This window comes from Lysinibacillus sp. NPDC095746 (assembly GCF_044763535.1).
In the GTDB taxonomy this organism is placed as follows: Bacteria; Bacillota; Bacilli; order Bacillales_A; family Planococcaceae; genus Lysinibacillus.
Genome location: NZ_JBIWGL010000021.1, coordinates 57,672 through 100,542, shown reverse-complemented (window position 1 = coordinate 100,542; position 42,871 = coordinate 57,672). Strand labels below are relative to the sequence as shown.

Annotated in this window: 28 protein-coding genes (1 of these 28 running past the window's edge); 16 read left to right on the top strand and 12 right to left on the bottom strand. The window is 36.6% G+C overall.

Annotated elements, in window-relative coordinates:
* Window positions 1–97: 97 nt before the first annotated feature.
* Together ACIQ7N_RS16300 and ACIQ7N_RS16295 are read right to left on the bottom strand one after the other, a co-directional pair.
* Entirely contained in the window at window positions 98–1,354 is a 1,257-nt protein-coding gene (locus tag ACIQ7N_RS16300; protein ID WP_402933917.1) for an efflux RND transporter periplasmic adaptor subunit, read from the bottom strand.
* Window positions 1,354–2,031, bottom strand: a complete 678-nt coding sequence (locus ACIQ7N_RS16295) for a hypothetical protein (RefSeq protein ID WP_402933914.1) — start codon at window positions 2,029–2,031, stop codon at window positions 1,354–1,356. Before ACIQ7N_RS16295 ends, ACIQ7N_RS16300 begins: the two co-directional genes overlap by 1 nt.
* A gap of 540 nt (window positions 2,032–2,571) precedes the next feature.
* On the opposite strand from ACIQ7N_RS16295, the gene ACIQ7N_RS16290 reads away from it, so the two are divergent.
* From ACIQ7N_RS16290 to ACIQ7N_RS16260, 7 genes are all read left to right on the top strand, one after another.
* The gene (locus tag ACIQ7N_RS16290) at window positions 2,572–5,529 is read left to right on the top strand and encodes a hypothetical protein (protein ID WP_402933911.1); all 2,958 of its coding nucleotides are present in this window, start codon (window positions 2,572–2,574) and stop codon (window positions 5,527–5,529) included.
* A gap of 56 nt (window positions 5,530–5,585) precedes the next feature.
* Complete coding sequence (locus ACIQ7N_RS16285; protein ID WP_402933908.1) at window positions 5,586–6,245, top strand: S-layer homology domain-containing protein; 660 nt, start codon at window positions 5,586–5,588, stop codon at window positions 6,243–6,245.
* 537 nt (window positions 6,246–6,782) lie between these two features.
* Window positions 6,783–7,865 (top strand): CAP and S-layer homology domain-containing protein, encoded by a 1,083-nt coding sequence (locus ACIQ7N_RS16280; protein WP_402933905.1) that lies wholly within the window; start codon window positions 6,783–6,785, stop codon window positions 7,863–7,865.
* Window positions 7,866–8,454: 589 nt separating this feature from the next.
* Complete coding sequence (locus tag ACIQ7N_RS16275; protein ID WP_402933902.1) at window positions 8,455–9,378, top strand: C40 family peptidase; 924 nt, start codon at window positions 8,455–8,457, stop codon at window positions 9,376–9,378.
* Between the two features lie 247 nt (window positions 9,379–9,625).
* On the top strand, window positions 9,626–11,515 hold the full coding sequence (locus ACIQ7N_RS16270) for an N-acetylmuramoyl-L-alanine amidase (protein ID WP_402933899.1): 1,890 nt from the start codon (window positions 9,626–9,628) through the stop codon (window positions 11,513–11,515).
* 190 nt (window positions 11,516–11,705) lie between these two features.
* A complete protein-coding gene (locus tag ACIQ7N_RS16265) occupies window positions 11,706–13,655 on the top strand; it encodes an N-acetylmuramoyl-L-alanine amidase (RefSeq protein WP_402933897.1) in 1,950 nt (649 codons plus the stop codon).
* A gap of 192 nt (window positions 13,656–13,847) precedes the next feature.
* Window positions 13,848–15,743, top strand: a complete 1,896-nt coding sequence (locus tag ACIQ7N_RS16260; RefSeq protein WP_402933894.1) for an N-acetylmuramoyl-L-alanine amidase — start codon at window positions 13,848–13,850, stop codon at window positions 15,741–15,743.
* Window positions 15,744–15,789: 46 nt separating this feature from the next.
* Here ACIQ7N_RS16260 and ACIQ7N_RS16255 read toward each other — a convergent pair whose 3' ends face one another.
* Window positions 15,790–15,969, bottom strand: coding sequence for a hypothetical protein (locus tag ACIQ7N_RS16255; protein ID WP_402933891.1), 180 nt, complete (start codon window positions 15,967–15,969; stop codon window positions 15,790–15,792).
* A 177-nt stretch (window positions 15,970–16,146) separates the two neighbouring features.
* Window positions 16,147–18,072, bottom strand: coding sequence for an S-layer homology domain-containing protein (locus ACIQ7N_RS16250; RefSeq protein ID WP_402933888.1), 1,926 nt, complete (start codon window positions 18,070–18,072; stop codon window positions 16,147–16,149).
* Between the two features lie 413 nt (window positions 18,073–18,485).
* Here ACIQ7N_RS16250 and ACIQ7N_RS16245 point away from each other — a divergent pair, with 413 nt between their 5' ends.
* Window positions 18,486–19,769, top strand: coding sequence for an oligosaccharide repeat unit polymerase (locus tag ACIQ7N_RS16245; protein WP_402933885.1), 1,284 nt, complete (start codon window positions 18,486–18,488; stop codon window positions 19,767–19,769).
* A 197-nt stretch (window positions 19,770–19,966) separates the two neighbouring features.
* On the opposite strand, the gene ACIQ7N_RS16240 is transcribed toward ACIQ7N_RS16245, so the two are convergent.
* Window positions 19,967–21,982: an S-layer homology domain-containing protein gene (locus ACIQ7N_RS16240; RefSeq protein WP_402933882.1), complete on the bottom strand. Its 2,016-nt coding sequence runs from the start codon at window positions 21,980–21,982 to the stop codon at window positions 19,967–19,969.
* A gap of 236 nt (window positions 21,983–22,218) precedes the next feature.
* Here ACIQ7N_RS16240 and ACIQ7N_RS16235 point away from each other — a divergent pair, with 236 nt between their 5' ends.
* The 5 genes from ACIQ7N_RS16235 (at window position 22,219) to ACIQ7N_RS16215 (ending at window position 29,555) form a co-directional block, all read left to right on the top strand.
* Window positions 22,219–24,483 (top strand): S-layer homology domain-containing protein, encoded by a 2,265-nt coding sequence (locus ACIQ7N_RS16235; RefSeq protein ID WP_402933880.1) that lies wholly within the window; start codon window positions 22,219–22,221, stop codon window positions 24,481–24,483.
* A gap of 304 nt (window positions 24,484–24,787) precedes the next feature.
* Window positions 24,788–25,933 (top strand): polysaccharide pyruvyl transferase family protein, encoded by a 1,146-nt coding sequence (locus ACIQ7N_RS16230; RefSeq protein ID WP_402933877.1) that lies wholly within the window; start codon window positions 24,788–24,790, stop codon window positions 25,931–25,933.
* Window positions 25,930–27,030, top strand: coding sequence for a glycosyltransferase (locus ACIQ7N_RS16225; protein WP_402933874.1), 1,101 nt, complete (start codon window positions 25,930–25,932; stop codon window positions 27,028–27,030). The genes ACIQ7N_RS16230 and ACIQ7N_RS16225 overlap by 4 nt, the downstream gene beginning before the upstream one ends.
* A complete protein-coding gene (gene murJ, locus ACIQ7N_RS16220; RefSeq protein ID WP_402933871.1) occupies window positions 27,027–28,562 on the top strand; it encodes a murein biosynthesis integral membrane protein MurJ in 1,536 nt (511 codons plus the stop codon). Before ACIQ7N_RS16225 ends, murJ begins: the two co-directional genes overlap by 4 nt.
* Window positions 28,563–28,943: 381 nt before the next feature.
* Window positions 28,944–29,555 carry a TetR/AcrR family transcriptional regulator gene (locus ACIQ7N_RS16215; protein WP_132360490.1) on the top strand — a complete coding sequence of 204 codons (612 nt, stop codon included), beginning with the start codon at window positions 28,944–28,946 and terminating at the stop codon, window positions 29,553–29,555.
* Window positions 29,556–29,692: 137 nt separating this feature from the next.
* Here the strand turns inward: ACIQ7N_RS16215 and ACIQ7N_RS16210 are convergent, their stop codons facing one another.
* Together ACIQ7N_RS16210 and brnQ are read right to left on the bottom strand one after the other, a co-directional pair.
* On the bottom strand, window positions 29,693–31,078 hold the full coding sequence (locus tag ACIQ7N_RS16210; protein WP_402933868.1) for a S41 family peptidase: 1,386 nt from the start codon (window positions 31,076–31,078) through the stop codon (window positions 29,693–29,695).
* Between the two features lie 204 nt (window positions 31,079–31,282).
* On the bottom strand, window positions 31,283–32,602 hold the full coding sequence (gene brnQ / locus ACIQ7N_RS16205; RefSeq protein WP_402933865.1) for a branched-chain amino acid transport system II carrier protein: 1,320 nt from the start codon (window positions 32,600–32,602) through the stop codon (window positions 31,283–31,285).
* A gap of 249 nt (window positions 32,603–32,851) precedes the next feature.
* Here brnQ and ACIQ7N_RS16200 point away from each other — a divergent pair, with 249 nt between their 5' ends.
* Window positions 32,852–33,775, top strand: coding sequence for a C40 family peptidase (locus tag ACIQ7N_RS16200; protein WP_402933862.1), 924 nt, complete (start codon window positions 32,852–32,854; stop codon window positions 33,773–33,775).
* 396 nt (window positions 33,776–34,171) lie between these two features.
* Here the strand turns inward: ACIQ7N_RS16200 and ACIQ7N_RS16195 are convergent, their stop codons facing one another.
* Genes ACIQ7N_RS16195 through secA2 form a run of 3 tightly spaced genes read right to left on the bottom strand, consistent with a single transcriptional unit; the run spans window position 34,172 to window position 38,270 of the window.
* Window positions 34,172–35,029 carry a hypothetical protein gene (locus tag ACIQ7N_RS16195; protein WP_402933859.1) on the bottom strand — a complete coding sequence of 286 codons (858 nt, stop codon included), beginning with the start codon at window positions 35,027–35,029 and terminating at the stop codon, window positions 34,172–34,174.
* Window positions 35,005–35,907, bottom strand: coding sequence for an accessory Sec system S-layer assembly protein (locus ACIQ7N_RS16190; protein ID WP_402933856.1), 903 nt, complete (start codon window positions 35,905–35,907; stop codon window positions 35,005–35,007). The genes ACIQ7N_RS16195 and ACIQ7N_RS16190 overlap by 25 nt, the downstream gene beginning before the upstream one ends.
* Window positions 35,907–38,270: an accessory Sec system translocase SecA2 gene (gene secA2, locus ACIQ7N_RS16185; RefSeq protein WP_402933853.1), complete on the bottom strand. Its 2,364-nt coding sequence runs from the start codon at window positions 38,268–38,270 to the stop codon at window positions 35,907–35,909. Before secA2 ends, ACIQ7N_RS16190 begins: the two co-directional genes overlap by 1 nt.
* A gap of 225 nt (window positions 38,271–38,495) precedes the next feature.
* Between secA2 and ACIQ7N_RS16180 the strand changes: the two genes are divergently transcribed.
* Window positions 38,496–39,560 (top strand): glycosyltransferase family 4 protein, encoded by a 1,065-nt coding sequence (locus ACIQ7N_RS16180; RefSeq protein ID WP_402933851.1) that lies wholly within the window; start codon window positions 38,496–38,498, stop codon window positions 39,558–39,560.
* Between the two features lie 538 nt (window positions 39,561–40,098).
* Here the strand turns inward: ACIQ7N_RS16180 and ACIQ7N_RS16175 are convergent.
* Together ACIQ7N_RS16175 and ACIQ7N_RS16170 are read right to left on the bottom strand one after the other, a co-directional pair.
* Window positions 40,099–41,160, bottom strand: a complete 1,062-nt coding sequence (locus ACIQ7N_RS16175; RefSeq protein ID WP_402933848.1) for an LCP family protein — start codon at window positions 41,158–41,160, stop codon at window positions 40,099–40,101.
* A 136-nt stretch (window positions 41,161–41,296) separates the two neighbouring features.
* Window positions 41,297–41,932, bottom strand: coding sequence for a YigZ family protein (locus ACIQ7N_RS16170; RefSeq protein WP_142509136.1), 636 nt, complete (start codon window positions 41,930–41,932; stop codon window positions 41,297–41,299).
* A gap of 156 nt (window positions 41,933–42,088) precedes the next feature.
* Here ACIQ7N_RS16170 and ACIQ7N_RS16165 point away from each other — a divergent pair, with 156 nt between their 5' ends.
* A protein-coding gene (locus ACIQ7N_RS16165) for a sensor histidine kinase (RefSeq protein ID WP_132360512.1) crosses the window boundary here: on the top strand, window positions 42,089–42,871 show its 5' portion. The gene runs 366 nt beyond the window's last position; the window shows 783 of its 1,149 coding nt (coding positions 1–783); it begins with the start codon at window positions 42,089–42,091; its stop codon lies off the right edge, out of view.

The following is a 42,871-nucleotide window of genomic DNA, read 5'->3' as shown; positions in this document are numbered from 1 at the left end:
CTATATCAACAGCCGACCAAGAAAATGTCTTGGTTGGAAAACTGCAAACGAGGCTTTTAATGAGCAATTGTTGCACTTAATTTGACAAATCGTCATACTAAAAGACAATATATTTTACGTAGTCTTTCCAACCGATCTCTTTAAAATTGCGCCACTCGATTTTTTTAAGTGGTATTGAACGGAAGGAGCGAGCTAAAATATTGCGTTGTTCATTTGCGATAATAGGTGTTCCAGCATCCATATAGCCTGTAAAGATCGTAGAATCTGCCGTTTTAAAGGCAACCTCGATATCCTCAAGGCGTATTTTACCATTTTCATCAATTGTATAAACGCTATGTTTATTTTTCTTTCCAGCCTTCACCCATGCGGATTTCACTTTAAGCGCGTTGGATGCCTGATTTACGGTAATAGAAGCTTTACCGACAGTTGAAAATGGAATGTTTTCTAGTATGTCATCTTGATGCAATATTACCTCATAGCTTGTAGGCTTTGGTAGCTTTGCAGACTTAGCTAGTTCATTTGCCCAAAGGGATTCCTTATTTGCTGGTATCATTTGTTTTTGGAAGACAATACCAGATAGATCGTCGTCGTTATGCGGTAGTTTAAAATTAACGGTTTGTCCATCTTCAACCTTTTGCCATTCATCCTCGGATAAGTAGGCAAGCATAGACTTTTCAGATGAATAGATTTCAAATGTGACCGCACCAGCTTGTTCAGTGATTTTTGAGATGACACCATCTACTGGGCAAATAACACCTTGGCGCGCTTTAATTTGGCCAATTTGGGCATCCATTAAAGCTATTTGACGATTGGTCTCTGCAATATGACGGTTCAATATTGCCACTGCAGTTGATGGAGAAGCTTGCTGACCTAATTCAAATTTAACAGAGACATTTAATTTCTCACTAATTTGGTCGGTATTAATAGAGCTTTTAGGGTCATTGCCTCCACCGTATTCAGATTCTATGTCCGCTAAAGCAGATTCTAAATCACTTAATTCAGTTTCGTAAGCTGTGCGTTCAGCCTCAAGCTCTGCTAATTCACCGTCAACTTCCTCTGTTTTGTAGGTAGCTAGTAAATCATTGGCATGTACTTCCTGTCCACGTGTTACATCTATTGCAGCAAGATTTTTCGCATCTGCTGAAATCGTATAGGTTTGTGCTGGTGCAACAATCGCATCCTTTTCAACCGTTTCTACACGATCACTAGGTGTAGCTCGTTGGAATTCATTGATAAAGTAGGATCTTGCTACTTTACTATCATCCTTAAATACAAAATAAGCATTCACACCAATTAATAACGCTATCACTATAATACTTAAACTTGTCCAAGGTCTGGATTTAATAAAGCGCATCATCCTAACCCCCTTGTAATCCATTCTTGTAGTGGTAACACACTAATCATGCCGATAAAAATAGCCATTACTACATAAAGACCAATAATTTTTGCTAATAATGCCTTTTGATCTGACCACTCCTCCCATTTTGAAAGGAACGTGTATTGCACAATAATTGTTAATACAGTTGCTACGGTTAGTTGGTTGATAGCAAATAGTACATAATCCTTATCAATTACTTGCTGAGCTATAGGTGCAAGTGAGAAGAACGAGAAGTTAGTAGTGTAACCAACTGCATAAAACACAGCAAATAAAATTGTCTTTTCAATAAGTAAAAATACCATTACATAAAGTTGTACCTTCTGAATCCATTTGTAAGGAATGTCTGTTAACAGATGTAACAAGTATGTAACGCCAAAATAATGGAAGCAATAATAGATAACTCCCCAGGCAATAACCCCAACCATTGATAATAAACGGGCTGTATAGTATTCAGTTTGATGATTCGATGCAAATAAGCTTGTTAAGCTTTCTGTACCCATGCCCCAAAACTCACGAGCGACAAATAGCAGCAAAAAGAGTATAAAAACTGCGAAGGATCGCTTTTTATATCCTCTTAGTTCTCCTTGCTCAACAGCTTGGGTAAAATAAGTGGGATGCATTAAGCTGTGCCAAAATTTATATTGATAAAACATATATAGCTCCCTTTCTCGTAAATTAAATCGTAAAGTTGTAGTATACATCTAATTACTGGAAAATAATATAGTAGAAATGCTAAGTTTTTCATGGATTCCCCTCGAAAAAGAGGAAATTTAATCGTTATTTTAGATAATTATACAAAGCTTTTATTCGCTAATTTGAGTAATGTTTCAACAAAATATTTCCTGGAAAATATAAGGTGCAAGAACATATAGAGTAGCGCTTTCAATAGACGAGCGCTGCTAACTGTCGTCAACGACACATATTCTTTTAAGTAGAAAGTTTTTTACTCGCAATTAGTCATCTTTTGCCAAAATTTCTTCCAGAACAATGCACATAATTCAATTATATAGTATCCTAACAATAACTTCCTATAAAAAGACTATTCAATCTAAAAAATATTTCTGTTAGTGAAGAGGATGGGCTTCTTTAATAGATTAGCTTGAAATAGGATAAAATGCACCGATACAAAAGGTAGCAAATTAGAAATAAATGATACATATCTATTTACCTATATAAAAGAAAGGGTGGGCATTTTGAAAAAACAAATACAGGTTGGTGTAATAACAAGTCTATTACTAACTCCGACGGCTATTGCCAATGCTCAAGAAGGACAACCTCAAACAATCTCTCAGGAAAATCAAGTAGCTAATGTGAATATAGCAGCAACAAATGCAAACGCTAAATCACAAACTATTGCACAATATGGAAAATTATCTGAAAAATCAACAACAGCAGAAATGGCTGCTGCCAAAAGAGATTTAGCATTTTTAAGCGATAATTTTGACACTGATGAAATTGAATTTATTACAGCTAAATACAACTATATAGAAAATCAAATAATTTTATTAAGCGAACTTAAGAACATTGGTACAAGTATTAAAGGTATCTCTTATACTAGTAAAACTTTCATTAAGGATGTTAATGATGCATGGAATAGATATCAGACATTTTTAGGTGCAACGAATGCTGATAAAACCTATTTATATGTTCAACAAACATTTAAAGGTGCTGTTAATACTGCAACGAACAATAAGGCTAGAGCTATAGTTAAAGATGTTACGGGTAAGTCCCTCCAATATGATTATGAAGGGGCTGCACTCATTGCTTATTTCAAAAGTAACGGGGCAGATATTACAAAACTTTTAAAAATGGTTGATGATGCAACTGTAGTAGACAAAACAGTTAAACAATTAGAAACGCTTGTATTAACCCTAAGTAATCCAAATTCTGATGCTACTAAAATTAAGGAAATCACAGATGGCATAACGTCAGAACTGAACAAGCTCACAGCTGACCAAAAGAAAATTGTTATAGCGCATAATCCAAATAGTGCAGCGGTTACACCGTACAAAAAATATACAGAAGTGCTAGCTAACCAATCTACAGCTGATAAAGTAATTGCGCTAGTGGAAAAGTTAGACCCAACTGCAAAGGATTATACGTCAAAAGCGAAGGCTGCTAATACTGCTTACTTAAAGCTAGATCCTGCAAAACGCGAATATGTGAAAAACTATAAATCGTTGAAGGATCAAGTAGAGGCGATGGATATTGTGACACGTATCATGGCTTTGAACCCATCGCAAAAAACATATACGGAAGTAGTGACACAGTTAACTGCAGATTATGGGAAACTATCATCAAACGGGCAACAACTTGTTACGAATTATCCTGCTCTTCAAACCGCGAATGGCTATATTACAACAGCTAAAGATTTCGACAATCGTGTTATCGCTTTAGCTAATGAGCCGGATGCTACGTTTGTAGGGAAAGTAGCAGCGATGTCCGCAGAATATAAAACGATGGATAAAAATGCGAAAAAATTAGTAACGCAATCCAAGACATTAACAACGTATGAAAAAAATAATGCCAATGTTGTGAAGGTTATTAATGCAATTGCAGCTTTAAATCCAGCAAATAAGGATTATACAAAAAAGGTTTTGGCAGCACGTAAGGCATACAATGCATTAGACTCTGCCTCACAAAAACGCGTAACAAACTACAATCAGCTAACAGCAGTTGAGGATGTTGCTACATTAATAGGCTTGATAGAAACATTGAAACCGACAAGTAAAACATTTTTAAATGATTTAGATTCTGCACGCAAAAATTACGATGCATTACCACCAGAAAAGCAAAAAGCTGTCACAAACTATGAAAAGCTTGTCACAGCTGAGACTGAGCTGAAATCTGCACATACAGTTATTGCATTAATAGATGCGGCAGTGCCTAATGATCCTGATTATTTAACGAAGCTTATGAATGCTCGCGTTGCTTACGATAAACTAAATTCAGGACAGAAAAAGCTTGTCTCTAATGTGAAGGTGTTAACAGATCGTGAAAAAGAAGTAAAAGCAATTTTAAATACTATGGTGCAAATCGATGGAATAGAGCCGGGCACAAGTAAATTTGTCAGTCAAGTTAACTCAGCGCGAAAAGCGTACGATAAGCTGACAAAAGACCAAAAGCTATATGTTAATAATATTGCAATTTTACAAGGCTATGAGCCAACTGCTAAAGTGATTGAATTAATAGGCAAGTTAAAGCCTTCTAGTAAAACGTTCAATGCGGATACAGTACAAGCTCGAGCACTATACGATGCTCTAAGTAAGGACATGCAGCAATATGTGACAAACTACAATTTATTACAAGCTGCTGAAGCAAGCATCTTAGGTGCAGGAAATGTAAAGCGTATGATTGATGAGCTTCCGACTGTCCCAGCAAATCAATATATTAAACGTATTGAAGAGATACGTGCAGCATATAATGCATTACCGAAAGATCAACAATATGCGGTTGAAAACTATAAAACATTGCAAGAGCAAGAAAAAATTATTAAGCCTGTCATTAGTGTTGTCAATGAGATTGATAAACTGATGACATCGAAAAATATGGACAGCCAATATCAAAAGGTATTAAAAGCATATGATAATCTTACTGCGACTCAACGTAAATATGTTTATAACGAGCAGCTACTTCTTTCATTAGATAACGTTATTAAAGTTTATCAAAGTATTGCAGCATTAAAGCCAAGCGACAAATTATATTTTGGTATGATAGAATCTGTACGAAAAGATTACGATAGCTTAAGTACTGCAGATAAGCAACGAGTATCTAATTACAATATTTTGCTTGAAGCTGAGAAAAATATGCGTGAAGTAAAGAAAGTTGTTGAGATTATAGCTGGTCTTAATCCGGCTTCTAGCACATATATTCAAGATGTAGCGAATGCTTCTGCAGCATATAAAGCATTAGATTCTAAAGTAAAAGGACAAGTTCTTAACTACGATGCTTTAAAGAAAGCAGAAAAAGATGTAGCAGCAGTGTTAAAAGTGGTGAATGCGATTGGTGAGCTGGACCCAGACGCTAAAACGTTTGAAAAGAAAGTACTGGCTGCACAAAAACTATACGACGCACTTACTCTTGAGCAGCAGGATTTAGTATATAATTATCGTATTTTACAAGAGCACTTAAAAACATTAGGTTTATTATAAGGAGAGAGGGCAGGTCCCTCTTTTCTTTCTTTATAATAAGGAAAGGAAGCGTGCATTTGTCGACTAAGAAGATACATAAATCATGGGCACTTGCCACCGCTGCAGCAGTTGTTCCCTTTGTTGGAGCCATGCCTGCGGAAGCAGCTGCAATGCCATTTACAGATATAAAAAATAGCGGAAGTGAAGTTGAACTTTACAAGGCAGTTAGTGAATTATATAGCCAGGGCATTGTATTTGGGACAACATCGACTACGTTTAGTCCTTATCAAAATTTAACACGAGGGGAAGCGGCATACTTTTTGGCTGAAGCTCTAAAATTGGAGACAAAAAATGTAGTAAATCCTGGCTTCAGTGATGTACCGACCTCTCATAAATATTACGGTCATATTGCCGCGCTTGCCGAAAAGGGTATTATTCAAAAAGGAACAAATTATAATCCAGATCATTTTATGAATCGAAGCCAAATGGCAAAGATATTGACAATCGGCTTTAATTTACAGCAGGCAACAACATTATCTGCACCTTTTTTAGATTTTACAAAAGAAAATGAAACTAATATGTATATTCAAACGTTATTAAATTATGGGATTACACAAGGAACTAGTGCGACTACATTTTCACCCTATACAGATGTTCGTCGCGGTCAAATGGCTTTATTCCTATACCGCACTTTACAAAAAGCTGAAGACGATTTCTATATAATTAGCGTTGAATAAATGGGAAGACTCACTCTGAAGGTGCTTTCAATCTTAGAGTGGTTTTTTTGAGGTTCATCACCAAAAGTTGTGGATGACTTTTGTTAAAACGTCTACTATGTAAATAGTTGATTGGAGTGGAGACTGGGCGACTCCTCGGGGATCAGCGTCACAGATGAGACCCTGCAGCGCAGCGAAGCGGCTCATCGGACGCCCCCAGGAAGCTTTGCTCTGTGCGAAAGCGTAGTGCTAACGTAGCGGCAGCAACAAAGCGCCCAGTCGAAACGGAAATCAACCACACGTTTTGGTGATGGTCCTTTTTTTGAAACAATAAAGTCAAAATTAGGTAATAATGGAATATGAATGTTTCACCAACCAAAGTTGGGTGTGAGGACCTTTAAATCGGTAACAATGCTTTTTTTCCCGCATCGTGAGGGCAATGAGGGAAAACAAACATGAGTATGGATACGATCCCTAATTTGGTCGTTAGGAAAACATGTGGTGGGGGATTTGTGCCATTAAATTACTATACATAATTAAACGAAGGAGGAGATAGCTATGTTAAAAAAAGTATCTAGTGTTGTTGGTATGTCTCTTATTTTGCTAACTACATCATATGCTGTGCCTCTGACAATCACATCTGAAGAAGTATTGGCAGCTAATATTGCAAAAGATGTTTCACAATCACATTGGGCAAAAAGCTCAATAGAACATATGCTAGAAAAGCATTATATGACAAACTATCAGGATGGCTCCTTTAGACCCGAACAACCGATTACTAGGGCAGAGGCTGCCGCTGCAATTGCTCGTTCCATGAAGCTAAAACTGGATACCGATTACACGCCTAATTTTACGGACTTAGCGGATAATCATCCGTACTACAAAGAAATTTGTGCCTTAGTGGAATTAAAGATATTACAAAATGGTGATTGCTTCAACCCTGATGCACCTTTACAACGTGCACAAATTGCCAAAATGTTAACACTTGCGTATCAAATTGAAGTCGATTCTCAAAATCATAGTAAGTTTAGCGATGTTAAGCAGGGACATTGGGCAAAAGACTATATTGAATCGCTTGCAGATGTTGGTGTTATTAAGGGGATTAACGCACAGCAATTTGCACCAAATCGAATGGTAACACGTGCGCAATTTGCTTCTTTGGTTGAAAGAAGTCTCGACTTTTCAACGAAGGTAACAAATCTTGAGGTAGCCTACGATTATTTATCCAAGTCTTATATTCCGACAAAATGTTTTTCACCAACCATGGCTAATGATGTAATACGTTTAGTCAATGTCGAACGACAAAAAAGAAAGTTACACCCCCTTAACTATGATGCAGCTTTAACACAAATTGCCGTTATTAAGGCTCAGGATATGGTGAATCGACATTATTTTGAGCACGAATCCCCTTACTACGGAATGCCCTGGGATTTAGCAACATTATTCGATTATCCATACACGAGCTTAGGAGAGAATATAGGAAGAAAAATTCCAACATCCGAAGCTGCCGTCAAAGCATGGATGGCTTCACCAGCACATCGTGAAAATATTTTACGAGAAAATTACACAAATACCGGGGTCGCAATTGCAGTTGATAGCAATGGATATTACTATTGGGTGCAGTTATTTTCTAGTCAATAGAATGTGCGGCGGGATGAGAAAATACCCGTGGAGTGAAGAAGGGACCTGCGTGAAGCATGAGAATACCCTCGGGGCAAGGCGAATTAGCGGCGGAATTTCAAGTTTTAGTGGCGTTCCTTGCCTGGTTAGCAGCGCAACTCACACTATTAGCGGCTAATTCCAACATAAGCCAATACTCTCGGAGCAAAGGCGAATCCCCGTAGAGCAGGAAAACCGTCGCAAAGCAGAGGAAAATCCCCGCGCAAAGCAAAAGAATAACACTCGAAAGGTAATTAAATACCCACGGGCCCTATCGCATAAAACGAAAAATCGAATCGGAAATGCGCATATTTAACAACTGAAAATTGGAATTCCACTAAAATTTGCAATCTATTGTGACAAAGCGTAGCTAATATTACAGGAATGTTACAAAAATCCCGATTATCCATTATTTAATACCCATATTTTAGCGCTGATAAACCACGAAACGTTGGTATATCAGTGTTTTTTTGTGCTTTAAAAACCGTTACACAATTGAAAAGTTAAAATAGCATCTTTTATGATAGTCTATTTATAGGCAAAAAAGTTCTGAGAGGGGTATACCGAATATATGAAAAAGAAATGGTTATTACCGGTTTTTGCATCTTTCATGTTATTTACAACAACTCAAATAGATAAAGCTGAAGCAGCCACAGCATCTGATGTAACTGATACAGCGTCAAAATATTTAGGTGTTCCATATCTTTATGGAGGTACAACTACTAAAGGGCTCGATTGCTCAGGATATACATCTAAAGTCTTTGCAGATTTAGGTATTGAATTAAACCGTACTTCAGGCTCGCAATATCAACAAGGTACTGCTGTAGCAAAGAAGGATCTTGAGATTGGCGATTTACTATTCTTCAATACTAGTGGTAAAGGTGTTTCGCATGTAGCTATTTACATGGGTGAAGGGAAAATGATCCATTCACAAACAGGTAAAGGTGTTAGTTACTCAAATGTAGATGATCCTTATTATTGGGGTTCTCGTTACATTGGTGCTAAACGTGTAGCAACATTTGATAGTGAACAAGCAGAAGCTGTTAAAGAAGAAGTAAAGGAAGCTGCGATTGATTTTACAGTTTATGCTTCTCGTGCTGAAGTGGCAGTGCAAATTGCTAAAGCACTTAACTTGGATACATCCGATAAAAATACGAATTTTACAGACGTAAAGCCAACAAATGAACATGCTGGTGCAATTGCTGCTGTATCGAAGTTAGGTATCTTTGCTGGTGATGGTAGTGGCAAATTTAATCCATCTTCACCGATAACACGTGCTCAAATCTCGAAAGTTTTAGTACAGGCCTTCGGATTAAAGCAACAAGGCAATGTTGTAACATTTGCTGATGCTCCTGCAAATCATTGGGCAAATGAATTTATTTCAATTCTTGCTTCAAATGGTATTACAGAAGGTAACGGAAATGGTAACTTCGGTTACGATGAGATGTTAAAAATTTCTCAACTACAAACATTTATTGAACGCGCACAAAAATAACAATAATAATCAAATTCCGTATTACTTAGACAAGGGCTACGTTTAAAGTAATACATTGCAAGGAAGTTCTTTTATATAATGTATAGATTGAGGAGAGTTTGCACTTGCAGACTCTCTTCTTTTTATGAAATTTACCAAAAATAGGAGTGGTGCCTAGAAAACAGTTAATAGTTACGTTGGTATGATAGTTTTGTCGGTGCAATTTTGCTAAAATGAACACGAGAACAGGAAGGGAGGAAATAAGACATTGAACCTCAAGAAAGTCAGTCTTATATTATGCGTCTTATTCATTTCAGCTTCTATGTTTACAATACATAGTGCCCAAGCAAGTGATGGGTTTGTAGATGTTCCTAAAGATCAAGAAGCATATGAAGAGATCAATTATTTAGTTAGTTTAGGTGTTATTAAAGGATATACGGAAAACGGCAAAACGTATTATAAACCTTATAATAACGTAACGCGTGGACAAGTTGCCAAGATGGCTGTAATTGCTTCAGGTAACAAACCACTAGTTGTCAATAAATCAAGCTTCTCTGATGTAAAAGTAGGCACAGAACTTTCAGGCTATGTAGAACGCGCTATACAGCTTGGACTATTTAAAACAAATACGCAGGGGCAATTTTTACCGGATAAGCCTTTAACTCGCGATGAAATGAGTTATGTATTAACAAAAGCCTTTAAACTTGATACAAGTGAATATCAAAATATCGATTCTCCTTTTGTAGATGTAGGTATTACGCATCCATACGTTACATTTGTGAATACGATATACTATAACGGTATTACAAAGGGAACGGGTCAAAATTATTATCCAAATAACAAAGTGACACGTGCGCAGTTTGCATTATTTATAGCGCGTGCAAAAAGTGAAAAGTATCGTTTAGAGCTACCAGTTAAAGGTGTAGGTGTACCGGATACAACACAGGTCATTGGCTTAGTTTCTGTCACAACTGACGGATTAAATATTCGTAAATCAAAAGATACTTCATCTACTGCTAATATAGTAGGTACAGTAAACAAAGGCGGTAAATTATCAGTCTATGCAGTTGAAGGGGACTGGTTAAAGGTTACTTATAAAGGTGCATTTGCTTATATTCATAAAGCGTATGCACAGTTTTTAGATGCTGATGGTAACGCATTAGGGAATGTCCAAAAGCAAGTTACTGCAACACAAAATTTAAATGTTTACGTAAAACCAACTTCTTCATCAAAAGTTATTACAACAGTTAATAGCAAAACGAAATTACCAGTTTATAAGACAGTCAGTGGCTACCATCTAACTGTAGTAAACGGTATACCAGGCTATGTCGTGGCTAATAGTACAGAGGATGTTGAAGTAGAAAATCCTTCTACTCCAGATCCACCTACAGTTTCTGGTGATCTATTAGGTCGAGTGACGGTTGATAGTTTAAATATTCGCAAAGAAGCTAACTCTACTTCTACGGTATTAGGTAAACTGAAGAAGGGCGAATATATTCAAGTAAACAGTATTAACGGTTATTGGGCACAAGTTACTTATCAAGGTCAAAAAGGGTATGTCCATAAATCATACTTAAAGCTACTAAATCAAAGTGGTAATCCATTGAAAAATCGAATTATCATTCTTGATCCCGGTCATGGTGGTAAGGACCCTGGAACTGTTGTAGGTTCTTATTCCGAAAAAGCTATCACATTAAAAGTCGGCACACTTGTGAAGCAAAAGCTAGAGGCTGCAGGTGCGAAGGTATATATGACTCGTACAGGAGATACGTATCCTTCGTTACAAGACCGTGTTGACTTTACAAATAATAATTACGGTGAAATCTTCGTAAGTATCCATGTTAACTCAGCAGCAAATACTGCTGCACTAGGTACTGAAACATATTATGCAATTTCAACGGGTGATATGTATCAGGAAGACATTGATCTTGCGACATTTGTAAATAATCAAATTGTTAATAACTTAAATATGAAAAATCGTGGTGTTAAAGAACAGCAATATTATGTTATTCGCAACACGATTATCCCAGCCATCTTAGTTGAGCTAGGCTTCCTAACAAATAGCGAAGACCGCGGGAAATTGACGAATGATAAATATGCTGAGTTATTTGCTGATTCTATCTACAAAGGAATTTCACAATACTACGCGAAAAAATAATAAAACGGGCTACATTGTTCAATATGAGCGATGTAGCTCTTTTTGTTTGATACTTTAAATACTACGATCATCGGTAGACTTAAATTCTATTATTTAGGATTTAAGTTGTAACACTTGCATCTATATGATAGTTTTACCAGAGAAATTTTGCTAATATTAATGGTAGAACAAGAAGGGAGGAAATAAGACATTGTATCTTAAGAAAATTTGTCTTATATTATGCGTCCTTTTCGTTTCTACTTCAATGTTTACAATAAATAGTGCACAAGCAAGCGGCGGTTTTGTAGATGTTACGAACAAGGATGACGCATATGAAGAAATCAATTATTTAGTAAATTTAGGTGTTATTAAAGGGTATAAAGAAAAGGGCAAAACGTATTATAAACCTAACAACACCGTAACGCGTGGACAAGTTGCCAAGATGGTTGTTGTGGCATCAGGCAAAAAGCCACTAGTTGTTAATAAATCAAGCTTCACGGATGTAACGGCCGGCACAGAGCTTTCAGGCTATGTAGAACGCGCTATACAGTCTGGTTTCTTTAAAACAAATACAAAGGGACAATTTTTGCCAAACAAACCTTTAACTCGTGATGAAATGAGTTATGTATTAACAAAAGCGTTTAAGCTCGATACAAGCGAATATGAAAACATCGATTCTCCTTTTGTAGACGTAGGCATTAATCATCCGTACGTTTCATATGTGAATACGATTTACTATAATGGTATTACAAAGGGAAGTAATCAAAAATATAATCCAAATGAACAAGTGACGCGTAAACAGTTTGCGTTATTTGTAGCACGTGCGAAGGAAGAAAAATATCGTTTAGATATCCCTGTTAAAGGTGTAGCTACACCTGATTCATCACAGGTCATTGGCTTAGTTTCTTCAACAACTGACGGATTAAATATTCGTAAATCCAAAGATTCTTCATCTACTGCAAATATAGTAGGTACAGTAAACAAAGGTGGTAAACTATCAGTCTATGCAGTTGAAGGGGATTGGTTAAAAGTTTCCTATAAAGATACCTTTGCTTATATTTATAAAACGTATGCGCAGTTTTTAGATGCAGATGGTAACGCATTAGGAAATGTCCAAAAGCAAGTTACGACAACACAAAATATTAATCTTTACGTAAAACCAACCTCTTCATCAAAGGTTATTTCAACTGTGAATAGTAAAGTGAAGTTACCTGTTTATAAGACGATAAGTGGTTACCATCTAACTGTAGTAAATGGTGTACCAGGCTATATCGTGGCTAATAGTACAGCGGACGTTGAGGTAGAAAAACCTTCTACTCCAAAACCAGATCCAAAACCAGATCCAAAACCAGATCCAAAACCAGATCCAAAACCAGATTCAACTCCACCAACAATTTCTGGGGATCTATTAGGTAGAGTGACAGTTGACAATTTAAATATTCGTAAAGAAGCTAACGCTACTTCTGCAGTAGTAAGTAAGCTAAAAAAAGGCGAATATGTTCAAGTGAACAGTATTAACGGTTATTGGGCACAAGTGACTTATCAAGGTCAAACAGGGTATGTCCATAAATCTTATATAAAGCTACTAAATCAAAGTGGTAATCCGTTGAAAGATCGAATTATCATTCTTGATCCAGGTCATGGTGGTAAGGATCCTGGAACTGTTGTAGGTTCTAATTCCGAAAAAGCTATTACATTAAAGGTCGGCACACTTGTGAAGCAAAAGCTAGAGGCTGCAGGCGCGAAGGTATCTATCACTCGTACAGGAGATACGTATCCTTCATTACAAGACCGTGTTGACTTTACAAATGCTAATTACGGTGAAATCTTCGTAAGCATCCATGTAAACTCAGCAGGAAATACTGCTGCACTAGGTACCGAAACATACTATGCAGTGTCAACAGGTGATATGGTTAATGAAGATATTGATTTAGCGACATTTGTAAATAATCAAATTGTTAATAACTTAAATATGAAAAATCGTGGTGTTAAAAAAGAACAATATTATGTTATTCGTAACACGATTATTCCAGCTATCTTAGTCGAACTAGGCTTCCTAACAAATAACGAAGACCGAGCTAAAATGACGGATGATCAATATGTTGAGTTATTCGCTGAATCTATCTACAAAGGAATTTTAGAATATTACTCAAAACAATAATAATGAAGCGCTACATCGTTCAATAGTAGACGATGTAGCGTTTTTTGTTTACATTTAGCACTTTGCGATGATCATTAAAGAGTTGAATTCAATAATTTAAAATTTTGGTATAATAATTCCATATGCGTAATAGTTTTATCTAGGAAATTTTGTTAATATTAATGGTAGAACAAGAAAGGAGGAAATAAGACATTGTATCTTAAGAAAATTAGTCTTATATTATGCGTCCTTTTCGTTTCTGCTTTAATGTTTACAATAAATAGTGCACAAGCAAGTGGCGGTTTTGTAGATGTTACATACAAGGATGACGCATATGAAGAAATTAATTATTTAGTAAATTTAGGTGTTATTAAAGGGTATAAAGAAAAGGGCAAAACGTATTATAAACCTAACAACACCGTAACGCGTGGACAAGTTGCCAAGATGGTTGTTGTGGCATCAGGCAAAAAGCCACTAGTTGTTAATAAATCAAGCTTCACGGATGTAAAGGCCGGCACGGAGCTTTCAGGCTATGTAGAACGCGCTATACAGTCTGGTCTCTTTAAAACAAATACAAAGGGGCAATTTTTGCCAAACAAACCGTTAACTCGTGATGAAATGAGTTATGTATTAACGAACGCATTTAAGCTCGATATAAGTGAGCATGAAAATATCGATTCTCCTTTTGTAGACGTAGGCATTAATCATCCATACGTTTCATATGTGAATACGATTTACTATAATGGTATTACCAAGGGAAGTAATCAAAATTACAATCCAAATGAACAAGTGACACGTAAACAGTTTGCGTTATTTGTAGCGCGTGCGAAAGAAGAAAAATATCGTTTAGATATCCCTGCTAAAGTTGTAGCTGTACCTGATTCATCACAGGTCATTGGCTTAGTTTCTGCAACTACTGACGGATTAAATATTCGTAAATCCAAAGATTCTTCATCTACTACTAATATAGTAGGTACAGTAAATAAAGGTGGTAAACTATCAGTCTATGCCGTTGAGGGAGATTGGTTGAAAGTTTCCTATAAAGATACTTTTGCTTATATTTATAAAACATATACACAGTTTCTAGATGCAGATGGTAACGCATTAGGAAATGTCCAAAAGCAAGTAGCAACAACACAAAATATTAATCTTTACGCAAAACCAACCTCTTCATCAAAGGTTATTTCAACTGTGAATAGTAAAATGAATTTACCTGTTTATAAGACGGTAAGTGGTTACCATCTAACTGTAGTGAACGGTGTACCGGGTTATATCGTGGCGAATAGTACAGCGGACGTTGAGGTGGAAAAGCCTTCTACTCCAGATCCAACACCACCTATAGTTTCTGGGGATCTATTAGGTCGGGTGACAGTTGATAATTTAAATATTCGCCAAGAAGCTAATGCTACATCTGCGGTAGTAAGTAAGCTGAAAAAGGGCGATTATGTTCAAGTGAACAGTATTAACGGTTATTGGGCACAAGTTACTTATCAAGGTCAAACAGGGTATGTCCATAAATCTTATATAAAGCTATTAAATCAAAATGGTAATCCGGTAAAAGATCGAATTATCATTATTGATCCAGGTCATGGTGGTAGTGACCCAGGAACTTCTTATGGTTCTATTACAGAAAAAGACATTACATTAAAGGTTAGTACTCTTGTCAAGGGAAAACTGGAGGCTGCAGGGGCAAAGGTATTGATGCCTCGTACTGGAGATACGTTCTCTCCGCCACAAAAACATATTGACTTTGCACATGATAATTACGGCGAAATCTTCGTTAGTATCCATGTTAACTCTGCAGATAGTACTAAAGCAAAAGGTACCGAAACGTATTACGCTAAAACACCAGGTGATATGTATCAAGAAGATATTGAACTTGCGACATTTGTAAACAACCAAATTGTTAAAAATGTAAATATGGAAAATCGTAAGGTCAGACAAAAGAATTACATCGTAGTTGCTAATACGATTATTCCATCCATTCTAGTCGAGCTAGGCTTCCTAACAAATAGTGAAGACCGTGCTAAGTTGACAGATGATAAATATCTTGAGTTATTTGCGGAATCCATCTACAAAGGAATTTTAGAATATTACTCAAAACAATAATAACGAAGAGCTACAGCGATCAAATAAACGCTGTAGCTCTTTTCGTTTAATGAGTTTGGTATTTTAGCGGCGGGACACACAGTTTTAGAACCACGAACATCGCTGATAGAACCGCGAACATCGCTGATAGAACCGCGAACATCGCTGATAGAATCGCGAACATCGCTGATAGAACCGCGAACATCGCTGATAGAACCGCAAACATCGCTGATAGACCCGCGAACATCGCTGATAGAATCACGAAAAAGCGAAGTGAGCACTTTAGCGGCGCAACGCACGAGATTAGCAGCGAAATGAACACTTTTAGCGGCGCAACCCACAGGTTTAGCAGCGAAGCGAGCACTTTTAGCGGCGGAAAACCCGAGTTTAGCGGCGCAACGAACAAACCGGTGATACCTAGTAGCTATTTTGAATTTGCATGAAGTGTTCTATTTACGAATTGAGCAAAGTTTTGACGTGTTACTGTACCATTTGGTTTAAATGTATTGTCGGCATAGCCTGTAGTAATGCCAAGTGAATATAAGGCTTGGACATCTTTATAATAAGCATGAGATGTCGGCACATCTAAGAAAGTATTATTTGTGTAACCTTGTAGCTTGAAGCCGTTGACAAGTGCTCGTGCCATGGCAGCGCGGGTCATTGGCTGGTGGGCATTGATTTTACCATTATCTACTGCAATAATACCGTAGCGTAAGCCTGTTGCTAAAACAGCATAGCCATAATCACCTGCTTTGATGTCACTTGCATTTAAGGTAGCTGAGCTTGATGCTGGAATCCCTAATGCTCGCAAAATCATTTCTGTTGCTTGTAGGCGAGTTAATGTCCCCTGTGGATTAAATTTCCCATTCGTTCCTTTCACAATGCCTAATGCATATAAGTTTTTAATATCATAATAGGCACCATTTGACGAAGATACATCTGGGAAGACCGGAGCGGGAGCAATTGTCGCTTTGTTGGAACCTTTTGCGCGCGTAAGCGTTTTAATTTCTGCAATCGTTGCAAATTTTTCATCAGCATTTTTGCGATCATCGCGCCCCTCTATAAAGGATGTACGTATCGTATATGTTCCGGCAGCTAAATTACCAGGCATAGTAATCTGATATTTTTCCACATGGGTACTAATATCTTTTTGATCGGCATTGATTGTTGTGGAATCAGCAGCAAGTCCTGGAATGTAACGTTCATGTCCAATACCAACAACTTTATCGTTTGTGTCTAAAATTTCTACTTTCAATGTACCGCGTGCAGGCACATTACCATTGTTTTTAACCGTTACAGTGGAGTAGAAAACAAATTTACCAGACGGTGCTACATAACTTTGCACCCCGTCAGAGTAAAGCGAAATGTTATAACGGCGGGGCACATAGCCATTATGTTTTTCGGCTACCCAATTTAAAGCATGCTTCATAAATACTTGTGCATCCTTGTCACCATTAGTTGTTATATAAGCAGCACCATTTTCGTTATCCTGCCAATCCGCTTTATCATTAATATTTATATAATCATAGATTTTGAATCCAATTTGAACAACTCTGCCTTTTCCGTATTCAATCGCATGGGCTGCGCCAAATTCATTTTTTTTCATTGTTTTAGGTTTGTCTGTGTAATTGTAATCTGAGAAATATAAAATAGGTGTTGCAGATCCACCTTGCCAAGGCTTTATGACTTCTACCCAATCACGATCTGTTTTTGTTAGATTAAGCTTGCTTTTGCCAAGCTCTTTTGTTGTATTTTGCATAATTGGATGAACAGTATTGATATTGCTTACTGTAGAATTTCCTAACACAATATCGTCAATAAAACGAGAATTGAAGACTTCAGTTAAATTATCCCACTCCATCACCCAAGAATCGACATCGTAGATTAATGGAGAGAGATCCATTTGACCGAGTTTAGGGAATTTTGTTGATTCATTACGGGCTGTCTGGAAGGCAAAAATTGCACCACCGCCATTTCGAACGTACATTTTAACATTTTCGCGTTGCTGATGATTCATCATGACTGTATAGGCAAAGACGATTGCATCATATTGACTTAAACTTTCTAAATTATTTAAGTCTTTCTCATAAATTTTCTCTACGTGGAAGCCTTGTTGCTGATAGAGAAGAAAAGCTTTTAGCTCCTTATTATATGTAGAGCTATAATCAACCTTTTCAGAAACACGTTGGCCATTAAATGTTCCACTAGGGTGTGTAGTATTGGCATATTTTTCACTACTTTCAGAGAAAACGACACCGATTTTCTGTGCTGCTTTAGCTTGTGTTGGTGCTAAAAAAACTACGAGCATAAAAGAGCATGCTACGAGTAGTGAAACGAATAATTTCTTCATTAAATCCACATCCTTTATTTTGTATATTTTTTCTTCAATTGCGTGCTAATTTTGAATTGTGCTTAAGCCGTGAAATTTGCACTACTTAGTTATCATACAACTAAATAATGGATAAAACATTAAAAGTTGGTTTTTGTATGGTGATTTGACATAGATTGTCGATTAATGTTGTCAGAGCGAAGAGGAACAACAGTTGGGGAAAATGATGCAGTAAATTTTGGGTATAAACTCGTAATTTAGGGAAAAAAGAAAAACATTGCATAATTTTATGTAAAATCAATTCATTCCTTTCTATAAGTCTACCTGTATTTATGATATAATAACTCTTGTTTTGCTTTAGTAAATAAAAAGAATAAACAATTTTGATTCGCGATAGAGGAGGGCAATCACATCTTCTGAGATGTATGACATTTATGAATAAACTGAAACAAACTTTTGCAAAGGTCAACAAAATTGATACGTTTTCGCCGTATTTCTTTTTACCTTTTGTATTAATGCTCTATTTCTTTACAAGTCTATTTGATTTCCATCGATTTGAATTATTTAATTTACGTGTATCAATTTGGCCAGCAGTATTTTTAGCAGTAATATGCTATTACATTGGTGTGTACATTATTGATAAGTTACAATGGACAATCCCATCATTTGGTTTATCCTTCTTAGGGAAATATGTTGTTCATTTTATCGTATTTTTAACTTTACTAGGTTTAGTTTCATATGTATTAATGATGACTTCCGGTGGTGGATTAGGAATTTCTGATGAATCTAATCGACGTAACCTTGATCCAAAATTAAACTTCTTTGCTCAATTGTTATGGTATGGTGTTTTACTGTTATTATCATATAAAATGATTTTAGAAAAAAATATAACTTGGAAAAAAACATTAATCTACGGCTCTATTTATGCTGCAGTAATGTTCTTATTCCTATTGATGGGTTACCGTACACCATTAATTATCATGTTATTTACTGGTATTATCATCTTCCATTACGTTGTAAAACGAGTGAAATTAACATGGTTCCTTACAGCTCTGTTTGTTATCGGAGTAGCATTCTCAATGTTTGGCTTCCTTCGTGTTGTATCAGAGGATACAACGAAAGAATTTAATAGCCGTGAACAACCAGATGTAGAATTGACTGAAACAGAAAAAGAAAAGCTGCTATCAGTAGAGCAGCAAGTTAACTTAACACCAAAATGGATTCGTTCAATAAATGGTGAGAGTGTAACAGGCCATATTGTTTTAAGTAAAATTATCGAATATACACAGAAGGAAGGTTACCTAAATGGAGAAATCCATGCAGGTATCATCAGTACTATTTTACCGGGTGAACAAGTTTCGCCACGTATGAAAGTAACGGAAGTTGTAAACTCTCTAGCCGAATCTGAAGGTAAATATATTACACGTCCTAACAGAACAACAACACCAACATTTATTGGTCAATTATTCTTAGACGGCGGTTATCTGCTTGTAGCGATAGGCTTCCTCTTATATGGTGTATTAATCTCATTAATTTATAATAAAGTGAAGCAGGGCGGTATTCGTAGCTTCCACTCTGTAGCTTATGCATTTGTCATTACCTTATTTACAGTGTCTATGCATACAGGCTTGCTTGATTTAATCTTTATTTTAATGCTAGGCTTTGTCATAATTGCGTCAGCGATTATTAAAACAGATAAGAAAAAGCTTTCATATTAACAATAATAGAGATGTCTCAAATATTATTTGAGGCATCTCTTTTTTATTAGGGTGTTCCTATGGCAGGTGGGTGTCGAGAAGTTGAACATTTTGCTACCCTTTATTTTGCCGAAAAAACAATGTGACACCATAACATTGTCATTATAGATTTTCAACAACATAAAAAGTCGCCCTACGTTATAGGACGACTTCTTTTTTTATTTTACTGTATTGATCACTTGTACATAGTCTTTGCTCACGAAAGCTTTTCCTGTATACAGTTTATCAGAAAGGATCTCATACCAGCCGTTTGTAGCAGAGCTAGTTATGATCACAGGCATACCACTGCGTGCATATGTGAATAGAGGGTTATTGCTAGTAGCTGCACCTATGCGAACGTTTAAGCCGTTTGTTGTTGTTAGACCGATTGTGTATGGATTATTAGCATCCTTAAAGCCTAACGCCTTTTCAGCTCGGTAATAGTGTCCTGCAATTTTTGCTCCCCAGAATGGATCAGACGCGTATTTTACGTTAAAGCCAAGAGCTTTTGAACCCAATACTGCACCATTCGCAAAGTTTTTACCAGGTGAACCCCCTGGATTAATGTAGTTTGGCTGTAGGAATTTATCAACAAGCTCATTGATGTTGTCAGCTATACTATCAAAATTTTTGTTTTTTGGGTTCGTATCATACACGTACAAGCCAAATAGGTTATTTAACTTTTGTGCCTGTTCACTCATACCATAAGCACTCTCATGCTGAGCAAGTGATAAAATAAGCATTGCGTTAATTTGGGATTTTGCTTCTACATCTTTCAATTTTTGCCCTAAACCTATTAATTTACTATTCTTTGTAGCATCTTTATAAAGGGTAGCTCCTGTACTCTCAATCTCTGCAAGCTTATTCATTATATAAGTATCGATTTCTTGTGCCGTGTATTGTGTTTGGGCACGGGCAGGTAAAAATTGATAATAGTTATAGGCATCACCTTTAGAAGAGCCATTGCCGTTAGAGAAATAAATACCGTTCCAGCTATAGTATTTTTCGTTTTGCTTCATAAAGGATGGCGCTTTTCCGAAAATATAGCTAGAAGAATATTTATTTGTTTTGTAATCATAAAGTGTGTGTTTAATTTCACCATTCACATTTTCATAGTAAGAACGACCTTTGCTCATTGAAAATGGGATTAATGTAACATCAGCATGTTTTAAGTAGCCGACTTGACCAGCTAATCGAACTTTTACTTGTGTTGCATCACTACTGAGGTATTCCATTTCTGTATTAGCCGCAACACCAAGCGAGTCATTAATTGTTTCAGATTTTAGTGCTACGTAATCATTTGTTACAGCGTAGCCTGAAGACATTTTTACAATTTTATCACTTTGGACAATAACCTGTGTATTTTTTGTCACAGCTTTTTCAGCAGCTTCAAAAGTAGAGAATCCTTGGTTACCAACTAATGTGCCGTTTGAAATTTCCTTAATAGCATATTTAGAAGATCCGGTATTTGTATCGCCACCGTTTGAATTACCGCCGTTAGAATTACCACCGTTAGTATCGCCACCGTTAGAATTACCGCCGTTAGAATTACCACCGTTTGTGTTGCCACCGTTTGGTGCAGTAGCGTCTGGATCACCAGCAAGTTGCATTAGACGGACAATAAACGAAGATGCTTGTCCAATTGTTGCATTTTTTTTAGGCATAAAGTAACCATTAGCGCCTTTAATGATTTCTAGTTGTGCACCTATAGCTACTGCATGACGGTATTCTTTTATGATAGATGCATTATCCTTAAAAGTAATAGTAGGCGTACCTTTAGGAATATTTAAATAATCGATAGCTCTCTCAAGCATAACCGCCATATGCTGTCTTGAAATAGCGGCATTAGGCTTAAATGAACCATCTCCGTAACCTGTAATAATACCAGCTGAAGCAGCAAGCTTAATATCCTTTGCATGTACATATGTATCTGGGACATCTTTAAAGACTATGTCACTTGTCGCTTTAAGATTCATGGCTTTACTTAAATAAGAAGCAAACTCTCCACGTGTCACATTGTCATTTGGACGATAACTTCCTTTTGCATCTTTTACTAATGCATTTTTAGAAATTAAATAACGAAGACCCTGTTCATGTGAATGCCCTGTTAGTTCGTCAGCAGATGCCAGTTGAGGTTGCCAAAGAAGCATGCCGATTACTGTCATGAGCAAAGCAATGATTGATAGTTTTTTCATATTTTACCCTCCTAGACTTCTACATCATTTTACCAAAGTTATAGAGTGACGATAAGGTCAAATATTTGAAAAAACATAAAATGAGACTATATAAATAGTTTTCATGACAATTCATATAAAACTAGAAAATAGCTTAAATGTTCCATGGATATTTTGGCATATTTTTGATAATGTTATAGAAGTAAAACATATGAAGGGAGAGTTGAGGGCTCCATTTTACTCTGGAGCGCAAAAAAATGAAAAAAGTAGCGAAAAATTTACTAGTTTTAGTTGTATTATTGTCAATGGTTGTTAGTCCGTTAAATGCTTATGCAGCCCAAACGGTCAAGAAGGATTTACAATTATCAAAAGGTGTGCAGTATAAACAATATACATACAGCAGTACCAAAACAAACTCTATTAATCATCTTGCTATTGATGTAGACGAGCCAATGACAGAAGTACAATTAGGTATGCCCGCGAATGTCAATGGTAGAGAATCGACAGTAGCAAATGCTAATCGTAATTCACGCGAGGGGAATCGCGTTGTTGGTGCTATTAATGCAAGTTTCTTCGATATGTCTGCAGGTTTCCCATTATTTTTACTAAGTAAAGATAATGTTATTTTAAACGGTGGAGCTGTTTCAAAGGGCTCCGATGAATACATGAATGTCCCTACAGCTTTTGGTGTTTCTCCAGATGGCAGGGGTGTCATTGACTATTTTGATTTTAATGTAACCCTTTCTCACAGCGGTAAAGACTATAAAATGACAGGGATGAATCGTGCACGTAATATATATGAAGCGATTGTTTACACACCACAATTTTATAGTAAAACAACAAATACAAATGAATATGGTTTTGAAATAGTAGTAGATACTGGAGCTCCGATTACTGAAAATAAATTTGGTCAAACATTAACAGGGAAAGTTACACAAATTACACCTTATGGATCAAAAGAAAAAATATCGATCCCTTCAACTGGCTTTGTCGTATCTCTACAAGGTGGGGATTGGCACAGTAAGCTAAGCCAAATTGCAGTTGGCGATGAGCTAAGTGTTAACTTCGCTATTGATAAGCAATGGCAGGATGCAAAATTTATCCTGGCAAGTGGTCCGTATTTAGTAAAAGATAATAAACCTTACATTATGATGAGCACATCTAGTAAGCGTGCAACAGAGGTTACAGCACGTACGATTGTGGCGACAAGTAATAATGGGAAAACAGTACACTTTATTACGGTTGATGGAAAACAGAAACATAGCGCGGGGATGAATATGGTTCAACTTGCGAACTATTTAGTGTCGCTTGGTGTTGAGCGAGCAATTAACTTAGATGGTGGCGGCTCAACAACGATGGGTATTCGAAATTACGGTAATAATAATGTCGTATTAGCGAACCTACCATTAAATGCAGGCAATGCGCAACGTCTTGTGTCCGCAACATTACAAGCTGTAAGTACGGCTCCAACTGGTAAAGGAAAATATATTAAATATACGAATAGTACAAGCTATGCAACTCTTTTAGCAGGTGCTTCGTCTAGTATAGCAGTGCAATATATTTTAGATGAAAACTATAATGCGCTACCATTAGATGGTCATGTATCGCTAACATCTGAGAGTAATACTTTAAAAGTTAACGGCTTGAACTATACTTCAACGACAGCTGGTAATGATCGTATTTTCATCAACCACGATGGTACGCCTGTTGAATCATTCCAAGTGAAAGTAGTAGATGCTCCAGCAACAATGGACATTGCACCAAAGTCAAAAACAGTAGGAGCAGGCGAAACTGTTAAATTTACTATGGATGCAAAGGATGACGGTGGCAAACCGCTAGTTTACAATGCATCACAAGTGAAATGGTCTGTAGAAGGTAATATCGGTACGATTACTAATGATGGTAAGTTTACAGCTAAAAATCCAGGTGCTACTGGTAAAGTAGTAGCGACTCTAGGAACAAAACGAGTAGAGGCTACTGTAACTGTAGCAAAAGCTGCGTTGTTTAAAGATATTCCTAGTAACTATGTGTACTATAAAGAAATTGAGTATTTAACAAAAAATAATATTATTACAGGTCATCCAGATGGCACATTTAGACCAAATGACAAACTTACACGTGCACATGCAGCAGTTATTATTAGTCGCGCACTTGATTTAAAAACATCAAACGTCAAAAATCCAGGCTTTAAGGATATTCCTGCGAATCACATATATTATAAACAAATCGCAGCTGTAGTTGAGTCTGGTATAATGAGCGGTAAGGGCAATAATGTCTTTGATCCTGATGCTACTTTAACTCGTGCACAAATGGCGAAGGTTGTAGCATTAGCTTATAATCTAAAAGGGACAAGCAGCACTAACTTTAAAGATGTATCGAAGGATCATTGGGCATACACATATGTTCAACAGTTAGCCGCAAACAAAATTACAACTGGTTATGGTGATAACACCTTTAAGCCAGATGAAGCGATTAGTCGCGCTCATTTCGGATTATTCCTTTATAGAGCAATTAATCAATAAAGAATGGCTTAGCATATAAAAAATAGCAAACTAGTCGTGTTACCTAGTTTGCTATTTTTCTCTTTAAAATAAAAGGTTATTGATTGGGGCCTTGTAAACCGTATAAGTTGATGAACGGCTCATCGGACGCTCAAGGAAGCGCCTAGCCGCAACGGAAATCAACCTTACGTTATGTTGATGAGCAAACAGATCACAAGATTAGTAGCAACTTTTGAAGCTCATCTTATATTTACTATTTTTAAAAGAACGTAAATGTGCAATTGTGGTATAATCTCAGTATTAAAAAGTAAAAGGATGTTTTTTAATGAAAATAGGCATTGTGGGGAATTACGGCAATGATAATAATGGTGATGAATCAATATTATACGGCATTCTTCAACAAGTAAAACAAACATTTTCGGTAACTAATGATGACATTACCGTTTTTAGTAATAACACACAACAAACATCCGAACGTTATGGGGTACATAGCTATCCATTGTATTACAGGAAGAGTAATTTATTTAAAACGTTTATCCATACCTATAAAAATAATAAACAATATGTATCAACATTTGACCTCCTCATCATTGGTGGTGGTGGTATTTTAATGGATTTTTATAAACGTGAGGCTCACCTGTATGGAGCGTATGCAATGATGGCAAAGCAAAGTAATGTTCCCTACATTATTTACGGATGTGGCGCGGGACCACTTGATACAATTTCTGGAAAAATTAGTATTCGCGCAATGTGTCGTTATGCAGCAAATATCTCTGTTCGTGATCCTCAGTCTAAAAAGCTTTTGCAAAGTATTGGGGTGAAAAAGCCAATAGATATTATTGGTGATCCTGCATTTACATTAAAAGGTGATCGTCAACATTACGCCGAAAAACCAATTAAAATAGGTGTATCAGCAGTTCCATACTATAATGCAAACTATTGGCCAGAAGGAAATGTTGAAAAATATGATGCGTACGTTACAGGAATGGCGAAAAATTTAGATCATGTAATTTCTGAGCATAATGTCGAAATTACATTCTTTGCCACAAAATACCCGCAGGACGTCACTGTGACGAAGGATATTCAGAAAAAAATGCAACAACATGCACACACAAAAATTATTGATGAAAATTTGGTGCCGGAGCGATTACTTGATGTAACGGAGGAACAGGATATTATTATCGGTACACGTTTGCACTCGCTTATTTTGGCAACGGATTCAGAAACTCCGATTATTGCGATATCCTATCATACAAAAGTACAAGATTTTATGTCCTTTGTAGGCGCATCAGATCGTTGCTTACAAATGCAGGATATAGAGGATGATGTGAAGGCTCTAGCCACATTAGTTGGCAAACTAAGTAGTAATTGGGACCAGTCGATTGCGGAGACGAAACAAATTGCTACCCATATTCATAAAGAGGCCATGCGTGGTCAGGAATTAATGAAAAAGGCAGTGACACGTCTATGAAAAAAATACTCGTCATTAGTAATATGTATCCAACATCTGATCATTTATCATTCGGTATTTTTGTGAAAAACCAAGTCACTGCTCTTGAAAAGGCAGGACTAGACGTAGATATATCTGTAAATACTAATCCGGCAACTGGTAAGAAGAACACTATTATGAAATATACAAAATGGGGTTTATCGACATTGATGAAAGGCTTAAAAAACAGAAAGTCTATTGATGTCACACATGCACATTATGTGTTTCCATCTGGTATGCTGTCGCTCCTATTAAAGAAAATGTTTGGTATACCATTTATCGTTACAGCTCATGGTGGAGATATTGAGCGCATGGCGAAAAAGAACGCAAGAATTCGTAATTGGACAGAGAGTATTTTACGTGAAAGTGAACATATTATCGCAGTAGGTCCTGTCTTAGCTCAACAAATTGAACAAGATTTTGGGATTGAAAAAGGTAAAATCTCTGTCGTTAGCATGGGTGTGAATCGTGAGGTTTTCACAAAAGGAAATCAAGTAGCAGTGTGCAAAGAACTGCAATTAGCTACTGAGCCATTCAGATTTTTATTTGTAGGAAATGTTATAAAACAAAAAGGCGTTGAAGAGCTGTTACAGGCTTTCCAAATGCTAAAAACAAAAGTATCTCGGCCTTTAGAGTTAAATATTGTAGGTTCTAGAAGAGATCAGGCATTTTTCCAATCCTTGCAACCATTGATCAGTGAAGACGTCAAATTTATAGATCCACTAAAACAACAAGAACTAGTAAAGTGGTTCCAAGCAAGTGATGTCTTTGTATTACCATCCCATTTAGAAGGTTTTGGATTAGTGGCATTAGAGGCATTAGCGACAGATACACCTGTTATTGCTTCAAATGTAGGTGGACTTGTATCTTTGCTTGGAGAGGGCGCAGGGCATTTAGTGGAGCCCGAAAATGCGATGGTTTTATCTGAGGAGATGCTGCGTGCCGTGAACACGCCAAAAGAACAATATATGAATCGTGAAGCGGTTGAAGAAGTATTAGCCATTCACGATGAAAAAAATATAACAGCTCGCTGTATAGAGATTTATAAGTCGGCCATTGAAGGTGGGGATGGCCTATGAATAAGTTTATAAAAATAGTTGGGGCAGTTGCGATTATTAATGTCGTGGCCCGTGTTTTCGGATTTTTACGTGAAATGATTATCGGATACCAATATGGTAGTAGCCATATTGCTGATAGTATTTTCACAGCTTACACAATTCCAAACTTTTTATATCTAGTCGTAGGTGGTGCATTTACTACTGCTGTTATCTCAATTTATAATCGGGAAACAACGGATCGTGCGCTATTTGTTAAACAGTCCTTCACAATTGTCTTGTTAACGGTTTCAATAATGACAATTCTAATGTTAGCGTTCACTAATCCAATTATGGAGATGTTCAACCAAAGTAAAGATAAAGAGACGTTTAGTCAAAGTGAGTTAGATTTAGCTAAAAATCTATATTATTGGATGATGCCTTCGTCAATTTTACTCGTATTATCCTCATGGTATAGTGGATTGCTAAACGCAAATCAAAAATTCCATTTGTCTAGCTTTGCTATTTTAATTTATAATGCAATCTTTTTAGTGATTGCTGTAGGTTTATCTAAAATTCCAAGCATCGACGCAATGGGATATGGTATTAGTGCATTAGTCAGTGCGGTAATAATGGTATATTTCCTAATTGTTGGATATCGTAAGTTAGATTCACATAAGGTTGGTTTTTCATTTGAACGAAATATTGCATCAAAGCAATTGTGGATAATGACGTTACCGATTATGCTCGGTGGCGCTACCATTCAAATTTATGCATTATTACAGCGTGTTTTTGCAGGAATGCTATCTGAAGGGGCAGTAGCTGCTGTAAACTATGCATCAAGACTTATGCAATTTCCGCAAGCAATTTTAATTACAGCAGTAACGACAGTTATCTTTCCAATTTTGAGTCAAAAAGAAGCAGAGAATGACCTTGCTTCCATTAAAAACTTATACTCAAAAGGGCTACATTATCTATTGTTGTTACTTTATCCTGTAACAGTTTACTCATATTTTTACGCAGAGAATCTCGTGCAGGTTGTTTATCAACGTGGTAATTTTGATGCAGCTTCAACTGCAATTACAACACCAGTACTGGCAATCTTCTGTTTATCGATGTATTTTTTAGCTGCAAACGGGTATATAACGCGCTTTTACTATGCTAAGGGTGACTCAATGGCACCTGTTATCTTCAGCTTAATAAATGTATTTGTTATTAACATTGCCGTTATTATGTTACTTGTCGATAAGTGTGGAGCAGAAGCAATTGCATGGGGTACATTAGTGAGTTCAGTAACAAACTTTATTATGCTAATTATTTATGCAGCCTATAAATATGACTTGAAAATGGGAATCTTTAGCAAAGAGTTGCAATTTTTCAGATCAATTCCGCCAATGATTATTATCACGATTGTTTTGTATTTTTCAAGCAAGTTTTTAGTATTCAACAACATATGGCTAACTTTCATTGTAGGCCTTGTTATTTTTAGTGCAGTAGTTGTTGGCTCGTACTTATTATTTGGCGTGAAAGAAGTAAAAGAATTTAGTGATAAACTAAAACGGAAATTTTTAAAATAATAGGAAAAAGTGGGTATCTTGGGAAGCACGGGATACCCACTTTTTTATTTCAGGTGTGTTGATATGCTTATTGTTGTTCGAATAAAGGGGTTTTATTAAGGTACCATTAAGCCCTAGTGTAAAAGTGAGTAGCCTGTAGTGGGAAAAAGGTTATTAACGCACCTGTTTTTGTCGTTGAAAGGAATAAAACTGATTGGACACTATAAGCACTATCTGCAAAAAACTTGTTATATTTATAATATTTTATAGTGAAAAAATAGGAGCTGTATTATAATTAGTTTTATTAATAGTGGTATTATTTATGAACATATGGATAAATTGGCATTATTTCAGTAATGTCTAAAGGACTATGACTACTACAAATTAGATAAGGTGGGAAGTATGGCAAGAGGTAGGAAGGTTAATTCAAATGGTGAACGAAGTAAACAATTATTGCTTGAAAAGGCTTTAGCGTTATTTTCTGAAAAAGGGTATCATGATACAAAGATTAGTGACATTGTCAAAGCCGCGAATGTAACACAGCCAACTTTTTATTTATATTTTGAAAGTAAGGATGCTCTCTACACCGATCTGAATAAACGATTTCAGCAAGGGTTTGATGAAATTATGGGTAAACAATTAGAAGAAGGCGAAGAGGGATTAGAAGGCTTTGTTACAGAGCTAAAGCAAAAAATACAAATGTTATTCGTTTACATAATTGATAACCCTAAATTAACGAAAATTGGATTATTTGAATCTAAGCAGTCACTTGTAGTTAAATCTCGACTTACACAGCAATTTACTCACCTTATACATCGTTATGATTGTGCCCATATATTACAATCATATTGTGCAGACATAAACATAGTTGTAGATAGTTTTGTAGGATCCTTAGAGCGTTTAATATTAACAAATTTACTTGAACAAAAAAAACAGCCATGCGAGTTAGCAAGCGACTTAGTTCATTTATACTTTTTAAGAGAAGTAAATACAAATATTTGTCAAATTGAATGAGGCTGAGACATAAAGCCGAATAATTAACAAAACACGATAAACAGAAAAACCGAACTATTCCGAAACACTTCATGAGAGTTTCATTGGATAGTTCGGTATTTTTGTTGGCCAAAACACATTTGTCCTAGCCTTATTTTTTATTTTTTAACTGTAATATGAAGATAAACGCCTTTTTGAAGCTTATTGCCTGTTTCTTTTTGAATAGATGGATGAACGAGTAGCATATACTCTTGCCCGCTGTTTAATGGTTTTGATGGAGTAACAAGTAATGAATGACCATCAACTTTTGTAGTAACGGGTACTTCGTTACCGCCTAAAGCAACGAGTTGTACACTACCTTCAGCAATTTGCGAAGCGAGTGCTTGTGAGAATTTCACAGTAAATGTTTTAGAAGATGGTACGTTTTTTAAGCTTGCAAGCTCTTTATAATTTGTATATTGTGCTTTAATTGCATCATAATGTGCCTGGTAAATAGGAGCGGTCTTTGTTTGGACGTTCGGTTTTACCCCAACCTCATTAATCGTTTTCCCTAATGGACCTGTAAAATTACCAGTTGTAAGCTTTAAATAGCTACCATCCTGCAGTTCAAAAAAGCCTTGCATACAGCCTTTTCCATACGTAGTTTCTCCGTATAAAATAGCAGATTGCTGATCTTGTAATGTTGCTGCTAACATTTCAGAGGCGCTAGCACTATAACGGTTTACTAGAATACGTGTATCTGCTGGGAATTTTTCGTTTTGATTGACTGCACGTATTTTATAAGAGGCATGTGCTTCTTCCAGTAAGTAGGCAATTTTTGCTTTTGGGAATAGCCCTGCAATCTCCTCAGCTGTCGATACATAGCCTCCGCCATTATTTTGTAAATCAAGTATAAAAGAGGTTGCACCACGCTGTTTTAATTGAATAAGCGCATCTTTGACAAGCTTTGCACCGTCTTCTGAGAAGGATGACATAGCAATATAGCCAACATCCCCAAACAGTAACGCGGATTCCACATTCGGTAATGTGAATTTTTTCCGTGTAATGGTTGTAGTTGAAGTTTTACCATCTGCATGTCGAAGCGTCACTTCTATTTTCGTATTGTCGTCACCAGATAATAAGGAGGAAACTTCTTGGGTAGAGCTTCCTACTACGGATTGTCCGTTAATGGCGATAATAATGTCTCCAGCAACTACACCAGCTTTAGATGCGCCGCTATCCTCAAACACTTGTAAAATATGAATGCCATCTTCATGTTCTTCGATGATTACACCAATCCCAATTGTTGATAGATCGATGCTATTCATATAATCTTCAAGTTCTTTTTTCGTAAAATATGTGGAGTAAGGGTCCAGCATATCAATGATTTCGGGAATTGTTTTAGCTTTTTGTAAATTGCCGTGGATGGTTCCAACATAGTTTTCCTCAATAATTGCCTTGATTTCCTTTACAAGCTGTTGTTCATTGCTTGCAGCAGAAGCGTTTGTCAATGGAATGATGAAAAAGCATAGAACGAATACAAAAGACCACAATATTTTTTTCATGGGACACCTCTTTTCTAATTAACTTTATTATACATGAATTTCCATATAACCGTGAATAGGAAAGGAGGGTTACCTACAAAAAAAGAATCTGCTAGCCATTTGCGAAAAAGTAAGTTTATGCAAGATTCCTAGACAGTCGGTGTCTAAAAGAAGCTTGAAGCTTATTCGCAAAAAGCAATCAGATTCTAGTTAGATGAAGAAATTTTATTTTTTTGTGAGCTTATGAATGACTAAGCCGATAAGCGCACCGATTATTGCAGGTACAAGCCATGCTAGACTTTGCTCGTATAATGGCAAAGCTTTCAAAACGTTCACATATGGTGCAATTGTAATTTTCATTTCCTTTAAACCATCATTCAAGCTTACAAAGAATGTAGGAATTAATGCCAAAATATAGACAATTTTCCCACCTTTAAAGAAGTTATCGAAAAGCGACAGAACCATTAATACCATCGCTAGTGGATAGATGATTAATAAAACAGGTAGTGATGCACTAATAATTGTAGAAAGACCTACGTTTGTTATAGCAGCACTGAAAATTGTGAAAATTACTAAAAACGTTTTATACGAAACTTTAGGAAATAGTTTATGGAAATATTGAGCATTGGCAGTCAATAAACCTACAGCAGTAGATATACACGCTAGTAAAATTGTAGCAGATAATATGATAGTTCCAAATTTGCCAAAAAGAACTTCTGCTGATTTCGCAATAATTTTCCCACCATTATCAAAAGTACCAATTGCATTAATACTAGTGTTACCAATTTGTCCAAGTGAGATATAGACAAATGATAAGCCAATAGCGGCAACAATTCCCGCGAAGATTGTCGTTTTGACTTGCTTTTTAGTATTAGACATACCCATGTCGCGTAATGCTTGCAAAATAACGATCCCGAAAACGAGTGCACTTAGTACATCCATTGTTAAGTAGCCTTGAACAAAGCCTTCAGTCAACGGAGAATCAGTGTACTTCCCGATAGCTACCCCTGGTTCACCCATTGGGGAAATAAAGCTTTTAATCGCTAGTAGTAAAATAACGGCCAATAGAACAGGCGTTAAAATTTTCCCGACACGATCGACAAGCTTTGAAGGGTTAATAGCTAAGAATAGTATAAAGGCAAAAAATATGACAGAAGTAATGAAAAGTGGTGCCCAATGATCTGTTGCTGATTCTGGGAGAAATGGGACAATTCCAATTTCATAAGATACAGAGCCTGTACGCGGCACTGCAAAAAATGGTCCAATCGCTAAATAAACGATGGATGTAAAAATAATACCAAAGGTAGGGCCGACACGATTAGCAAGTATTTGTAAATCGCCACCCGCTTTCGCAATTGCAACTATTGCTAATAGCGGTAATCCGACACCTGTTATTAAGAAACCAATCATTGCTGTCGTAATATGTTCACCAGCTTGTTGACCTAATAATGGGGGGAAGATAATATTTCCGGCACCTAAAAATAAGGCAAATAATAGTAAACCTACTGCCAAATTTTCTTTGATGAAAAGCATGATGTTCTTCATAAAAATTAAAACTCCTTTAAGATTGAAAAGATGAAACTTTCTAAAAATTTTAAATACAGAAGTGTATGTTATCATATGAATACTAATCTTGCAATTAATATTCTATTACAATTTGTAAGAATCTGTCGGAATCAGTAGTTTTCATAAATTGTTTGAAAAATAGTCAATTTTTCTGATTTCTGATTTCTTAATTATCTAGTATGATAGACACACAAGGAAATATTTTAGCACGAACGGAGGCAAAATGATATGAAAAAAGCAAAAAAATTAAGAATCCTTGCTTTAAGCACTATTGCTACTTCTTTTTTAGCATTACAGACCGCAGAGGCAGCTACTTATACCGTGCAAAAAGGAGATACTCTAACGAAAATTGCTCAAAGCAATAAAGTAACAGTACAAGACATAAAAAACTGGAACAATTTAAAGAATGATCTGATTTACGTCGCGCAAAAGCTTGAAGTTTCAAAGCAAGCTTCTAATGATGCGGTAAAACCTTCAAATCCATCAACAACTAAACCGACAACACCAAAACCAACAACACCATCAAAGCCCGCAACTGTTTCACATACAGTAGTTAAAGGCGATTCATTATCCAAAATTGCTAAGCAATATAATGTAACAATAAAGGACATTAAAGACTGGAATGGACTTACGACAGACACAATTTTCGTTGGACAAGTGTTGAAATTATCTCCAGTAGCTTCATTACCCGAAAATGACACAGTACATAATAATAACGGATCTTCAGATACAGGAACAACAACAGTAACGACAAAAGATCCTGCAGCTAATGGACAAGCTATTTATAAGAAAACAGTGGAAGTAGCGAATTCATTAGTAGGAACACCATATCTCTATGGTGGCAACACACCTGAAGGTCTAGATTGCAGTGGCCTTATTTACTACGCCTTTAATCAAGGTGGTTTAAAAATTGGAAGAGACAGTAGCGAAGGATATTTCAACGGCAATACAACACAAGTTAAAAATCCAATAGCAGGAGATTTAGTATTTTTCCAAAATACGTATAAAGATGGAATATCACATATGGGTATTTATATAGGTAACAATAAATTTATCCATGCAGGGTCAGACGGCGTTGAAATTTCGGACGTTACATACTCTTACTGGTCTACAAGATTAGTAGCTTATAAACGTTTCGACGCTATTAAATAAAGTAAAAGCGATTTTTGCAAATACGCAATAATCGCTTTTTTTCATGGAGTTAGATAAAAGAGCAGAAATGAAGGCGAACAGTTGTTGATAGAACGAGGAACATCGCTGATAGAAGAGCCAGACCCGTTGATAGAAAGCTGAACATAGCTGAGCAAGACCCGCTAATAGAAAACAAACATCGTTGATAAGAGAGCCAAACCCGCTGATAGAATGCGAAACATCGCTGATAAGAGAGCAAGAATCGCTGATAGAACGTGGAACATAGCTGAGCCAGACCCGCTGGTAGAAAACTGAACATCGCTGATAAGAGAGCCAGAATCGCTGATAGAACGCGAAACATCGCTGATAAGAGAGCCAAAATCGCTGATAGAACACGAAACATCGCTGATAAGAGAGCTAAAATCGCTGATAGAAAGCGGAACAACGCTGATAAGAGAGCGAGACCCGCTGATAGAACGTGGAACATAGCTGAGGCCAGACCCGCTGGTAGAAAACTGAACATCGCTGATAAGAGAGCGCCAGAATCGCTGATAGAACGCGAAACATCGCTGATAAGAGAGCCAAAACCGCTGATAGAAAACGAACATCGCTGATAAAAGAGCCAAAATCGCTGATAGAACGCGGAAAATCGCTGATAAGAGAGTCAAAATCGCTGATAGAAAACGAAACATCGCTGATAAGAGAGCCAAAATCGCTGATAGGACGCGGAACATCGCTGATAAAAAGAGCCAGACCCGCTGATAGAAAACTGAACATCGCTGATAAGAGAGCCAGAATCGCTGATAGAAAGCGAACCATCGCTGATAAGAGAGCCAAAATCGCTGATAGAACGCGGAACATAGCTGATAAAAGAGCAAGAATCGCTGATAGAATGTGAAACATCGCTGATAAGAGAGCAAGAATCGCTGATAGAACGAGGAACATCGCTGATAAAGGAGCAAGAATCGCTGATAGAAAGCGAAATATCGCTGATAAAAGAGTCAGACCCGCTGATAGAAAACGGAACATCGCTGATAAGAGAGCCAAAATCGCTGATAGAAAGCGGAACATCGCTGATAAGAGAGTTAAAACCGCTGATAAAAAGCTGAACATCGCTGATAAGAGAACCAGAATCGCTGATAGAAAGCGAAATATCGCTGATAAGAGAGTCAGACCCGCTGATAGAAAACGGAACATCGCTGAAACAAATAAAAAACCCTTCTTTCTAAAAAAGAAGGGTTCTCGACACTTTATTGTGTTACGCGTGCTGTCCAACGAGAAAGATCGGCATCTTTCGCGTCAACAAGCTCTGCAGGGAAGATAAATGTCCATGGCTTTGTTGAGTCCGGTTGAACAGTTAATATTGGATCCATTTTAAATGAACCTTTGGCAATTTGTTTGCCTGTTGCGTCAATAATTTCTAATGGTAATTGTTCTAAGTTAATCGCTTTATTATGTCCGTTACGAATGAAGATAGATACATTTAAATTACCGTTATCAGCTAGTTTTGCTTGTAGGCCGGTGAAGTTTACTTCTGTTTCACCTAACTTAGGTAAAGTTTTTACGATTTTTGCAAGTTCTTCTTTTTGTGCTTCAGGTAGTTGTTTCTCCCATGATGGGTCTAATTCTAATTGGTGACCGCGAAGGGAAACAAGGTTGAATGCGATTTTCCAGCCATCTTCTGGTACTTCATCGACTTTTATCGTTGATTTTTCAAATTCAAATACCCATGGACGAGCACTTTCTGCTGGAATTGTGCCAAGTGCTGAAAAGTCGAATTTTTTAGATGCTAAAAGCTCGTCATTTTTATCCATAATAAACAGCTCAATTTCACCAAGCTCAATTGCTTGAGATAATGATGAGCGGAAAAATGCACGCACTTGCCATTTTTTAGAGCGCATATCTTCTTCTATACTAATAGAAGAAAGTGATAATTGATTTGGCTTCAATGGTTCTAGCTCATTAGCAAGGAAGTTAAAGATATACTTTTGCTCTTGAGGCACATCCCAATCTGGATGGTAAGATAATTTCGTCACAACATCCTGATTATTGTTTGTATTTTCTACTTTGATGTTTTGCAGTAAATCTTTAGAGTCGATTGTATTTTCTTGCCCAAGTTTGTCTGATTTTTTAAAGAATGAGAATAAGCCCATTATTGTACCTCCATTTGTGCTTCAATCATTTTCATGAAGCCTGTAATTTCAATAATAATAGAACGACGTAATTCTTGGAAATTCCTTCCGAATAACTCAAGACCTTCACGTTGATAAATTCGCATCGGGTCTTCTTGTTGGTAATGACGTAAGCCGATTCCTTCTTTTAAATGTGACATGTTTTCTAAATGTTTTACCCAGCCATTGTCTAGGTAGCTCAGCATCACTTGTGGAATAACATTCATTACATTTTCGTTATCAGAAAATTTCTCCATATGATCGAGCAACTCTTGTTCAGAAGGTTGAATATCAGCTAGAATTTGTTTTACTTTACCTACTTCACGATCTATTGTGACAGGAGTAATAAATAGTGAATTGAGAGAGCTTTCCATTTGATCGTAATCCCATTCCACTGAAGGGAGTTCATCTGGAGCAGCTTCGCGAACAGCAAAATCAACCGTTTCACTTAGCATTTTTTTCAGCTCGCCCATTAAATCTTCACCAGCTAAAATTTTATCACGTAGACCGTAAATAACTGTACGCTGATCATTGATAACATCATCTAATTTTAGGTTGTATTCACGCATACCGTATTGAGAGCCTTCCACAATACGTTGTGTGCGGTTAATGAGTTCTTGAACCTCTTTGTTTTGGATAATGCCTTTTTCATCAACAACCAATTTTTCTAAGAATTTTTCAACCTCTTCTTTTGCATAACGGCGGAACATATCATCTTCAATAGAGAGAATGAAGCGGCTTTCGCCTATGTCACCTTGGCGACCTGAACGACCACGCAGCTGATTATCTACACGGCGGCTTTCATGCTTTTCGGTACCGATGACATATAAGCCTCCAAGTTCGTGAACTGCTTCATCTAGCACAATATCTGTACCGCGGCCGGCCATATTTGTTGCTACAGTAATACGACCTTTCTGACCAGCTTGTGAAATCAGCTCAACTTCTTGCTCAACCGTTTTAGCGTTCAGCAATTGGAATTTTAAGCCTTCTTTCTTTAAGTATTCGGCCACTGTTTCGGATTGTAGTATTGACGTTGTCCCAATTAAAACAGGTTGTCCCTTTTCGTGACGACGTTTAGCTTCAGCAGCTACGAACTTATATTTATCTTCTTGTTTTTTGAAAATAATATCAGGCTGATCGACACGTTGACGTGGACGGTTTGTTGGAATTTGAATAACTTCCATGCCGTACACTTCACGGATTTCTTTTTCTTGTGTTTTCGCCGTACCCGTCATTCCGGAAAGCTTCGGATACATACGGAAATAGTTCTGAATTGTAATCTGTGCCTGTGATTTATTTTCTTCAGTAATCGTTACGCCTTCTTTAGCTTCAATTGCTTGATGTAGGCCATCAGATAGTGAACGGCCTTCTAAAATACGACCTGTGAACATATCAACAAGCTCGATCTTGTCATCTTTTACAATGTAATCAACATCACGCTTAAACATTACGTGTGCACGCACTGCTTGGATTACGTAATGGTAAAGTGTTTGGTGTTCAAGATCATATAGATTATCAACATTGAAGGCAGCCTCAACCTTTTCAATGCCTTTATCTGTTAAAGAAGTAGCTTTTGTTTCTTCATCAAAATCGTAATCTTCTTCTTCTTTAAAACGTTTAGCTAGCATAGAGGCAATGCGATGTAGTTCATCATTCGCAGCCATTTTCCCAGCGATAATAAGTGGTGTTTTTGCCTCATCAATAAGTACACTATCGACTTCATCGATAATGGCGAAGTGATAAGGACGCTGTACTTTATCAGCCAAGCTGTGGGCCATGTTGTCGCGTAAGTAATCAAATCCGAACTCAGTACCTACACCATATGTAATATCTGCGTTATAGGCATCTTTTTTTGCATCCGGTTCCATCATCGGTATATTTAAACCAACTGTTAAACCAAGGAAACGATGGATTTGACCGACAAGCTCATAGTCACGCTTAGCTAGATAGTCATTAACAGTAATAACGTGAACACCTTTACCTTCCAATGCACGTACATAGGAAGGAAGAGAAGCGACAAGCGTTTTACCTTCACCTGTAGGCATTTCTGCAATATTGCCTTCAGTTAAAACAAGACCACCGATAAGCTGTACATCAAAATGACGCATACCTAATACACGTTTTGAGGCTTCGCGTACAACAGCAAATGCGTCTGGAATGATAGATGTAATTGGTTCACCTTGTTCTAAACGATCCTTGAAAATAAAAGTCATTTCTTTTAATTCATCATCTGACTTATTAACATATTTTTCTTCAAGACTATTAATTTGATCTACTATTTTATAGTAGCGTTTTAATTGACGAGCACTAGTTTGCTCATTGTTACGTTTAAAAATTGAGAACATGAAATTTACGCTCCTTTTAAGTTGTCTAAATGCTAGACACTACATTATTTTATCAAATTTTACGAATGATGACTACATTTGACATGCAGCATTCTTCCAACTCGAAAAAGAGGAATAATATTTGTGAAATGGTGGAAAATAAATAGAAAAAGTATATTTCGGCGTCTGTTCGTGCTATAATCAATTAGAATTTAAATGTAGATTATTTTTTTGAGGAGGAGAGACATGCTCTACGTGTCTTTAATAGCAGCATTTGTTGCTTCAATATTGTTAACTCCACTAGTTAAACGATTAGCATTCAGAATAGGTGCTGTCGATGCACCAAACTATCGAAAAGTACATGCACGAATTATGCCAAGACTTGGGGGATTGGCGATTTTCCTTGCGTTTTTAATAGCTGTGGCTATTTTCCGGCCGATATTGATATACAATGAACATGGTAGTGATTTTTTACTGGCAATTATAATTGGGGCTTGTATTATCGTAGCAACAGGTGTCATAGACGATATGCGTGAAATCTCTGCAAAAGCAAAATTAATTGGTCAGCTTGTTGCGGCACTTATTGTCATTTTTGTAGGTGGCATTCAAATTGAGATGATTAATTTACCATTTGTAGGTGAATTAAATTTTGGATTACTAAGTATCCCTTTAACAATTCTTTGGATTGTTGGTATTACAAATGCCATTAATTTAATCGATGGCTTAGATGGCCTAGCGGCAGGTGTGTCAACGATTGCCCTTATTACTTTAGCGGTTATGGCATTTATCATGAGTAATATGTTTGTTTTAGCAATCGCAGCCATTTTAGCAGCAGCAACATTTGGATTTTTATTTTACAATTTCCACCCTGCGAAAATCTTCATGGGAGATACAGGAGCCTTATTCCTTGGCTTTATGATATCAGTGCTCGCATTGCTTGGATTTAAAAATGTAACGGTCGTAACATTAATTATCCCAGTTATTATACTAGGTGTGCCGATTTCTGATACATTCTTTGCGATTGTTCGTCGCGTACGTATGAAGAAAAAATGGTCAGATCCAGATAAATCACATTTGCATCACCGTTTACTAGATATGGGCTTCACACATCGTCAAACAGTACTCATTATTTATGGGATTGCCATCATGTTTGGTTTAGCAGCCATCATTTTCTCAATGGCAAAAGTATGGGGTGCCATTTTACTCGTAGCTGTCATTTTAACTGCAATAGAAATTTTGGTTGAAGTCATCGGACTCGCGGGTAAAAACTATAAACCACTATTGAATTTTGTGCGGATATTTAATAAATAAAACATTCAAGTAACCATCCATTTTTATGGATGGTTACTTTTTTTATGAGTGGACTTGTTAGCGTCCTAGCTTGATTAGCGGCAGAATTTCGGGTTTTAGCAGCGTTCCTAGCTTGATTAGCGGCAGAATTTCGGGTTTTAGCGGCGTTCCTAGCTTGATTAGCGGAGGAAATTCGGTATTTAGCGGCGAACCTAGCTAGATTAGCGGAGGAAATTCGGGTTTTAGCGGCGTTCCTAGCTTGATTAGGGCGCAACTCGTACTTTTAGCGGCGATACCCAATATAAGCTGGACAGTTTGACAAAACTAAAGTCAACTATGAAAAACTTTGTATAGAGTTTTTTCACAATTTTTATGGACTTGACGAAAACTACTCTGGTAGGCTGAGGGAAATCCGCTTAAGTAGACCTCAGAACTGCTTGAGCAAAACCCAGGTCAATAAGTGCTCCAATCTATAATTTCCACGCTAAGCAAACATCACGAAATATCATGCCATAACAAAAAGCCTTTCCACAAATATAAAGTGGAAAGGCTTTTATAGTTACTGAGTGCTATCTTTATCTGTTGAATCTTCGCCAGTAGCGTTATCTTTTTTAGTATTTTTATTCGTTAAGCTACTAGATGCTTTATTAGTGTCAAGATGGTTCTTTAGCGTTTGTGATATTTCATCAACTGATTCTTGATTTAATTGATAGAAGTAAACACCGGTAGACATATCATCTGTACCATCTAATGTTAAAGAATCGATACGTGGCATCCCTTGTGATAAATAAGATAGGAATGACTTCATTTCGCTAAATGTCATATTTGTCTTCATGTTATCACCAAGTGCTCTAATGACATCATCGTATTTTGTAATGGATCCTACAGAAGAAACTTTATTGATGATCGCTGTTAAAATCTCTTGTTGACGTTTGCCGCGTTCAATATCACTGTCTTGCTTACGTGTTCTTGCTAGTGCAAGTGCTTGACTTCCGTTTAAATGCTGTAAACCTGGTTCTAAATTGATGGCATTGCGATCGAATTCGTCTTTTTCGTGTAATTTGTACGGTACTTCAGCTTCAATTCCACCTAATGCATCAACAACATCAATAAACGCATTAAAGTTCATACGAACATAGTAATCAATTGGCACATCTAATAGTTTTTCTACTGTATCAATTGTTGAAATTGTTCCACCATAGGCATGTGCATGAGTAATTTTATCCTTATGTTTTACAGAAGGGATATATACATATGAATCTCGAGGGATACTCAACATTTTAATTGTTTTTGTTTTATTATTTAATGTTGCTAGAATAAGAGCGTCCGAACGTGAGTGATCAGAGCCTTGCCCGCGATTTTCACTATCATCAACACCGACAAATAGTATTGAAACATTATCGTTTACTGGTTCTACCTTCTCATTACGAAGTGCAGAAATGTCTCGCCCTTTTAATTCTTCGTGTGCTGAGTCAGCTGCATGCTTTACTTGCTTCGTAATATATACACCATAAGCAGTTGCACAAATTAGTAAACTAGCAACAAGAAGAAGGGAAATTTTTATAATTAGGGAGGCTTTAGACGACCTCTTTTTGCCTTGCTTTTTAATTCTATTTTTCATTTTTAATATATTCTCCTCTGAATTTTGGGAATAATAAAGCGATTAAACACAGTAATTTTAGAATATGCGTAAAAGATAAAATAGCTCAATATTAAAATTATACTATGGATATTTAGTATTCGACAATTAAAACTATTTATTTTACAACAAATTCAATAAATTGAGCTTTCTCAAAAGTAATATTTGCTTGTCCGTTTGTCATTTCTATTACCCAGTTTTGGAACTGTTCTTCTTCCTCTTTTAATACGGATACAATAATTTCGACGCCTTCTAAATAGCGAATTTCTTCTAAAGTATATGAAGAACCTCGAATTTCATTTTCTACTTTACCTAGCCATGTGTAATCAATAGAAATGTTCATAAAATGGTGAAGCTTGCGTTCTACTACTTGAGCAGCAAGTAATCCTTCTGTTGTCGCTTTTCCATACGCACGAATAAGACCGCCACCGCCAAGCTTAATGCCACCAAAGTAGCGTGTGACGACAACGACCGTATCTTTTAACCCTTGTTTTTTTAGGACTTCTAACATAGGGACGCCAGCTGTGCCACTAGGTTCCCCATCATCGTTTGCTTTTTGAATATGATCATGTTCTCCAATAATATAGGCTGAACAATTATGTGTTGCATTATGATGCATTTTTTTTATGCGTTCAATAAAAGAAATTGCATCCTCTTCCGTTTCTGCACGTTCTATATAAGTAAGGAAACGAGATTTTGAAATAACAATTTCACTTTCTCCGTATCCTTTTACAGTTAAATAGTTTTCTCTCATCAGTATCAATCTCCTTTAAAGTAGAGTTCTATTCTATAATTTTCATAAAGAAAAAGCATTAAATTTTAACATGGGAATGCTATAATAGATGTAGACTATGTAATTGGTCTATTGAAATAGTAAGTAATCATAAGACATTAGACTGGGGAGTATACTATGTTTTCAAATGATACCTTCGATTTAAAGTCGCTTGATGACATATTTAATCGAATGTTAGAAACAATCATGAGCTCAAAAGATGATATCTTTATTATAAGCGAACAAAGCCGAAGAAGTTTCGAAGATATGAAAATAGAGCTAGAAATTGTTCGAAAACAAGTTTCAATTGTTATTGATGAAGGCGATGCTTTAGAAAAGAGTACACAGCTTGCTAAGCAAAGACTTGTGTTAGTGAGTAAAGCTTTTGATAATTATACCGAAGATCAAGTTAGAGAAGCATATGAAACCGCGCATGATTTTCAAGTGAAGCTCTCCGTTATTAGAACACAAGAAAAGCAACTACGTGATAAAAGAGATGATTTAGAGAGAAGATTAAGAGCGTTACTCGATACGATTGAACGTGCAGATCATATTGTCAATCAAGTAAATGTCGTTTTGAATTACTTAACTTCAGATTTAAGAAATGTTGGTTTAGCACTAGAACAAGCAAAAATGAAACAAGATTTTGGTATACGTATTATTGCAGCACAAGAAGAGGAACGCAAACGTCTATCTAGGGAAATTCATGATGGACCTGCTCAAATGCTGGCAAATGTACTAATGCGCACTAATTTAATAGACAGGACGTATCGTGAAAAAGGTATTGAATATGCTTTAGATGAAATTGCTGATTTAAAGAAAACGGTGCGTAATGCTTTATCTGAGGTGCGACGTATAATCTATGATTTAAGACCAATGGCACTTGATGATTTGGGGATTGTTCCGACATTAAAAAAATAC

Excerpts from the sequence above, each read along its gene's own strand:
- ACIQ7N_RS16300 (WP_402933917.1), bottom strand. The coding sequence starts at position 1,354 with ATGCGCTTTATTAAATCCAGACCTTGGACAAGTTTAAGTATTATAGTG.
- ACIQ7N_RS16295 (WP_402933914.1), bottom strand. The coding sequence starts at position 2,031 with ATGTTTTATCAATATAAATTTTGGCACAGCTTAATGCATCCCACTTAT.
- ACIQ7N_RS16280 (WP_402933905.1), top strand. The coding sequence starts at position 6,783 with ATGTTAAAAAAAGTATCTAGTGTTGTTGGTATGTCTCTTATTTTGCTA.
- ACIQ7N_RS16275 (WP_402933902.1), top strand. The coding sequence starts at position 8,455 with ATGAAAAAGAAATGGTTATTACCGGTTTTTGCATCTTTCATGTTATTT.
- ACIQ7N_RS16255 (WP_402933891.1), bottom strand. The coding sequence starts at position 15,969 with ATGTTCGCGGGTCTATCAGCGATGTTTGCGGTTCTATCAGCGATGTTC.
- ACIQ7N_RS16250 (WP_402933888.1), bottom strand. The coding sequence starts at position 18,072 with ATGAAGAAATTATTCGTTTCACTACTCGTAGCATGCTCTTTTATGCTC.
- ACIQ7N_RS16245 (WP_402933885.1), top strand. The coding sequence starts at position 18,486 with ATGAATAAACTGAAACAAACTTTTGCAAAGGTCAACAAAATTGATACG.
- ACIQ7N_RS16240 (WP_402933882.1), bottom strand. The coding sequence starts at position 21,982 with ATGAAAAAACTATCAATCATTGCTTTGCTCATGACAGTAATCGGCATG.
- ACIQ7N_RS16235 (WP_402933880.1), top strand. The coding sequence starts at position 22,219 with ATGAAAAAAGTAGCGAAAAATTTACTAGTTTTAGTTGTATTATTGTCA.
- ACIQ7N_RS16230 (WP_402933877.1), top strand. The coding sequence starts at position 24,788 with ATGAAAATAGGCATTGTGGGGAATTACGGCAATGATAATAATGGTGAT.
- ACIQ7N_RS16225 (WP_402933874.1), top strand. The coding sequence starts at position 25,930 with ATGAAAAAAATACTCGTCATTAGTAATATGTATCCAACATCTGATCAT.
- murJ (WP_402933871.1), top strand. The coding sequence starts at position 27,027 with ATGAATAAGTTTATAAAAATAGTTGGGGCAGTTGCGATTATTAATGTC.
- ACIQ7N_RS16215 (WP_132360490.1), top strand. The coding sequence starts at position 28,944 with ATGGCAAGAGGTAGGAAGGTTAATTCAAATGGTGAACGAAGTAAACAA.
- ACIQ7N_RS16210 (WP_402933868.1), bottom strand. The coding sequence starts at position 31,078 with ATGAAAAAAATATTGTGGTCTTTTGTATTCGTTCTATGCTTTTTCATC.
- brnQ (WP_402933865.1), bottom strand. The coding sequence starts at position 32,602 with ATGAAGAACATCATGCTTTTCATCAAAGAAAATTTGGCAGTAGGTTTA.
- ACIQ7N_RS16200 (WP_402933862.1), top strand. The coding sequence starts at position 32,852 with ATGAAAAAAGCAAAAAAATTAAGAATCCTTGCTTTAAGCACTATTGCT.
- ACIQ7N_RS16190 (WP_402933856.1), bottom strand. The coding sequence starts at position 35,907 with ATGGGCTTATTCTCATTCTTTAAAAAATCAGACAAACTTGGGCAAGAA.
- secA2 (WP_402933853.1), bottom strand. The coding sequence starts at position 38,270 with ATGTTCTCAATTTTTAAACGTAACAATGAGCAAACTAGTGCTCGTCAA.
- ACIQ7N_RS16180 (WP_402933851.1), top strand. The coding sequence starts at position 38,496 with ATGCTCTACGTGTCTTTAATAGCAGCATTTGTTGCTTCAATATTGTTA.
- ACIQ7N_RS16175 (WP_402933848.1), bottom strand. The coding sequence starts at position 41,160 with ATGAAAAATAGAATTAAAAAGCAAGGCAAAAAGAGGTCGTCTAAAGCC.
- ACIQ7N_RS16170 (WP_142509136.1), bottom strand. The coding sequence starts at position 41,932 with ATGAGAGAAAACTATTTAACTGTAAAAGGATACGGAGAAAGTGAAATT.